Genomic DNA, 57,671 nt, shown 5'->3' with positions numbered 1-57,671 from the left:
AGCCATGTTTAATTAACATTTGTCTTGAAGCATCATTTTCTACATTGATGTTTGCCTTCATCGTATGCAGGTTCATTTCTTCAAATCCAAAATCTATTGCGCACTTTAGGGCTTCGGAAATAATCCCCTTACGCCAATAATCCGGATGGAGCATATAGCCGATCTCTGCACGGTGATTAGCAAAGTCTGTTCTCCAATAACCTATAGATCCGATCATTTCATCCGGCTTATCTTTTAACGCAATCACCCATGCCAGGTTGTCGCCGCTTTCAAAACCGTCATTAAATGCTGTAATAAATGTTTTTACTTCCATGATGTCTTTAGGTCTTTCCCGGTCGATATATTTCATGACCATTTCATTGGTGCGCATCTCAAATAACAACCGCGCATCAGAAATGGCATGTTCCCGAAGTATTAACCTGTCAGTTTCTAAAACAGGGAATTGGGTAAAATTCAGCTTTAACATAATTTAAATATTAGTTTTCATACCTATTTTCCAAACAAGGTTTTGTATATCGAGTATTTATAATTATCGGGAATTTCACTCACTTTAAAATAAGCATCACCAAACAGTTCAGACAGTTTTTCCCGTAGTTTTGTTAAAAAAAGCGGTTTGATTTCTTCCAGGAAATCGCCCTTTAATACTTGCCTGTTGGCTTTAAACCAAACACCGCCATAGATGGGATCATTCATCGTTTTAACAATATACAGATTAGGTTCAACGCAGGTTTTTCCCGACGATTGTTCATATGCGTAAGTGTAGAGTAGTGTTTGAATCAGCGCTTTGTTAATGTGTTTTCCGTTGGAATTGAACAGCTCATCTATATCTTTAAAAGCCAGTTTATCACTTCCGGTTTTATAATCTATAATTTTCGTAATTCCGTCCTTAACATCAACCCTGTCGATATAACCAAATATTTTTACGCTTTCTTCCCGGCCATTTAGCGGGAAGTTAATTTCAGCTTCCACCTTTTGCTCCAGACTAATGATGCTGAATGGCGTTTGGGAAATATCCTGATTCAGAATGATATTTACGTAGGCCTCAACAATTGCGAGGATAACCTTTTGCATGCCTTTATATTCCATCACCAGGTCGGGGTGATTAAACAGGACTGAATTGAAAGCCCTCTGAATCATTTGAGGCACTTTCTTACGTTGTTCGTTTATTTTCTCGGCAGTGATTTCCTCAAGCCTTAAATCCTCATAAAAATATTCCATCACCTTATGCAAGATGGAACCAATCTCGTTCGCTTCTACAACTGCGCTTATTTCTTTAGGCTCTTTAATGCCCGCGATGTAGTTAAAGAAGAAGTCAATTGGATTCGAAATATATTGGGTCAATGCTGATGGAGAAAGAACTTTCTTTTTATTGAGGTACTTCTGCAGGGTTTCCTGAATAAAGGCATTTCCGTGTTTCTCAATAGCCACGTCTTTGAACGCTTCCGTTTTAACATCTAAATTCAACTCATAATAGGCGAAACTGAAACCACTCTCATATTCAAGCTGCTTTAAAATCCTGCTGGGCTCACCTGAAGTGGTTTCATCGGTTAAGCTGTTATAAACAAAGTTGATATTTTTCGCCCTCTGCAATAAACGGTACACCATATAAGATGAAATGGCATCAAGATTTTCCAATACGGGTAATCCATATACCCTGCGGATGGAATCAGGAATAAAACTATTTCCAATGGATGATTTAGGAATAATACCTTCGTTAAAACCCAGAATGACCACTTTATCAAAGTTCAAATTTCGGGTCTCTAGCAAACCCATTACCTGAATACCATTTAAAGGATCTCCTGACAGGGGAACTGCAATAGCTTGCAGGGATTTCTGAACCAGGTAAATCACGAATGGAATTTCCTCTTTGCTGATGTGGTGACTAAAGGTATCGTGCAAGCGATTCAGCTCTTGTATAGTTTTAACAAATAGTTCCGCATCGATTTTTTTAAGCGTTTTTGCATTTGATAACCGGGTGAGCACGAAGTCCAATACATCCAATAAGTGTGTAACAACAAATTGTGGTTCTTCAATCTTTTTGTAAAACACCTCAAACAGACCATTTTGCCGCAACAAGCGTTTATGATCGATTTCAACCTGATTCTCATCCAATAAAGCGGTTAGGATTTTATCCCGCATTTTTTGTGTTAAGCCTGTAAGGGGATGAGTTAAAAAAGCTTCAACATTTTTATATGAAACTTTATTGTCGTGTATAATTTCCAACTGAGTGGTTAGCCAAAGATCCACCAGGCCATAAATGCTGGAGGTAGAAAGGGCAAAACCCATTGTGATATTCAGATCGATAGCAGCATCACCGAAGCTACTCGGAATGGTTTGCAGGGTTGGAATAAGTAGGCTTTCATCAGCAAGTACAACAACAGTTTTTCCTATGCTTTCTCCATTCGTATAATCTTCTTCTAAAATATTGTTTATAATTTTAGCTTGTGCAGACTGGCCCTGAACCTTGTAAACATTCACATGATGCTGAGCAGTTTTCATCAGGCTTTCCTGGTCAGTGAATACATTTCTGATTCCGAGCTGATTTAAGTTTTTCCTCAAAAACAAGCCTGCCTCCTGAGACGGGTCGTCCAAATAATAAGCATCTGTGTCGAAATAAAACAATGCCCTTTCAGTTTCCTGCAACTGGGTGAAAATCTTAGCCTCAGCGCTGCTTAACGCATTAAAACCAACAAATATGACCTTCCCCTTCTCAAAGTTGGAAATGAATTCCTGATGGCCTGTAATGTCATCAGCCAAATGGCGATAAACCGAACCGTTGGTCAGGTAGCCCATGTCTTTTAATCGCCTATGGAATTTATTGTACAGTTTGGGCATTCTTCGCCACATCTTAATGAACAGTTCCTGCTGTTTTTTATGCTTTCCTTCGGAATAAGACGTCCAGAATTGCGATAGGAACTGGTACTGTTCCGCGCTAAGATAATCGAAGTCCTGACTAATGACTGAAATATCCTCCAGGTCACGATATAGCTTTTGGGCATCAACCAGGTCGGCATCAATCTGGTTAAAGTCACTTAAAATGATTTTCGCCAACGGGAAGAATTTATGACTTGATATCGTCTCGAGTTTTTCTTCACTCAAAAGTTGGTTATAAATTCGGTGCAAGGTAAAGAACTGAAGATAAAAATCAGCGATCCGGTAATTCGTTGAAGCAGCGAAAAATTCCTGAATGGTAAAAAAAGAGGGACTAAAAAAAGGCTTGCCAATAATGTCTGCAAAATGCTTTTGTAAATAGGCTGCCGGCCTTTTGTTGTTAAATACTATGGCGCAGTTTTCCAGTTCATGACCAAATCTGGCAACTAAATCCTGAGCAACTTCGTGTAAAAATGTAGTCATCAAAAATATTTATTAGTCCTTTCGTAATCTAAAAGATTTTCCTCCAAATCTCGAGATATTATAATTCAATCCAAAGGTTACCACCCTGGTGACCTGATTACTACGGCTTTCTATTACAGAGTTTCCTAACACCTGCTGCGAAATGTTATTACCTTGATTCAACAAGTCGTTTACGTTAATACTGCAACTTAATACTTTGCTTTTGAAAAATGCTTTTTCTGCACCCAGATTGATGATGAAAGGGTTTGTATTGTTAAAACTATAACCTCTTGTAATCTGCTTATTTGCGCTAAAGTTAAGATAATAAGATGTGAATAATGTTGCCGTACCAGATGCGCCAAAGTTAAAGTTGTGAATTTGTGTATTTACCTGCAGGGATGTTGTACTGGTATTATTCTTGTTTTTGCTGGTATTATAACTGCCATTGACACTAATTCTGAGGATTTTTAGCTTCAACGAAGTTGAAAAATTAGCGTGGTAATTTTCTGTTTTGATGAAAGATTGACCCGTATTGAGCAAAAGGTTGTAACCGGCAAGACCTGCATTAAAAGCATTCATATTATTATCGTTGTTGGTGTCCATATTGTAGCCTATACCTACTGTAGTGGTCAGTTTTTTAGTGTTCATTCTTCCTGAAAGATTTTGAGAAATGTTGTAACCCTTATTGAAACTTCTCATACTGTTAACAATTGCGGTTTTACGGGAATTTCCGGCGTTTCCTCCAATGGATATAGTATATTTTCTTGATTTGAAAGGAATATTGATATTATAGTTTAAGCTCACATTATAGTTTCCATTCACATTTTCAAAACGTGTTTCCTGCTTGTAGGCGCCAAGTGTATCGGGAATTAAAATGATGTTATTAACAATTTCATTTTGCGTGGCACTAATGGCAACTCCACTCTGGATAGAGATTTCGCTTTTCTTACCGAAATAATTAAAGTTTGACGAAACAGAATGGTTGAAAGATGATTTAAGCTCGGGATTGCCGATAACAATGTTCTGTAAATTCTGCGTATTTCTCACTGGTTGCATTTGCGAAATACCGGGGTTGTTATTTTGACCATTATAATTTACCGAGAGGGATTTAGTGCTGGTAAAGGTCTTCGAGTAGCTAAACGTAGGTGAGACATTGATATAATTGTTACTATAAGTATTACCCTCCTGCGGATATTCGTTGCGGATCAGATTTGGTCGTGCATTTAGTCCTATACTTAACCGACCCTTTTTTCCCGTTTGGTAATAGCGCACGTCCAGAGATTGATTTAGCGTTGAGTTTTTAGTCAGTACACTCAGTGAATCAACCCTCGTTGTGCTGAAGGTGGATGGATTAAGTACGTAAGTCTGTAAATCGCTGTTGGTTAATCCAACAGATCCATGATAACTGAAATTTAAGCTCCTGCTCAGTAGTGTATCTTTTTTCAAACTGATACCATAGGTTAGCCCGAAACTAAATTGCTTGTTTCCACCTTTGTTATATACGGTCCTGTTTAACAAGGAATCTTTTTCTAAATTGCCGCTAGAACTATAATACAAGGTATTAGTTATAACATTTTGTTCGGATTGGTTAGATGAGCTTGAAAAGGAAAAGTTCCCTGAAAAAGTGTTTTTTGTAAGCTTTTTAGAAAAGTCAAGATTGGTCCGAAATGAAGGCGTGCGGTTATTGGCCCGGGTGTTGTTGATGAAATCCTGCCTGGTTAAACCAGTTTGTAAATTTGATGAACTATTTTGCGATTGGGAATTGTTGGTCTCAAAGCTGGCTGAGCTCAATAAAAAGACTTTTTTAGAAACCTGATTGAAATTGACGGACATATTGTGCCCGTTATTCCCTGAAGAGGAGCGGTTTTCGATCTGGCTGTTCAATTTACCTAACGGGCTGATGGTTTCAACCGTTTGCATACTTGTCGAGTTATTTGATCCACCCCGGTAACCGTAATTTATTCCAAAATTGCCTTTGTCTTTTAATTTATCACTATGGCTAAAACCAATATTCCGGCTTTCAGAAATGCCGGCGCCATTATCGGCAATGTTATAACCAATACTACCGTTGCTTTGCTTACTCCCTTTCCAAAGGTTTACATTCCCATTTCCACCTATCTGCTTATTGGTACCAGCGCTAAATCCAAAACCTCCGAACTGGCCGTTATCCATACCTGGCTTAGTAACAATATTGAGCATCTTTTGTGATTCGCCCACTTTGATTCCTGTAAAATTTGCCTGATCACCAAAATCATCAATTACCTGTATTTTGGAAACAATACCTGCCGGAAGTTTTGAAATGAAATCTTTGACATTATTCGTGAAAAAATCACGGCCATTGACACGAAGTTTAGTCATGCCTTTTCCCATTGCGGTTACGTTGTCATTTTCGTCTAGTTCAACTCCGGGCAACTGCTTGAGCAAATCGCTAACACGGTCATCTTCCTGAATATGAAAAGCATTTGCATCATATTCAACCGTATCCTGCTTGTATTTTATCGCCACTGGTTTAGCTTTGATGGTGACATCCTCCAGAATGATTTCGCCACCTTTTAATATAATTGTGCCTATATCAATTTCAGACATGTCGGGTTTGATAGTGTATTTTGCCATGTGGGTTTTATAACCTATACCGCCTATATTGATCACAAGACTTTTTGCATTTATTTTAGAAAAGGAAAAACTTCCCCTATCATCAGTAGTGGTGTAGGATGAGTCTTTACCAAAAGTAATTTTGACGGTTATACCGCTTATTGCTTTTTTTGTAGAGTCGGTAACACTTCCTTTTATATCACAGGACGTTTGTGCTAAGCTTGGGGTATAAGCAAATAGCAACAGGAGAGAGAGTAAGAGCAGAAAATTTTTCAACAAGGTATTTATGATTACAAATGCATTTAGATTTAGATGGCTCGGTTAGTAATTTTCCACAACTATAACGCATTATTTTGCTAAATTAGATAACAGGCTTTAATTCTTTGTTAATTGCATAAAATAAATAGCCCTTCACGTTGCTGTAGCCCATTTCAGAAAGCAAGGCTTTGTACTTTAAGACCTGTTCAATATGTCTGTCGCTTTTTTCGAGTGTAAATTTATAATCCAGAATGATAACCTCATTGGCATTGATTAGCACCCTATCCGGACGATGAAGTTTTCCTTGTGCATCGACAATATTTTTTTCGGTAATGCTGGAAGTTGCCTTATTTAAAATTTCCTGAAGTTCAGCATGATTTAAAACTTCGAGCGATGATGTGGTTAGTTTTGGAACCTCTTCCTCTTTGATAATACCCTGCAAAACCAGATTTGAAACATAATCTGCAACCTCTTTCTCGCTGCTGGCATTTGCCAGAATATCGTGTAGTAAGGAACCTTTTCTTCCTGATTTTTCAATATTGATCAGGTGTTTTAAATTCTTCTCAGCTGAGGGCAGATAGAGTTCCGACAAACGAGAAGTGGTGGGGTAATTTCTCAGCTCAACAAAATTGGATTCTTTAATTTTATTTTCAATCATTACATAGTCTGCAATTTCGTAAACGCCATGTTCATCAAACTGTCCTTCGAAAGTGAAGTTAATCACATCACCCATGTTTGAAAGGCTTAGCTCTTTATTTCCTTTGGGTTCAGCTTTTGCCATAGTGGCTATGTAAAGGAAGTCTTTGGAACGGGTAGTTGCAACATATAGCATATTTAATGCATCCATGTTATTATAAAGCAACTCTTCGTAGTAGGCCTTTGCAATTGATGAGTGGGCTAAATCTTTGTTGTATTTCAGAGGAATGCCCCTAAGTTCTTTATAAGCAGTTCCTTCTGACGAAACCCAAAATGTTGAGTTGGTTTTACCTTTTACTTCCCAGTTGCAGAAAGGAACAAATACAGCACGAAAAGCTAAACCTTTTGATTTGTGGATGGTGATGATTTGAATCGCATCGGCACCTTCAGGAGATGGAAGTGATTTTTTTATGCCATCTTCATCCCACCACGTAAGAAATGAGATAATGCCCTTTTCACCGAGTTTTCCTGCATTGGCGGTTAAATCGCGGAATGCTAGAAGATAAGGCAGGTGTTGGCTTAGCCGCTTCAAATCGTAGGCCTCGATTAGAATCTCTACGAGTTCGGGCAGGGGAAGTTGCAGCCACGATTGCCAGTGATTGCAAAGTGATTGAGGCAATACATCTGATAATGAAGATAGTGAAGTATGAGTGAGATTTAAATAGTGATTTGCATTTGCCTCTTTTTCATGTAAAGAGTGGTAAAGGGCGATACAGTTTGCTTTATAAAGTGCTGTTTGCGCATCCAGTCCGATCAGGACTTTAAGCGTGTTGATGATTAGTTTAACAGTAGAATTATTAGAAATCAACAAGGCATCGCCTGAAAGAACAGGCAACTTGAATTCCATTAGCTTTTGCACAGTTAATAGCGCCTCACTATTTGAACGCACTAAAATAGCGATGTCCTTCAACGAATAATGCTTCTGATCTTTTAAATAAAAAATTTCTGCTATTACATCATTCAGGGCAAGATCACGGAAAACCGTCTCACTGAACCGTATCTCTTCCGGAGCTTGTTCTTTGCCAAACTTTTTGATCTTAATTGTTCCACCCTTTAAAGTGTTGGGCGCAAAATTTTGCGTCGAGCCAGCATAAATATCCGTAATAATCGAATTATAGTGTTCCGCATTCCACCAGGCAGAAATACTTTCAGGTTTATCAGCTAAGTTTTGATTTAACTCATTTTGTAGCGTTAAAGGAATACTTTTATATAATACATTGTTAAACGTGATGATATTTTCGGTACTGCGGTAATTTTCTTCCAGACTTTCCTCCACCACATTATGCATACCAACATCGGTTTTAGCATGTTTATGCAGGATATTCCAGTCGCCATTTCGCCAGCGGTAAATGGATTGTTTAGTATCTCCCACAATCAGGTGATCTGTTAAATCCATGCTTGGGGTGGCAATGGCATTGGTTAAAAGCGATTTAAAGCTTCCCCACTGGCTGGTTGAGGTATCCTGAAACTCATCGAAAAGGAAATTACGATATCTGTTGCCCACTTTTTCCCATATAAAAGAGGGGTTCTCTCCGGCATCGTCAGTAATTCCGGATATCAGTTTTTGGGCATCGCTGATGAGCAGGTTATCGTTTTCAGCTCTATATTCTTTTAGCAATACAGCTATTTCCTGCATCAGCCTTAAATAATAAAGGTTTTTATTGAAGGCAATTGCCAATTGGTAATCCGGTAAGTAGGAAAGAAAATGATCTTTTATTTGATGTAATATGGGATTAATCGTTTCATAAACCTCTGCTATGGCGGCGTTTTTCTGAAACCATTCATCAGGCTCATCTATTAAGTTGAAAAGAGCCTCTATCTTAGAAAAATCTCCTCTGGCTATTAACACTAACTTTGTGAGGGGACTTCTGGATTTGCCTTTCAGGTGTTCATTTTCTACCCCCAGTACATTTATAGCCTCGTGCGCATCAGTTGCCAGCTGAACGATTTCATCCTCAAATCTTTTGATTTCTTCTTTGGTAACGCTGATATACTTTTTAAAGAGTTCATCAATATTCTCCGCGCCCAGCTCCTCTACTGCAGATTCAAAAATCTGGAACCGCTCTGAAAAAATTTCCCCGATTAAATTATAGAGTTCCGACTTGTAATTCCAGCTTTTGTTGTCGCTAATACGCTCAAGTGCCAGGTCGATGATCCATTGTAAAAGCTGCTTATTGTCGGTTAAGGCTTCATCCAGCTTGTTTACCAGGTCATCTTTAACCTTATCGTAATTCATTTCTAAATTATAATCAGCATTTAAACCCAGTTCAAAAGCAAAGCCGCGAATGACCTTTTGTACAAAGCCATCAATGGTGCTGACTGAGAAACGGCTATAATCGTGGAGGATTTTACGATAGATTTTATCTGCTTTAAGCTTTAAACCCTCTGCATTTATTTCAGGGTAGGCTACCAGAACCAGCTTTCTGTAATCATCAATTTTTTTCGAGGGGTTTCCCTGTGCCAGGCCCACCAGAACTTCTAAAATTCTTGATTTCATTTCTTCAGTAGCCTTATTAGTAAAGGTTACAGCTAAAATCTCGCGGTATTTGTTTTCGCTGCTAAAAAGCAGCGTGAGATAATGTGCTGTAAGACTGAATGTTTTACCAGAACCTGCGGAGGCCTGGAGAATTTTAAGAGGTTTTGGCATAAATTCCTGATCGTTTATTTTTTCTTAACTTTTTTCTTGATTCTGGCTGGCCGTTTTTCCATTGGATAAGGAATATTTAATAAGTCCCTTATGACCACGGACGCACAAGCGCCACCAAATGCTGCTGGCAGGTAAGAAATTGTGCCATAGGCGGAACGTTTAAAATTACTTCCGTCAGTTAAAATTAACGATTCCTTTTTGTATTCTTCAATAGAGAAAACAGCCTTTACCAAATTCAGGTTTGGGAGTTTGTTGAGTCGTTTGCGTACATAACTGGCGAAAACGCATTGATAGGTGTCTGGAAGAAAAGTGATCCTTAATTTGGTAGGATCAACTTTACCGCCTGCACCCATAGAACTCACAATCGGGATGTTTTTTTCCAGTGCAGTTGATAGTAGGGTCATTTTAGGCATTACGCTATCAATGCAGTCCATCACATAGTCGTATTTATTTTCCAGAATTTCCCTGCACTTATCAGGAGTAAGGAATGAATTAATCACATGTAATTTTAAATCCGGATTGATGGCAAGTAAGCGTTCTTGCATAATCGATGCTTTACCAACACCATGGTTTGTTGCCAATGCCGGCAATTGCCTGTTTCTGTTGCTTGGATCAACCACATCTCCATCTACAATGGTCATTTCGCCAACGCCCGAACGGCAAATAAATTCTGCTGCAAAGGAGCCAACCCCTCCTAAGCCGATTACTAAAACGTGTTTCGATTGAAGCAAGTCAATTCCTTCATTGCCAACGAGAAGGGCGGAGCGGGAGAGCCAGGATGTATCAGACATATCATTATAATTATTTATCAATGGACCACGAATGGTCACAGCATAACGGTTTTTTTCGTGAGCTAGTTTCTGGTTGTTCCTAAAGTAAGTTTAGTTCTTTCCAGTTTGTAAAAATAATGGCTTTTAATTCATCAACCGAACATTTTTTTAAATTCGCTGCGGCCTGATAGATCTGTTCGATTGATATTTCCGCAGAATCGGTTTCCAAAAAAAAACTGTTACTTTTCTTAATTAAACCGGCAGCATCAGAATCATGTTTTAAAATAGAACTTCCAAAAGATAGCAGAAAACCTTTATTTTGCATTTGCTTACCGAGTTCTTGGTTCTTATTAAAGCCGTGAATGAGAGTCGGGACTTTAATCCGCAGTTCATCTTTGAGCGCTATCAGTTCAGAGAAAGCTTTTACACAATGTAGGATAATCGGCTTCTCAAGTTGCTCTGCCAGTAAAATCTGTTCTTTTAGGATAAGGATCTGTTTATCTAGTGTTTCACCCCTTAATTTATCAAGTCCGCACTCACCAATGAGTTTAACATTTGCCTGTTTAGCTAGTACCTGCATGTACTTCATTTGCGTTGGCAGTTGCTCCAGTGTTGCATACCAGGGATGTAAGCCTATTGAAATCGGCTTTTCTTTGGGCATGGCCAAAAATATATCGCTTGTCACAGATAAACTTTGGATGCTCGTTACCCCGTTTTGCTTACCGCTGTGATGCGTATGTACATCTAGAAAATCCATTAATAGGCAAAGATAGGTTTTTTCAAAAAAAATGCCGGGGTACCGTAATGTATCTCTTCTGTAAAGAATTCAGTATTAATCTATAAAAGTACTAGTCTTTATTACATTTGCAGTAACCATATCCTTTCACATGAAAAAACTACTTATTATTTTAGCTGCTTTATTCATTTCTACTTCGGCATTTAGCCAGGATAAAAAAGAGCGTGTTCAGATTTATAATCCTAAAGCCAACGCTTTGGCTGACATAAAAGCCGCAACCGAAAAGGCAGCAAAGGAAAAGAAACACGTACTGGTACAGGTGGGAGGAAACTGGTGTTCCTGGTGTATCGCTTTTCACAATTTAGTTGATACTACCGCCTCTTTAAAGCAAACCATTAATGATAACTATGAATTTTTATTGGTGAATTGGGATAAGGATCATCACAATGATGAAGCGATGAAAGTTCTCGGCTTTCCTAACCGTTTCGGCTATCCTGTATTTGTGGTACTGGATGGAACAGGCAAAGTGCTACATATAGAGAATTCATCTTATCTGGAAACAGATGAAATTGGTTCAAACGGAAAAAAGAAAGTGGGTCACGATGTGAAAAAGATTAACTCATTTCTAAAAGGCTGGACCTTTGCCGCAGTAGACCCCGATTCTTACAAACCAAAGTCTAAATAAGTAAAAAGCCGCAGGGCTTAGATTTTAGGTCTATCCCCGCGGCTTTTTTTAATCCTCCAAATCTGCTGGCTCATCATCAAGATTGAGCTCGTAGGATGGTCTGGAAGCTTCATCAGCTTGTTCCAGCATGTCTTTATCATGTTCGATACTGGTATCATCTCCTTCTAATTCATTGATGTTTTCAGTATCATCCTCTCTGCGTAAAGCATCGTTAGGGTCGTTTGAATAGTTATCTTCTTCTGGGTCTATCATGGCATTGAGTTTTTATAAATAGATAATGTTTTTGACCCCCGAATTGTTTTAAAAATAATTGGTTGTTTTACTGGATTATAACCCGTCACCAAATTTAAAGTTTGGCAGAATGCTTACGGGTAATTTTCCAGCTGGAATTAAGCGGTTATTGATAACGGCTGCAGCCGAGATTTGCATATAATCTTCTTTTTGATAACCAACAACCAGGCCTTTACTGTTTTCTAATCCAGGTAGCGCAGCCAGGTTATAAGGGTTGGCAAATAATGCAAATACCGTGTTCTTGCCGGATAATTCTTTAATGAAATTTTTAACCCCTGTGTTTAGGGGGATGTTATTTGCAGGCCTTGCCCGGCTATCGTGAATGCCTACAATTACCTGATCGAAGGCTGCAACTTCACGGGCAATATTCGAAATTTGAGCTGCTGTAGCATCTTTGTCTAAAACATAATAAACCGAGTTATAAAATCCCTTAGACACCTCCTTTTGGAACCGAGTTACCCCGGAAACGCCTATACTAATAATAGCGGTTCTTCTGATCGGAATCATGTTTTTAATATAATCTTTTCCTTTTAACAAGGTAACAGACGCATTGGCCAATTCCTGCACCAGCGCATTGCCGGCGGTCCGGTTTACTTCAGCGACAATATTTTTTACCACTACGGTATCTCTTTGGGTTAAGCCCGCCCAGTATTTTGCGGTTAGGATTTTCCGTACACTAATATCTACATCATTCATGCTAATTCGCCCCTGCCTGATAGCACGTCGAATAAGCTTCACCGCCCGCTCGCTGTTCTCAGAAAGTTCAAGGATATCATTGCCTGCAACAATGCCCATCACATCAGCCTCACCATCTTTAAAAAACTTTACTACGCCCTTCATATCCATCGCGTCTGAAATCACCAGTCCTTTAAAGCCCAATCTTTCTTTCAGGATGCCTGTAACAATAGGTTTAGAAAGGGTAGAGGGTAAGTTAGGGGTGTTATCTAAGGATGGGATATTCATATGTGCAATCATTACTCCCGATGCACCTTGCTTGATCAGTTCTTTGAAAGGATACATTTCAAGGCTATCTAAACGTGCGGCTGTAAAGGTAAGTTGAGGCAAATCGTAATGCGAATCTACGTCTGTATCTCCATGTCCTGGAAAATGCTTCAATGTAGTTAGCAACCCACCATCCTGCATGCCTTTCATGTAGGTAGCGGTTTTGGTGGCAACGTTAAATTTGTTTTCACCGAATGAACGATAATTGATCACAGGGTTTTTGGGATTATTATTAATGTCTGCATCAGGGGCAAGGTTCATTTGCATTCCCATTCTTTTAAAGTCTTTGGCAACTTCAACCCCCATTTTGTAAATGAGATCTTTGTTTTGGATTGCACCCAGTGTCATTTGATAAGGATAAGATATCGTGCTGTCCAGGCGCATACCCAAACCCCATTCTCCGTCGTTAGCCACAATCAAAGGAATCCGGCTAACCTTTTGGTAGGCATTTGTAGCGCGGGCTTGCCTTACTGGTCCCCCCTGGAAAAAAATTACCCCACCCAGTTGCTCTTTTTTGATTACCATACCCACAGAGTCGATATATTTCTGACCTAAATTGGTATGTGCACGCACGAAGAACATCTGGGCAATGCGTTCCCTTCTGTTGAGTTTGTTAAATACAGAATCGACCCACTTAGGCTGGTTGGCCAGCATTTCCAGGTAAGACTTTTTCTGGGCATTTGCTGATAGCACAGCAAGGCCTAAGGAGATCATTAGGAATATATTTTTTTTCACTTTGTTTTGTTGTAATGCGATTCGGCAAAATTAATAAGTAATCATCGTAATAATCAAAAACCAATCCAAGTAATTAATTTAATACAATTAGTTGTTGCAATCGAAAGGAAAAGATGAAGATAAAGGCCCATCCTTTATCTTCATAAATTAGAAATATTGCTGTTATTTTGAAGTAAATGTTTAAATTGGTAAAACATACTAACCATTTTTTATGCCGAAAGATCATCAATATTCGACTACCATTACATGGACAGGCAATAAAGGCTCGGGTACCATGGATTACAGATCTTACGATCGGGACTATGTTATTTCTATAAAAGGTAAGGCTGATATTTCGGGTTCTTCCGACTCAGCTTTTTTAGGCGATAAGTCAAAGTATAACCCGGAAGATTTATTACTCTCGTCTATATCGAGTTGTCACATGCTCTGGTATCTCCATCTTTGTTCAAAAAACGAAATTGTCGTCATCGACTACAAGGATGAAGCTGTAGGCGTGATGGAGGAATTATCCGACGGAAGTGGGAAATTCAAAGAAGTGACCTTGCATCCACAAGTGTTAATTGCTGATCAGGCACATCTCGAATTGGCGCACTCGTTGCACCAGGAAGCAAATAAGATGTGCTTTATTGCTAATTCCCTTAACTTTCCGGTTAAACATAATCCGGAAATTAAAGCGGAGAATAGTTAATGGAGTTGGCAGTTCACAGGCTTTATTAAGCTGTAAACTGCCAACTGGATTATTTAAATTCGTATGCATTATCTTTTGGAGTAGCATCCATATAAATGCCACCATCCAGTGCAATGCTTCTCATCGCTTTTCCATTATTTTTAACCACTAATGAAATTACACTTTGATTGTTTTTCCATACCGAAGGTGTATAGTGAATTCTGTCGACGTTACCGTCCTTATAGGTAATCACCAGATCAAATGGAATGGCAAAACCTCCTATATTTCGAACCATAATTGGTGAGTTTACAGCCTTCTGTTTGGTATATTCCAGTTTCAGATCAATATAGTTGTTGGTGAAAAACCAGTTCCTAAAGAACCAATTCAGGTTCTGACCTGAACCGGTGTTCATTGAATTGAAATAGTCCCATGGAATGGGATGCTTGCCATTCCATGTGTTCATATAATGGTGAAGTGACTTTTTAAATAACTCATCGCCCAACATGTCTTTTAAAGCCAGATAAGATAATGAAGCTTTGCCATAGGAGTTGTTTCCATATCCAGCGCCAGATACCTGATCGGACATCGAAATAATAGGCTGATCTTCTTCTGTCGACTTATCATTAATATAGTTGTTTACTCTGAATTTTTTATAAAAGTCATCTGCCGCTTGTTTCCCATGTTCAGCGATGCCAATTAAGTATTCAAATGTAGTAGCCCACCCTTCATCCATATAAGCATAACGGGTTTCGTTGATGCCCATATAAAATGGAAAATAGGTATGTGCAACCTCATGGTCTTGCACCAACTGTGCAAAAACAGGGTCCCCAAATTGGGAGTCATTAACCATCATTGGGTATTCCATGTCTGCAAAGCCTTGAAAAGCAATTGTTTTTGCATATGGATAAGGAATGCCTGGCCAGTTGTTGGAGAACCATGACAAAGCATTAATATTATACTTCACTGAATTTAAAAAGTCCTTGCCTGTGGTTGGGTTGTAAGCTGCCTGCGCACTTGCCCGGCGTCCTGTTTTTGCATCAACGATTACGCTTCCGCCATCCCAGGCATAGTGATTGCTTAATGCGAAGGTGATATCGGTGATATGATCTACTTTAAATTTCCAAGTATTCCAGTCTTTTTGTGCGGTAACTTTACCATCCTTTAGTTCTTGTTCACTGGCAATGTGAATCACTTCATCAGTGTTATAGGACTTTTTTAAGCGGGCAGAAATTTCCGGCTGCAAAACATCATCAGGATTTAGGAAATCACCGGTGGCGTAAACCACATAGTTTTTCGGCGCTTTTATGGAAAATACATAATCATTAAAATCATTATAAAACTCAGCCCTGTCGGTATGCGGAATGCGGTCCCATCCATTATAGTCGTCGAAGACTGAAATACGTGGATAACTATAAGCTACAAAGAATGAGTTCGGATCAATCTGTCCTTCTCTACCACTTTCTTTGGATAATGGATAGTCCCATCCGATTTTCACTGTAATTTTCGACTTAGGGTTAAGTGGTTTTTTTAATTTGACGCTTCCCACTGTTCCCCAGTCTTTGCTATCTACTTTATAGCGCTCGCCATCTACAGAAAACGATGTGATGTTTAACCCCGAGCTTAAGAAATCTTGACTAACAGCCCCGCTCCTCGGAGCCGTTGGCTTATGTAGATTGTTTACAAAGCGTATGACCAGTGTTTTTAGGGTATCATTACTGTTATTACTATATAGAATTTCCTCATCTCCGCTCACCACCTTGGTTTCCGCATCGACTTTTATATCCATGTTGTAACGGCCATGGTTTTGCCAGTAGTTGGGCCCCGGGTTTCCGTTTGCAGAACGGGTACCTTTTAAATAAGCCGCTTTTATGTTCCTAGGCATGTAGAGTTCCTGAGCAGAAACCGTGTAACCTGCCAAACTGATTAGAAGGGCGAGTGAAAATAACTTTTTCATTTTTTTGAATAATTTCAGCTAAAATAAACTTATTGATCGAATTTTTAATCACTGTATAATTGAATGTTACTTCAGAGGCTAATATCAGTAAAAGGTATAAATCTTGATCTTTTATTTGGTTTTGTAATTTCCGCATTTTATCTTCGTTATAATTGAAGCAAGACTATGTAGAAACCAACTATGTAGTCTTGTTTGTTTTTTATAGCGTTTGAATAAAATTAATAGAGCAATGACAGAGGTAACGTACTATACACAAGAGGGGTTAGATAAACTAAAAGAAGAAGTTCACTATCTAACTACAACGGGCCGTCAGCTAATATCGAAAGCAATTGCTGAGGCGAGAGATAAAGGTGATTTATCAGAAAATGCAGAATATGATGCGGCCAAAGAAGCGCAAGGATTACACGAGGCGAAGATCTCAAAATTAAAAAATACTTTGGCTAATGCACGCCTCATAGATGAATCAAAATTGGATTTATCAAAGGTGTTAGCATTGTCTATTGTTAAAATAAAAAATGTTAAAAACGGAGCGACCATGACCTATCAGTTAGTCGCTGAAAGTGAAGCCGATTTAAAAACCGGAAAGATTTCTGTTAAATCACCAATTGCACAAGGTTTACTTGGAAAGTCGGTTGGCGAATTTGCTGAAATTGAAGTGCCTGCCGGTAAGATGCAGTTTGAAGTGCTAGAGATTTCGAGATAAACATTAACATTCACTTTTAAACCTACTATCCTTTTATGAGTATATTTTCAAAAATTGTCTCCGGCGAAATCAGCGCACATGTTGTTGCTGAAACTGTTGAATATTTAGCTTTTTTAGATATCCAGCCGCTTACTGCCGGTCATGTACTGGTGATCCCAAAAGTGGAAGTCGATTATATTTTTGATGCTGAAGAAGATTTATATGTCGGACTTTGGATGTTTGCTAAAATTGTAGCAAAAGGCGTTAAAAGTGCTTTTCCATGCAAAAAAGTCGGTGTAGCCGTGATTGGATTAGAAGTTCCACATGCCCACATTCATTTAATTCCTATGAACAATGTGAGTGATATGGATTTTAGTAAAGAGAAACTCAAGCCCACTCCCGAAGAACTTACTGAAGCCGCCGAAAAAATCAGGCAGGCTTTATTAGAAGAATAGTGATGATGCGGGTAATGCCCGCATTATTTTTTTAAATATGGATTTTGATTGGGCAACGGTACGAAATCTGTTTCACCTGGCACAGGTCTGAACTTTTGCTCCAGCCAGTCCTGTTTAGCCTTTTCGATTGTTTCTTTATCAGAGGCTACAAAATTCCAGTATATAAATCTCTCCTCAGGAAATGGATTGCCACCAAAAATATATATGGTGGTGTTCTCCAACATCGTAAATTCGCAGAGTTTAGCATCATTAGCCACTAGAATTAAGCGTGGTTTGAAAAGGTGTCCATCACTTTCTATGCCCCCCTCGAGTACATATAGCGCGCTTTCACCAAACAGATCATTTCCAATATTCAATTTTTGTCGGCCTGTACTTTTAATCTCAATAAAGTACAGCGGGCAATACACAGGAACAGGTGATTGGCGGCCAAATGCTTCGCCGGCAATTAATTTAATATTGACTCCATCCTGTTGCCAGCTGGGAATATCTTCTTGATCAACATGAAAAAACTCAGGATCCATTTGTTCAAGTGCTTTTGGCAGGGCTACCCAAATTTGTAAACCATGGAGCATTTTATCCGTCTGTCTTAAATAAGAAGGTGTACGCTCTGAGTGAACGATCCCCTTGCCAGAAGTCATCCAGTTCACTTGTCCGGGTTTAATAATAATGTCTGTTCCCAAGCTATCGCGGTGCTCAATTTCCCCTTCAAATAAAAAGGTTAATGTAGATAAGCCGATGTGCGGATGCGGCGGTACGTCGAGATTTTCATGGTCACTCATAGCGGCTGGGCCCATGTGATCGATGAAAGCAAATGGACCAACCATTCGTTTTTCCCTAAATGGCAGCAACCTGCCAACCATGAAGTTACCAATGTTTGCCGGCCTTTCTTCAATAATGAGTGAAATGTTTGACATAGGATATGGATTTGAAATGGTGAATTTAAGAAAATTTTATAATGGTGATTAATAAAAAAAGCACCCCATTTATGAGGTGCTTTTGAAATTATAATGGGAAATAGTATTAAACCAGTTCAGCCAATGCTTCCTTGCTGAATCCTTTCAATTCTGAAAAATTGTCATTTTTAATTTTTTCTACCCAGTTCGGATCAGATAATAATGGACGGCCAACAGCAACTAAATCAAAGTCACCACGATCCATTCTGCGTACCAACTCATCTAGCGAGCTTGGCTCAGAACTCTGACCTGCAAAGGCACCAAAGAAATCGCCATTCAAACCTACAGATCCTACCGAAATGGTTGCTTTTCCGGTTATTTTTTTTGCCCATCCTGCAAAATTCAGGTCTGAACCTTCGAATTCCGGCTCCCAGAATCTGCGTTGTGAACAATGGAAAATGTCGATTCCTGCATCGGCTAACGGCGTTAACCATTGTTCCATTTCAGTTTCATTTTTGGCCAGTTTGAAATCATATGCTGCAGGCTTAAACTGCGACAAGCGAATAATAACTGCGAAATCTTCACCAACACGTTTACGAACTTCTTTGATCACCTCAACTCCAAAGCGGGTGCGCTCGGCTAAGGTTTTACCACCATAGATATCTGTACGGTTATTAGTTGCATCCCAGAAAAACTGATCGATTAAATACTGGTGAGCACCATGGATTTCAACGGTGTCGAATCCAAGTGCTTTAGCATCAGCTGCAGCCTGGCCGAAAGCAGCAATGGTGTCTGCAATAGCGGCATCTGTCATTGGAACCCCGTTTTCGAAGCCAGGACTGTTTAAGCTTGAAGGACCTTCGAATGGAGAGCTGGGTAACCATCCTGAAGCATGGTTGGCAGATATTCCCTGGTGCCAGATTTGAGGGCCCATCGTGCCACCCGTGGCATGAACATCGTTGATTACCTTTTGCCATCCTGCCAGGGCTTGTTCTCCAAAAAAATGAGGAATGTTTGGATCGGCAGAAGAAGAAGGACGATTGATTACTGTACCTTCTGATAAGATCAGTCCTACTTCACCAGCCGCACGCTTCGCATAGTACTCCGCAACTGCATCAGTTGGGATCCCATTTGGAGAGAAAGACCTGGTCATGGGAGCCATGACAATTCTGTTTTTTGTGGTTAATGATTTTAAGCTGAAAGGCTTAAATAAACTATCTGTATTCATATTGATTGCTATTTATAATTCTGTATTAATAATTTCACTTAATTTTTCAAGACCTTCCATATTCCGTTTGTAATAAGTCCACTGTCCAACCCTGGTGGCGGAAATTAAATCAGCACGTTGTAGAATAGATAGATATTCGGAGATGGTACTTTGTGAGAGTCCTGCTTTCATCTGAATTTGACCCACGCAAACACCCACATTTTCGAAGTCGGCATTAGGTTGATCTGGAAAATTTTCTGCAGGAGCTTTGAGCCAGTTTAGAATCTGCAAACGGGTTTTATTTGATAATGCTTTGAACACTTCTACTTGATCCATATCGCAAATGTATATCGACTTTTCCCGATATGCCAATTATCAGCCTAAAGATTACACAAAAATGGTAGATTGCCCTAAACTGTCAGGTTTCAAAAAGGGAAGTAATTGGAAAGTGTGGAAGCAACGTACGAGCTTAAAAAAGAAACGGGGATAAATCATACCGACCTATCCCCGTCATCTAAATTAACGCTCTCATATATATAAACACCTAAAAGGATGATTTATTATATCATGGCTAAATTTTTTTATTTTTTTTCTGCAGCCTTCTTCGCTGTGCTTTTTGGCTTTTTTTCTATTGCGGGAGCTTCTTCAGCAGCATCAGCTTTTTTCTTCGCCGGAGCCTTAGTTTTTTTTACTTCAACACCTGTTTCCTCAATAACCTCCACTTTCTTTTTGGTTGTTGTTTTAGCTTTTTTGGGTTCTATAACCTGTTCTTCAACGTCAACTTTCTTTTTAGTTGTTGTTTTAGCTTTTTTAGGTTCAGCAACTGGAGTTTCGTCTACAAATTCAGCTTCTTCAATCTTAGGTGAATCTGCTTGTTGCAAATAATTTGCTAAAACCTGTTTTAAGTATATTTCAGGTTTAGGCATATTTATCACCGTACCAGGTTCTTTATCCTGAGACTGTTTTATATAAGCTGATTTAATTTTGCCCCAGTCTTTGGAATAAAGCCTGATAAACATTTCCACAAATTGTTCGTCAGTATATTTTTTAGGCAACCTACCCAGCACTGCCTGAATTTTTTCTTCTTTTTTATGTAATACCGCCATCGATTTTATTTTGCACAAAGATAGCCTAAAATAATCATTATCAGATTTTAGGTTTTCAGGCTATTACATCTTCCAGCGTTACGTCCGTTTTCCTGTTCGCAACAAGTCTTTCGCGATGTTGCATACCCCAGTTTCTCAGCTCATCAATCACCTTATCCAAAGAGCCGCTGTATTCAGTTAATTCATAAGTAACGGTAACCGGCGTAGTTGGAAACACGTTGCGGATGACAAATTCGTTCAGTTCCAGATCTTTCAGCTCTTTTGATAAAATCTTCGGAGTAATCTCTCCCAGCGATTTTTGAATTTCATTGAACCGTTTGGGGCCATCCTGTAAACTCAGAATTAAAGGTAATTTCCATTTCCCGTTTAAAACATACAGCGCATCCTTAACCGCGTTCAGGCTTGCGCTGCAACTTTCTTTTGTATGCTTTTCTTTTCCAAATGCCATGCGGCAAAGTTAATAGCTTTCTGAGCGAATATTGCTATCGTTCAGTAAACTAATACCAAATCGATAGCGCTTTGAGCGCGTCTGATTTAGATAATTTCCCAAGATCATTTCCAGCCTTTTTTCATTTTTTTATAAGCCTTTTTACTAATTTTCGATTTCTTTTTCGATCTCGATTTTCCTTTCTTCTTACGGGCATTGATGTTATTAACCAGTGAATTTTTGACCCCTAACTTATTCTTCTTAAGTCCTTTTTTCTTTTTTTTGTCTTTTTTCTTGCCGCCTTTTTTCTTTACAGCTTTCTTTTTCGTTTTTGCCATAACATTTAGTTTGTAGTTAACAACATTGTTCTTTTAAAAAGGTTCACTTTAAATGAGCTTTCAAGCAAAGTACTTTGAGCTTTTAAACAAAATTTTAGCTTCCAGATTGCTATACCTTTGATTCAATAAAAAAGACAATCATGAAAAAAGTTTGGTTTATAACAGGAGCCTCCCGCGGATTGGGAAGGAGTTTAACAGAAGAAGCATTGGCAATGGGCGATCAGGTAGTCGCTACAGCAAGAAACACCAACATGTTGGATGATTTGGTTGAAAAGTTCGGGGAGTTGATTTATCCACTAACCTTAAATGTGACCGATTATAATCAGGTAGCGATTACCGTAGAAGCTGCTATTGCCCACTTCGGTAAGATTGATGTTCTGGTGAATAATGCGGGCTTTGGAATTGTGGGGGCTGCCGAAGCATTTAGTGCCGATCAGGTACGGAGTCAGCTGGAAACCAATTTATACGCGCCAATAGAAATTACCAGAGCTGTGTTGCCTTACATGAGGAAACAGAAGTCAGGGCGCATTTTTCAAATTAGTTCGGTAGGAGGCAGAGTGGGTAATGCCGGGATTTCCATTTATCAGGCAGCAAAATTTGGATTAAGTGGTTTCACAGAATCACTGGCGAAAGAAGTCAAATCACTGGGGATTCTGGTTACCAGCGTGGAGCCAGGTGGATTTCGTACAGATTGGGCGGGGGATTCCATGACTTATGCCCCAAAAATTGATGGATATGATCTGGTAGATCAAAGAAGTGAATTTTTTCAGAGCGGCGATTTCATCCCCACTGGTGACCCCGTGAAAGCAGCAAAAGTGTTAGTGAATCTTGCTGTGCATCCTGAACCACCAATGCACCTCATTCTGGGAAGTGAAGCTATCGGTATGCTTAAGCATGCAGATGAAACCAGGACACAGGAAATGGAAAAGTGGATGGGGGTGAGTTTATCTACCGACCATGATTCTGCTACAGATTTTCTAGATACTAGTCTGGGTAAAAGTTTCACAAATAGATAATTATCATGAGGGCATCTTCAACCGGATGATCTCAGCATAACAATTTCAAATAACCCGCTTATTTCATAATTTTGATAGCATGCCAAGCGAACTTAAACGTCCTAATATTTTATACAGCTGCTACTCGCACAAAAGCAGTGAAGGTGAACAGTTTATTGCCGACCATGTTTTTGGATATTTGATTTCCGGTACATCAGAAAACCAAATTGGCGAGGAAAAGTATATTTTTAATTCTGGGGACTTTAGATTCTTCAGAAGAAATCAACTGACGAAGTATACTAAATTTCCACCAAAAGATGGTGTGTATAAATCTATTACAATTGTTCTGGATCAGGAAACCTTACGCAGCATTAGTGAAGAATATAATCTTGTTGCACAGCAACAGGTTAAGACTCCTACAGCAATATTGTTTGAACCTAATAGGCTGTTTCAGAACTATTTTGATTCGATATCACCTTACCTGGAAAACAATAATGAGTTTAACAGTATGCTCACGAACTTAAAAGTTAGGGAAGCGGCGATGATTTTATTGCAAATTAATCCTGGGTTGAGCAATATACTCTTTGATTTTTCTGAGCCGGGTAAAATTGATCTTGAAGCTTATATGAATAAACACTATAAGTTTAGCGTAGATATCGGTCGTTTTGCATATCTCACAGGGCGAAGTCTGGCAACTTTTAAAAGAGATTTCAACAGGATATTTAATGTCGCGCCAAACCGCTGGATACAGCAGAAGCGCCTGGAGGACGCGTACTACCTGATCAAAGAAAAAGGTTGGAAATCTACTGAAGTTTATCTCGAAGTTGGATTTAAAGATCTTTCACATTTCTCTTTTGCTTTTAAGAAGGCTTACGGAATTGCGCCATCAAAATTATAAAAAAAAAGCATCAATTATTTCTAATTGATGCTAAAAAGGTTCGCTCTCAAAAAACCTTATTTTGTAACTGAAGTTAATAATCCACTTGTTGTAAAACTCGCTGCAGCAGTCGTGCTGGCTTTAGTATAGGTATCTCCCTGGTATAAACCGTGGAAATAGGTTCCTCCTGTTACGGTTCCGCCAGTATAAATATTAAACGTTGTGTTTGAAGCTAATCCAGGCATGCTAAATAACATCACCATTTTTGAATAAGCTCTTGGTACAACGAATGTGAATATATTTGTACCAGTAGACGATTCGATGTGTATCAACTGGTTAACTGTTGCTGCACTGGTGAATAGTACTGAGTTCTGTGTGCTTACGCTTGTAGTCGGGCTACTGCTTGCTCCCCCTACGCCAATTAACGTACCCCCGGTAATTTTAAACTGATTATTGTCGCAGTCAAATCCTTCTTCAGGAGAGATATAACCTGAAGATACGATTGTACCACCCGTAATGTTAATGGTTCCATTCGAATCTATTCCATCATTAAGTGTGCTATAAGCATAAACATTTCCTCCGTTAATCACTACCTGATTGGTTGCATTAAACGCGTCATCATAGGTTACACACTCAACTGTTCCACTGTTAATGGTTAATATGGCCTTGCTTTCAATTCCTTCTGCACCTGTACCTGATGTTTTAACTGAAATTGTTCCTCCGTTTATTGTCAGGTTTCCATCACTCTTTATTCCTTTTGCAGATGTATCATCAGAACCATAAGTATAGGTTGCTCCTGATGTGGTGATGTTCACCGTACCATCATTAATGGTTAAAGTACCATCCGCATTTATACCTTTTCCTCCGGTACCAGTACCGGCAATAGTTATTGTTCCTTTCTGCATCAAGAAATTGCCGTCTACTTTAATGCCCGATGCTGACTCAATCTCTTTATCCGTGCTGTCGTAGAATGCACCACCTGATGTTGTTATGGTTAAAGCTGCGTTCGTTACAGTGAAATCTTTTCCACTCTTAAACCCTTTTGCCGCACTACCGGATACCGCAACTTTAACAGCATCACTGCTGTTAATGATTGTGGCACCTTCGCTTTTGATCCCTACAGCTTCCGAACCCGTATTGGTTATGGTAATGATTCCCCCACTGATGTAAACAGACGGATCTATAGTGCTCTCAGTTCCGCTGTAAGTTGTGGATAGTCCATCATCTACACTCGCTATGGTAATTGTCCCTCCAGTGGTTTGGATGTACCCTTCCTCTACTTCAATTCCGTCGCCGGAAGAGGTAATATCCAGTGAACCGCCTTCCATTGAAAAATAATCATTCGCATGGATACCGTCTGAAACTGCACCCGTGATGCTAATGATTCCGCTTTGTATATCCACGTAATCGTCGCTGGCAATGGCATGTTTGTAATTACCCCTTACAATTAAACGTCCACTGCCTTTAAATACCAATTGACCTTCACTAAATAACGTACCTTTCATGTCTTCAGTTCCGCTTGCTGTGTAAGTCGATCCGTCGATTAATCTGTTATTGGTTTCGCCCACTAAGGTGAAAGTAGCTTTTTTACTGGATTGAATATTTATGGCAGGGCCGTTTGCACTAATCATGTCGGCCCCGTTTAATACCACCCCAAACTTGTAGCTGCTGTAGATTTTTACTGAACCACTGTTGGTACTTCCCGAAATAACATAATTGATTTCAGTACTCGCCGTAGTTGAGTTTATGGTTACTATTCCGTTGGTATTGGTAATGGTTACACCGCTACTCTCATATGGGTTTGTAACAGTTGCAATATTATTTGCATAAGCAATGGTTACTGCATTTGTAACGGTTGTATCTTTTGAATTGGTTACAATTGTAGCATAAGTTGTTGTGCTTGTAGTGGTTGTCTCATCATCACTATCTTTTTTACAAGAAATCATACTTGCAGATATTAATAAGAAACAGATTATTGATGGTAGAAATTTAAATATCCTCATTTTTTCATCGTTAATAAAAACTTGATGAAGATATTTTGAGAAATATTTAAAAAATGTTAAGACTCTACGAATGGGTACTTTGAGTCGATGAATATGGATTTCCCTTTTTGCTACAGCGTTATCCTGAAAAAGGATAACGCTATTATTTGTTGATGTTTATCTTTCCATGAATTCCATACTGCCCATACCAATAGGGGCACCTGGAGGCATTGCCTGGGCAGGGGTTGGCTGAAACTTAGCTGGTGATTCTTCAAATTCTTTTATCTGTGATAAGCCATATAAAATATTTGCTTTTTGCTTTAATCCCGCGCCGCTCACTTTTTCGATCATCCAGCTCTTAAGTTCAGAGATTTCTAATAACGCTTCGCCTCTGACACTTTCTGATGCACGCGTATTGGCAGCAAGTTGTAGCAGGTATTTTAGTGTGAGGTTATTTACAAGTATTTGTAATTGTCCTTTATATCCCGGTAACAGACTGGTTTTCCAGGTTTTTTCGATCAGCTTATCTGTAACCGCGAGCAATCCAGGCTGTTTTTCATCCCTTGCATTATATTCCACCAAACGGGAAGCCCTTTCCGGATTCAATAGCGAAGAAATGGTTTCGTTTGCTGCGGCTTCAGCTGTTGCAATCGGATCGAATGTTGGACCAGTATAGCCACTAAACATTTCTGCTGATGCAGGATAACCCGACGGGCGTGGAGGTATTTTTTGAATCAGGCTTTCTGGTAAAGCAAGTGCATCCGGACTAATCGTTGAGATTAATGCATCAAAAGCACTCCATTGCTGAGCTGGGTCAACCATCTTAGTTGGAACCTGCCCATCATTTTTTATTGCGTGTGTGAAATATAACCCACCTATTGATTTTGCAACAGCCTCAATTTCATAGCGGTGAAGTAAATAAATAGGGACCAGGACTTCTTCCAAGGTGGCCATCGGAGCATCTTTTACAATTGCTTTTTCAGAGAAATTATCCAGCACCTGTCTTCGGATTTTCATTAGTCTATTAAGTTCTGCGATTGGATTTTCACCATCTTCCCATTGATTAGCCGATGGATGGGTATAGCCTCCAATATCGGGGATATATTGAAAGCCCTGCTTCAAGGTTTCTTCCATTATTTTATCAAGAGCTGCATCTTCGTTCGTGCCTTTGGTAAATTCACTGTACCCCCACATGATGGCTCGTTTATCCCAGCTTCCAATCCCTTTTGCATATGCGTCAGATAAATCGATACTGCCGTCTGCTTTTTGTTTAATCCTCGGGAAAGGATAATCCATCACAGATGCCCGGTCTTTGACACTTGCTGCAAAATTATGGTTTAAGCCCAGGGTGTGCCCGATCTCATGTGCGGATAACTGCCTAATCCTCGCTAATGCCATTTCTTCCATCACTTTACTTACAGGCTTTCCATCTGTATAGGGCTGTAGTAAGCCCTCGGCAATTAAATAATCCTGACGATGACGGTCGGAACCTAGCGTTACCACACCTTTGATGATTTCCCCTGTTCTGGGATCTATATAAGATGATCCATAGGAAAAGGCCCTTGGGCTACCCGCGCGGGTAATCCAGTTTACTACATTGTAGCGTATATCCATGGGGTCGGCGTCAGCAGGTAACTCTTTTACCTGAAACGCATTTTTATATCCGGCAGCTTCAAAAGCTTCATTCCAGAAAGATCCGCCTTCTATTAGTGCCTTTTTAATTGCTGCGGGTGCGCCGCGATCAATATAATATACAATGGGTTTCACCGCTTCGCTAATTTTAGCATTAGGGTCTTTCTTCTCCAAACGATGTCTTCGTGTATATCGTTTAACCAACGGTTCGGACATAAGGGCCGAAAAATCTGTATAGCTAAATAATTGATAGCTTGATCGTGGATCAAATTTTCGTTGCTTAAAATGTTTATCGGGCAGTTCTACGAACGACTGATGCATGCGTACAGTTACGGCATTAGCATCCGGAGCCAGGGTTCCTCTTCCACTAGGGGCGCCACCAGTGAAAGTTAGCATGGCCTCAAACTCATTATTTTTGGGGAAGTTTTTAGTGTTAGGTATGTAAACAGCTGATCGGCTTTCGTCAACACGGTAAGTTCCGCCACCTGCTGCTGCCCCTCTGCCAGCTGCTCCACCCGAAGACGCAGGAGCGCCCATGGTAGCTCCGATATTCTGGCTGTCGCGAATAATAAAAGGCGTAAGGTCTATAAGGGTTTTATTTCCCTCTATTGCTACAGGAGCAAATCCCCAGATCACAGACTTGGCAAAAGATCCTTCCACTGTTTTAATTTCATCGGCATTTCCGTTCCCGGCACGATAGGCCAGGTTGGGTTCCAGTAGAAACACTTTTGGCCCTACCTTGATAAAGCGTGCAACATCAGCAGCAGCGCCTCCGCGTTCTGCATTTCTTCCGGCGCCATCAGTTAACGAGCTGAAATACAGAAAATCTTTATCAAATTGATCAATTTCCAGGAAAATTTTCCCTGTTTTTTCATCATAGTAAAAATTGAAATAGCCCTCAGATTTTTTGAAGTCTTTGGTGAAGTTCGAAATACTGGTTGCGACAGTAGCTTTAACTGCTGCTGGATTTTGAGCATGTAGTTGCATGCTCAGGACACCACTGATCAGCAATATTACAGCGTAAAGTTTTCTCATCATAAAAGGATAGGGTTAGTTGGTTTGGTTGTTGTAGGTTGCCCACTTTAGTGTGCAGAGCAAATATAATTTAAAGCGTTTGTGATGTTGAGCGATCCAGGTAACTTTTTACATATATAATGAAAAAAATATTTAACTATATTTATTGCTAATGGAGCAGAAATTAGAAGTATGGCAGCGTGGGCCGTTGCCCGATGTTAGGCCCTTGTTACAACCTGTAGCCCATGCACTATTGCAGGCAAGAGAAGAAGTAAACGAATATTTGGAAGGCTTTCCGAAAGAACTACTCTGGATACGTCCAGCTGGGATGGCTTCTGCAGGATTTCACCTTCAGCATTTAAGTGGGGTGCTGGACCGGGTTTTCACTTATGCGCGTGCAGAAGGTTTATCCCCTTTTCAATTTGAACAACTTTACGAGGAAGGCAAAGATCGGGCAAAGGGGTATAAAGTTGAAGATCTGGTTTCCCGGTTTAACGTCCAGGTTGATCAGGCGATGATACAATTGAAAGACACAGATGAATCTGGTCTTACTGAGTACAGGGGCGTAGGTAGGGCAGGCTTACCATCAACTGTAATTGGTCTGCTTTTTCATGCAGCAGAACATACCATGCGACATGTTGGCCAATTAATGGTTACGGTTGCCGTAGTCAAATCTGAAGCTCAAAAACTATAAAACAAAAAAGCACCAATCTTTTGGATTGATGCTTTTGTAGCCCGCAGGGGAATCGAACCCCTATTTCCAGAATGAAAATCTGGCGTCCTAACCGGTAGACGAGCGGGCCTTTTAATCAGAGTGTCTTTCAACTCCTTTGGTAGCGGGGACACGACTCGAACGTGCGACCTTCGGGTTATGAGCCCGACGAGCTACCAACTGCTCCACCCCGCACTCTATATCTTCAAATTTTCTTCGTTTGAAGGAGTGCAAAAGTAGGAATAGTTTTCATATTCGCAAAGCCTGAAAGCTTTTTTTTTCAAAAAAAAATATCTCTCAAAAGTAGAGAAGTCAATTTATACTATTTTTATATTGTAAATGAGTAGATTACACTTTGTTGTAGCTTCAATCTTTTATTAGGGCTCAGCAATGATATTAAAACTTTGAGGCTAACTGGAAATGTGCTGAAATTGCTAATTGAATTAAACGCAGAGGATCAAAGGAAAGGCAGACTTTCCTAAAAGTGAGGGCCTTCATAAATGGATTTATGTGATAATTGTGAAAGTGATCTTATCTTTAAAAAATCTTTAAGATGATGGAAATATCATAATTATTGTCAGGAACGCCTTTGATTAATCGAAGTAAAATATACAAACTAAAGTTCAATGAAAGTTTTTTTAAAATCGTCACAGACGGCGACTTGAAAGCTGTAAAAGAAAAAATCAGTGAAACAAATATAAATGTTTTGAACGTTAATGATATGTCCCTTTTACAAGTAGCACTTCAAAATAAACGAGATGAAATCGCACATTACTTAATAGAAAAGGGCATTAATGTTAACAACCAGGATAATAAGGGAATGGTTGCACTACATTATATCGCTGTCTATAAAAATGACTTAAATTTAGCGAAAGCAATTCTTCAAAAAAATGCAGATATAGAGGTCAAAGATAAGTTTGGTAATTCTCCCTTATGGACGGCTATTTTTAGTGCTAAAGGAGAATACGGATTTATCAAACTGCTATTAGAAAATAATGCAGATTTAAGATCCATAAATGCCGCCAGAAAAACGCCGTACGATTTGGCCTATATTATGAAATTTCCTGAGTTAATAAGTTTAGTTACCGAATATTCTGCCTGATGCTCCTACTTTTCCGCAAGCAACGACTTATTTTAAAACAGCCGCAATACCTTTCAGTGATGTAATATCACCTATCGTTTTTTCAAGCCCTCATGACAATCATTGACTTATTTCTTTAGAACGATCCCAACAAGCCGGTTATCTTTTGTAACCCGGTAAATATCCTGCCACCATTTTGCACCTCCACGGCAAGAGGTAATAATCATTTTATTTTTTTGCCGAGTGTAACATCGCAAAGGCAACTGCATTTACTTCTTTTATCCTCAGACGGTAGAAGTGCATTATATCGCCTGGTCTTAGTGGTATAAAGCCAAATGTTGAACGCCCGATAAACACCCATTCCAGCGTCCGGAATTGAAAACGCGAAATCATCATAGCCATCAAAATTGTAATCCTCGATGTAACTTTTTCTTTCGGCTTCCAATGCATCTATTGCATCGATTTGCCATCAGGGCCGTGGTAAATATATAAGCTAAAGGGCTTTTCTTCATCAACCGAATTCAGGTAGTAAGACTGGGCCTACGCACTTAAACTACCGATAAAAAATAGCGTAGCTGTTCACAAAGTAATGATTGTTTTCACCAGGGGAAATGGAAATGTTGGTTTTATGTGTATGTAATAGGAGCATAAACTATGCTAATATTATCTTCTTAAGATACGGAAATTCGGGAGTGGTCTCAGAAATTTCTGTTAATGGTTTTTGAGTTGGACGTTGTGCATAGGTTTTGGCAATTTGTAAGGAGCTGGTTTTTGTAACTAAAAAACTGCGGCTGGTGGGCTGATCCTCGCTTCCATTGACTTTTTTAATCGAACTTAACAATTTCCTGATGGAAAATCTAGTGGCAAAAGGCATACATACTACGATAATTTAAAAAAAATTATATATTAACGATATGATGAAGTCCATACTTTACAGTCTCTTATTAATCTTTGCAGTATTAGTATCATGCAAACAAAACAAGTCATCTCGAAGGGCCATTGATACTGTGCCTAAAACCAATACAGCCATAGATAAGATATCGAATCAGAAAGATGTTTATATTGGTAAGGAATTCTTTTCAGGCGATGAGCTAAATAGCGTCGAAACTTTCAGAGAACAGAAAACTGGGATTGACAGTATTTCATACAGTATTTATAAAGAAAGAACAAATAACCGCTATATCTTTTCCCTGGAAAGATCTTTAAAAAGTGAAGACGTTGAAAAATACAGGATCATCGATACGATCAACCTAAGATTTGCAGATGTAAGTGTGAGTATTGATGATCTCGGCAGCAATGAAATTTTGTACTTAAAGTCAAATGAAAAACTCCTTAAGAAATGGACTTTTGATAAACATAAGTTTCCAGCAAGCGGTAACCAATTTACAGGAAGTTATACCGGTCATTTTTTAAGAATGAAAGAGGAATCGGGAGATGCACGAGGTTGGGGAACAATTAAAATAAATATCAATAACGCATCAGCTAATTTTCAACTTGATAGTTATGTGGAAAATGTAAAGAAAGATCTGATAAGAGTAAAAACACAACCGTCTAAAATAGTTTTTGCTGATAAAGAAGATCGTAGTTTGACTTTAATAATCACTAAAAACAGCAATAAATATATTTTGAAAAGCAATTTTATAGATCAGCTGGTCGGTACCAGAGAGACATACAAATTGAAAAAAGACCTGTAAGGTTTATTACATTAATGTTTATGGCCGCCTAATTAAGATAGGACTACACCCTAAATGTCTATTCTGTTTAGATTTAACGAATGATATATTTTTTTAGCAAAAAATATAAGGGCAAAAGGCATATCGTACAAGTAATCGCAGATTTTAGCAGAACTACTTTTAAAATTTCAGCATCTGAAAATGTAGACCAACATGCTTTTCTGGCGACAAATTCATGTCTATTTATAAACAGCCAAAATATCAGCAAAAATGCAGGGATCAAATAGGCTGTTATTTTTTTATTCATAAATCCTAAGCAAAAGACAATGACCAATTGAATTGGCATTAAAAATAAGATCCCATCAAATAGTGAACTGGTTCCATCTAAGCATGAAATGCCATCTGGTAAAAATAAAGCCATTTGTAATCCGCCTACCAGTGCAGAAACTAGGCTCATAATTAGTGATTTTTTTATTGTATTCAATTTATATCAGTTTATCATTTTCGTTTTGATTTTTTCAAGAGTAAAATACAACCCAACATCAATAACATCATTATTACCAATGAAATAAATATGGCAGAATAAAAATGATGATCATATTTAGAAGGATTTGGTAATCCATCACCATAAGTTTCATCATTCTTATAAAAAGAATAAATAAGGTAAGTTCTAATTAGAAATACGATCTCTAAAAAGAAAATCAAGCTTAGTATTATTTTGGCTTTTTTAGTCATTATGGACAAAGAATATCTTTTGGATCAAAAACCCTGAATGACTTTGTTGCCATTCTCTTTTTAGATTAATTTCATTAATAAATTTATTTTCAATTTTTATCGATAACACATCCCTATTCTCTATTTTAAGAATGGCAGACATAAACAATGTACACCAATCTAGTAACCTTTCCTTAGTTAACTACTGATTATAAAATGAATTCAAAAAATCGGTGAATGATTCGGAAACCAGGATGTAGTTTTTGTCTTTCAGAAATTCGGATTCTAAGATATAAATAGCACCATCTTCGGAGATCAGAAAAACATTCCCGCCATTATCGTATGCAAATGGAATTTTTTTTTCAAAAGTAATTCCGCTTTTTTTATGATCAGCTATGATTTGTTCTATCGGCAGCGTTCCATATTTTATTGAATCAAATCCGTTGATGGTAAAGATATTTTTTAAACCTTTAATATAATCATAACGTGGATAACCACCATTGTAGTTCAGGTAGTGCTGCCTAAAATCGTCTGGAAGGCTGACTTGAAAATTTTCCTCAAAGTTGTTGAGTTCTTCCTGTGTAACTTGTTTTTCTGATTGTTCAAATTGCATAAAACAATAATTATGGTCCTTATATTTTTATTTTTCCAAAATTTAACCAACTATTTTAATTTGCGGTAACATCTTCCAAATCGCTTTATCAGGAGAATAATATTCAGCATTTTTTCAAATTTAATATAAGCCAAGATGCCTTAACCACCAATGACGATATTTCAGCTTATTTTGCTGATTTGTTAACCACTCTAACTGTAGATTCGTTCACGATCTCTCCATCCATTACAAAACTGTTGAATTCGCATCCAAAATCTCTGTTCATCATGGTAAAGTGGGGTTTAACAGCATAGCTAAACCCATAAATTTTTCTAATTGGCTCCTTTGCTATTTTGACCATAAGCGTATCGGTCAGCAGGATATTCTTTTTAATGGTGTAGTATCTTTGGTGCCTTAAGGAATCAAAATACTTTTTGGGAAGCGCATCCTTATAATCTGCTATGATCTTACCGTCGCGTTGTATTTTTATCGACACTGAATCTGCGTCATCATAAGAGTACCCAAAAAGACTGACATCTAATTGATCCACGCTGTTTTTTTGCGAACATTCCCTTTCAGCCCTCGCAAACTTCTTTTCATCGCTTTCGCAGGCAACAAAAAACGGCAATAAAATGACCGATATGGCTTTTATTAATTTCATCCTTTAGTAATTCCAAATTTTAAACAACAATGATGCCGGGCTATTTGGCTTCACGGTAGTGTGGTGGTTCCGCTAAAAGTGGCCACTGGTTTTCATCCATCGTGGCCACCTTTTCCGGTCTATATTGTTCACTAGATTTCGCTTAAAAGTGGTCAATCGGCTCATTTTAAGCAGTTTTAAGCTTCTGAAAGCGGGGATAGATTCAATATTGTTTCGTCTAGAGAAATCGAAATGGAGATGTTCTAATAGCCTTAAAATCAAAAATTATATTGCTTATTCTGGTGTGTTTTTAAAAGTGAGCCGATTTGCCGCAAATCTTATTCTGGAAGGCCGTTTTTCTTGCAAAACCATCTTCTGTGTAGGATTGACAGAACAAATACAGGAAAGATAGATTAGAAAATGAAGGGAAGGAATCTGGGAAGATCGGATATGGCTGACCTTGGTATCAAGAACTTTTGCATAGTGCTGAGTAGTTTTTAAGGCAGTATGCCCAAGTATTTTTTTTGCTTTCTTAGATAATATAATAAAGCAGATGGAAATTACCTTTCATAATTACTTACTTAGAGTGAAACAAAAGTAAGACATCATCTTTCTGGTATCAAGATGTTTAATAGCTGAACGTGTTGGTGTTCAGTTGATTGAAGTAAAATCGGTGCGTTGTGTTTTTGTTTTGGATACGCACCGAATTACACACTTTTTTATTGTGATTTGATGCATATTTTAGGATTTTGATATCAATAAAAAACCCTGCAAATTAAATATTTGCAGGGTTTTACATCATTTGATATTGAATCTTGTAGCCCGTAGGGGAATCGAACCCCTGTTTCCAGAATGAAAATCTGGCGTCCTCACCCCTAGACGAACGGGCCAATAAATTAGTTCTAAGTTCTTACTTCAAAGGCTGAAACTCAAACCTCGATTTACAACTTTCTACTCAATTTGGTAGCGGGGACACGACTCGAACGTGCGACCTTCGGGTTATGAGCCCGACGAGCTACCAACTGCTCCACCCCGCACTATATACAGCTCGGCTTTTCACTTGAATTAAATCCTTAACTCTGTTTCCGAATTGGAATGCAAAGATATAATTCGTTTCTTTGTACTGCAAATTTTTTTTAAAAAATATTTCGATGGCGCATAAAGCAGGTTTTGTTAGTATTATAGGTAAACCAAATGTTGGTAAATCAACCTTAATGAATGTGCTTGTAGGTGAGCGACTTAGTATTATTACTCCAAAGGCGCAAACTACAAGACACCGTATTTTAGGTATTGTAAATGAAGAAGATTATCAGATTGTTTTCTCTGATACCCCGGGCATAATCAAACCAAAGTACTCTTTGCAGGAGAGTATGATGAGCTTTGTTAACGGGTCTTTGACTGATGCGGATGTACTTTTATTCGTTACAGATATTAATGAGACGCATGATGAAGACGATGTTCTTGATAAAATACTTGATCGCGACATTCCTACTATTGTATTAATTAATAAAATTGATACTGCACTACAGGAACAGGTGGATGAGAAAATTGCTTACTGGCAGGAAAAGCTGAAGCCCGTTTCAATATATGCCATTTCTGCATTACACAATCATAATCTAACGGGTATTTTAGATCACGTTCTTGAGCTAATGCCTGAACATCCGGCTTATTACGATAAGGAAGATCTTACTGATCGCTCAGAACGTTTTTTTGTTTCTGAAATCATCCGGGAAAAGATTTTCCTGAATTACCAGAAGGAAATTCCCTACAGTACCGAAGTTATTGTGAAAAGCTTTAAAGAAGAGCCGCTAAAAAATGGCAAAGGGCAAATGATCAGGATAAGTGCAGAAATTGTAGTGGAGCGTGATTCGCAAAAAAATATTTTAATAGGTACAGGCGGCAGTATGCTAAAAAAAGTAGGTACCGAAGCACGCATACAGGTAGAGAAATTTTTGGACAGCAAAGTCTTCCTCGAATTATTTGTCAAAGTAATCCCTGACTGGAGAAGTAAAAAGAATTACCTGAAAAGTTTTGGTTACGACAACTAACCATGATTCCAGGTTAATGAACTGACAGATAAAGCAATTAAAGATCTGCCGAATAAGTATAAAAAACAATTTAAAGTTAAAGGTTACAGAAATTAACAGTACCTTTGCAGCCCGAAATAATTGGGTTATAGTTGATAGTCAATGGCTGATAGCCAAATAGTTTAAGCAAGCTTGCTTAACACCACGATTGTTAACTATAAGCCATTAACTATCAATAATACGTAACATGAGTAATATTATCGCCATTGTAGGCAGACCCAACGTAGGTAAAAGTACCCTTTTTAACAGGCTGACTGAAAGCCGCAAGGCCATTGTTGATGACATGAGCGGTGTAACCCGCGACAGGCACTACGGTGTAGGTGAGTGGACAGACAGACAGTTTACCGTAATCGATACAGGTGGTTATGTAGCCAATTCTGAAGATGTTTATGAGGCTGCTATTCGTGAGCAGGTAATGATTGCTATCGAAGAAGCCAGTGTGCTGATTTTTATGGTAGATGTTACTACCGGAATTACAGACCTTGATGATGACATTGCCCAGGTACTTCGTAAGAGTAAAAAACCTGTTTTCGTTTGTGCCAATAAGGTAGACAATACGGCATTATATAATGAGATTCATACCTTTTATGGTTTTGGCTTGGGAGAGGTTTTCCCTTTGTCGTCCATGACAGGATCCGGGACCGGTGAATTATTGGATGAGGTAGTAAAAAACTTTGAAGACATTCCGGAGGAAGAAAATCAGTTGCCTAAAATAACGATCGCTGGCCGACCTAACGTCGGCAAATCATCTTTGGTTAATGCTTTAATTGGTACGGAAAGAAATATCGTTACCGCTAATGCTGGTACTACGCGCGATTCCATTAAAATTCACTATAACCAGTTTGGTCACGAATTTATGTTGATTGATACTGCTGGTTTGCGTAAAAAAACAAAAGTTAAAGAAAACCTGGAGTTTTATTCGGTAATGCGGACGATTAAAGCTTTAGAAGAAGCAGATGTGGTGGTTTTAATGATCGATGCTCAGGAAGGTATCGAGAGTCAGGATATCAATATTTTTCATTTGGCAGAGAAAAATAAAAAAGGAATTGTAATCCTGATCAATAAATGGGATTTAATTGAGAAAAATACTCAAACGATGAAAACCTTTGAAGAACACATCAAAGAACGGATTAAGCCTTTTACAGATGTGCCGATTATTTTTACTTCAGTGCTGAATAAACAACGTATTTTCAAGGCAATTGAAGCTGCATTAGATGTTTACAAGAACAGAAGTAAAAAGATACCAACTTCAAAACTAAATGATGTGATGTTACCTTTGATCGAAAAATTTCCACCTCCGGCATTAAAAGGCAAGCATATTAAAATCAAATACATTACGCAAATTAACGGAACCTCGCCAATGTTTGCTTTCTTCTGTAATTTGCCTCAATATATCAAAGATCCATATAAACGCTTCTTGGAAAACAAGCTTAGAGAAAATTTCGACTTTGCAGGTGCCCCTGTACAGATTTTCTTCAGACAGAAATAAATTTGTTAGTGGTAAGAAGTCAATAGCTTTATTCACATCATCGAAGGGTTACCATTTCTTAACTATGGTAACCCTTTTTTAATGCTTAAAGCAAGCCGGTTTAAGGTTGAAAATTAATTTTGCAGTATGAAACTTGAGGTCAAAAATAGTAGAACGCAGGACATTGATATTATCTTCAATTTTTACGACATGGCAATTGCCCATCAGAAAAAAGTGTTCAATAAACACTGGCAGGGCTTTGACCGTGAAATGGTAGCACAGGAAATTGCCGACAATAAACAATACAAAATTCTGATTGATGGGCAGGTTGCCTGTGTTTTTGCTGTTAGTTTTGCGGATAAGTTAATCTGGGGAGAACGAGATTACAGCGCTATCTACATCCATCGGATTGTAACCCACCCATCTTTCAGGGGTTATTCATTTGTTAAAGAAATAATTAAATGGGCAAAGGAATATGCCCGGCTTAAAGCCCTGAAATTTATTAGAATGGATACATGGGCAGATAATGAGAAGCTTCTGGAATATTATACTGGCTGTGGATTCGATTATGTTGGAATAGTTAACATGAAAGAAACAGAGGGCTTACCGAAGCATTATGAGGGAATAAGCCTAAGCCTTTTTGAAATTGTGGTATAAGCTAGAATTTGAGTTTCCAGCTCATCATGTCGTCTACATCTCCAATATGTGAAAAGCCATTTTTTTCAAGAATGGAATATGAAGCAATATTTTCCTTCTCTGTTGCTGCAAATATTGACTTCACTTTTGGCTGCGCTTTTGCCCAGCCGATGATTCGGCCAACCGCTTCAGTCATAAAACCTTTTCCCCGAAATTCTTCGTAAGTCCCGTAACCAATTTCAATTTCGCCATTTCTATCAGGTTCTCCCACAAAACAGATGTCTCCCACCATCCGGTTATCTGGCTTAGAGATGATTGTCCATAAGGTGTGATACAAATAGTCTTTGTCCTTATCAGAAACATTTGGTAATATACTCTCCTTTAAAGCAGCGCGCAGTGATGGTGAAATATTTTTTTTCGTTGGCAAAAGGTTAAATTCTTTTTCGAGCGAATGATCGTCTTTAATGTATTTAACCAATTGGCTGTGTGTAAGTGGCTTTAAGATGAGTTTTTCTGTTTCGATCATAGGATAATATAAACAAACGAATATAAATAATGATTTCTATTGTGGTTAATTAGGATTAAATTCTCATTGCTAAAATACTTTATCTTATAAATCATGACTATTTTTGTGCTAAAATTGTTAGCTTTAAATATCCCTCCAAAATAAAGCAAACTAAAATCATTTTGCCAATGCCAATGTTAGAAGAAACTTCTATGCCAGCAGAAATTGCTGCTAAATTTGTCAACTATACCTCCAGACACGTTTTTTTAACAGGAAAAGCCGGGACTGGAAAAACTACTTTCCTACGTAAATTAATTCAGCTCACGCATAAGAAAGCGATGATTTGTGCGCCAACAGGTATTGCGGCAATTAACGCAGCAGGAGTAACCATTCATTCTCTTTTTCAGTTGCCCTTTGGCGCTTTCCTACCAGAAGCCGCTACTGGAATTATTAATCAGAACATTACTTTCAATTTTAATACACCCCGAACCATAGTAAAACACCTAAACATGCAGGGAAATAAACGCCGCATGATTCAGGAGCTCGAATTACTGGTTATTGATGAGGTTAGTATGTTGCGCGCCGATATGCTGGATGCTATTGATTTTTCATTACGCTATATTCGTAGAAATAGAAATGTTCCTTTTGGTGGTGTACAGTTACTTTTTATCGGCGATCTGCATCAGCTGCCTCCGGTAATTAAAAATGACGAATGGAAAATAATGGCGGGTTTTTACAAAAGCATTTATTTTTTCGATGCCCTCGCCTTACAAACTAACCCACCTGTGTATATCGAGCTGGATAAAATTTATCGTCAGGACGATACTGTTTTTATTGACTTGCTGAATAACCTCAGAAAAAATCAGATTACAGCTGAAGACACTGCGTTGTTGAAACAGCATTTCAAAAAGGATTTTAAGCCGGGCGCAAATGAAAACTACATCACACTCACCACACATAACAATAAAGCAGATACCATCAATCGTGAACGATTAAGACAGTTAGTTGCAAAGTCGTATTTTTTTGAGGCGAAAGTTAATGGGGAGTTTAATGAATACGCATACCCGAATGATAGGAGCCTGGAATTAAAGGTTGGTGCACAAATCATGTTTATCAAAAATGATATGACTGCCGAAAAACGTTATTATAATGGCAAAATCGGTGTAGTTCATCACATCGAAAAAGATATCATTGAAATTGAGTTGCCTGATGATAAAACGGTAATTAAAATCTCACCTTACACGTGGGAGAATGTAAAATATAAACTGAATGAGGCCACCAATGAGATCGATGAGAATGTGGCTGGTTCATTTGTTCAATATCCAATTAAACTGGCCTGGGCAATTACAGTACATAAAAGTCAGGGTTTAACGTTCGATAGAGCAATTATCGATATTGGTGATGCATTTGCACCCGGACAAGCTTACGTTGCACTTTCGCGCCTCAGATCGCTAAAGGGCCTGGTGTTAACCTCTCATTTACGTGAAAATGGTTTACTGCAAGACCAGAACATTCACTATTTCTCAAAAACACGACAACCCGCGGAAATACTTACAGAGCAAATTGGTTTAGAAAGTTATGATTTTGCCAGAACATATTTGCTGTCTGCATTTGACCTGAACCTGGTGCGGTATTACTTAAAAGAACATGTAGAAACTTTCGACAAAAGTGAGGCAAAATCTACTAAACAGCGTTATGATGGCTGGACCATGGCGCTATACAAGGATTTCCAGCAGATTACATCTACTGCAGATACGTTCATCAACCAGCTTAAAGCTTTGTTTGCCCACCGTACAGAACATACGCTATTTAATGTCTCTAAAAGGGTGGAGGCTGCCGTAAAGTATTTTAGCCCCCTTATCAAGCAAGTATCAGATAAAATGCTTTCACAAATTGAATCCGTAAAAGAAGAAAAGCAGATTAAGACCTACCTGACTGAACTCCTTGAACTTGAAATTCTGATATATGAGCAATTGAAAAAAATGCATAAAGCGAAAGCCTTATTGGTAGCTATTATCGAAGGTAAAGAGTTTAATAAGTCAGATACTGATGCTTTGTTAAATATAAAGGAACGTAATGCACAACTGCAAAAGGCGATTCAATTAAAAGGTGTGACATTGAAAGTTAAATCTGCTGTTGAGAAGAAGAAAAAAGAACCGAAAGTTGACACCAAGTTTATAAGCTTCGAACTTCATGAGCATGGTAAAACGATCCAGGAGATAGCAAAGGAGCGGGGCTTGTCGGTTGGAACTGTTGAAGGGCATTTAGCCTACTTCATCTCTACCCAGCAAATCGATGTAGGGAAATTGGTCAAACCCAATAAAATTAAAAACATCGCCAATGCTGTCGAGAGCCGGAAAACAAAATCAATGGCGGCCATACGCGAGTTTTTGGGTAAAGATTATTCTTTCGGAGAAATTAAGATGGTATTGGCTTCATTGTTCCCATCAGAGGAATGATGAGCTGGTTAATATAAACGTTAGCCTAAAATCAATTCTAGCTGTGTTTCTCCTTTGTAAATCTTGGTAGACACCGTCTTTATGAAAATCAAAAATTACTATCTTAGCATTCGTGAATAATACAAACCTTTTAGCTCAATACATGCCTTCCGAAGCGGCACCGCTGATTGCAAAATGGATAGATTATTTTCAGTGTGAATTCAAAATTGCTAAAACCCGTGCCACCAAGCTTGGTGATTACCGTCATCCATACCGCGATAAAGGACACCGGATATCAGTGAATTTCAACCTCAATCACTATGCCTTCCTGGTGACGACCGTTCATGAATTTGCTCATCTGTTAACCTGGAACGATTTCAAAAATAAAGTAAAACCACATGGTTCAGAGTGGAAGAAAAACTTCCAGCGAATGATGATTCCTTTTTTCGAAATGAATGTTTTTCCAGCCGATATACATCAGGCAATTGATAATTATATGTCGAACCCTGCGGCATCAAGTTGCTCTGATTTACACCTGTCAAGGGCTTTAAAAAAGTATGATTCTGATAAAATCAATGTTTTACATGTGGAGCAGATACCCGTAAATACCAATTTCAGAATTAAAGACGGGCGCCGTTTTACCAAAGGCGATCGCATCAGAAAGCGTTATCGCTGCATCTGCCTGGATGATAAAAGAATATATTTGTTTAATCCTCTGGCAGAGGTTTTTTTGATCGACTAATTCCGGTTTAGCCAAGCTGCTAAACAAGTTCAAAATTATCACCATCAAATAAACCTTTGTCACTCAGTTTCAACCGTGGAATAACCAGTAGAGCCATGAAAGAAAGTGTCATGAATGGTGCTTCGAGCGTCGACCCCATTTCTTTAGCAAACTGATCAATCCGTGTATAACTTTCTGCTACCTGATAACCATTCTGGTTGCTCATTAAGCCTGCTACCGGTAATGCCAGAACCTGTCTTTTATCATTTCCAATAGCCACAACTCCGCCTTTTTCTTTAATTACCAGATTTACGGCCTCACAAATATTCGCATCATCCACTCCAATAGCGATTATGTTATGACTGTCGTGTGCAACGCTTGAAGCGATGGCGCCAGTTTTCAGCCCAAAGTTTTTAACAAATGAAACCGCCACAGGTGCATCGTGATAGCGGTTGACTACAACCATCTTTAAAACATCGTTTCCTGTATCACTTATGATATTCTGACCGAAGATTTTTGGCCTGGCAGAAAGTCTGTTTGTAATCAGCTGACCATCCAATGCTTCAATTACTGCAATTTCATCTTGTGAAGTGAAAGGATATACAAAATCTGCTTCCGTTTTAAAGCTACAGTCAAAGTGATTTACGGATTTCTGATCTTCTATATCCTTGACCCAATTTCCAACGGTTTTTCCCTGCTCTGCAAGTAAAATTCCGTTCACATAAGTTTGTTTTATTTTAAAATCTTTAAGGTCTTTGGCAATAATGAAATCGGCATCATCACCGATGCGAAGCTGACCAACTTCTAAGTTATAGTGCACTATAGGATTAATACAAGCTGCCTGTAATACATTAAAGATGTTTATTCCTCTGGCAACTGCCCTGGCACATAAGGCATTAATATGATCCTCAACCAAACTGTCAGGGTGCTTATCATCGCTACAGAACATAATCATTTCCGGCCAGTCATTTAACAGGTCTACTAACGCGTCAAAATTTTTGGCAGCGCTGCCCTCCCTTATGAGAATTTTCATGCCGCGTTGGAGTTTATCTAATGCTTCCTCTGCCGTGAAACATTCATGATCCGTCGATATTCCTGCGTCTATATATTGTTGAACAGCGTCGCCGCGCAAACCAGGTGCGTGGCCGTCTACCGGCTTGCCAACCGCATGTGCAGCAGCTATCTTTTTTAATACTTCCTCATCGTTGTATAGCACCCCGGGAAAATTCATCATCTCACTCAGGTATTTGATTTCCGGTCGCGCTAAAAGCGACTTCACATCATCATGGTTAAGTTCAGCTCCGGCAGTTTCAAATATCGTGGCGGGAACACAGCTCGGTGCTCCAAAGTTGAATTTAAAAGGTACAGTGTTAGCATTAGACAGCATAAATTCAACTCCCTCCATACCGCAAACATTTGCAATTTCATGAGGATCACTTATTGTTGCGACAGTTCCATGAATAACAGCAAGTCTGGCGAATTCGCTTGGAATAAGCATACTGCTTTCGATATGAACGTGGCTGTCTATAAATCCGGGAAGAATAAAGTGAGCGCTATCCACCATTTGAGAAAGCGCAGTAACAGATTTTATTTTTCCATCTTCAACCATTACTTCACCAAAGAAAATATTACGCTTTGCAATATCAACTATGTTTCCTTCAACTGTAAAATTGCCCATCCTGTTTATATAAGTTAACCACGGTAACACATGATTTTTGTGTTATCGTGGCAAAACTATCTAATATTTTAATAATTTATCAATCGTATCTGCTAGCCTCGCTTTAGCCAGAAAATTATCTTCCAGTATTTTATTCATTGGAATTGCGGTGTCCAGACTGCCGCAACGCATAACAGGTGCATCCAGGAACTGAAAGCAATGTTCACCAATCCAGGCTGAAATTTCAGATCCGAAGCTATTGGTTAAGGTATCTTCATGTAGAATCAATACCCTTCCTGTAGCTTCTGCAGCAGCTGCAACACTTTCTTTATCCCAGGGTTGCAAGGTTCTCAAATCAATTAATGTTGCGCTCACAGCTGGATTTCCTTTCAGATAATCCATTGCCCAATGCACCCCTAATCCGTAAGTGACGATGGTGAATTGATTTCCTTCTGTAAGCTTAGCCGCCTTGCCAATTTCTGTGGTAAAATAGCCATCCGGCACACTCCCTGTCAAACTCCTGTATAAGTATTTATGCTCAAAATATATTACTGGATTTGGATCTTCAATAGCTGCCAGGAGTAATCCTTTAGCATCTTCCGGAAAGGCAGGGTAAACAATTTTTAAGCCTGGTGTTTTTGTGAACCACGCCTCATTACTTTGCGAATGAAATGGTCCGGCACCAGTTCCTGCGCCTGTAGGCATACGCACTACAACATCTGCATTTTGTCCCCATCGATAATGTGTCTTGGCCAGGTTATTTACGATCTGATTAAAACCTACCGATACAAAGTCGGCAAACTGCATTTCTACAACAGATTTGTAACCATTTATAGATAACCCGAGGCCTGCACCAATTATTGCCGATTCGCAAATAGGCGTATTCCGAACCCTTGACTTTCCGTATTTAACTGCAAAGCCCTCCGTTATTTTAAAAGCCCCGCCATAATCTGCAATATCCTGGCCCATTAAAACCAGGTTTTGATATTTCTGCATGGCCAGATCCAAAGCATCTGATATTGCATCCAGGTAACGTTTTTCGCTTTCTAAGCCGATTGCTTTACTCACTGTTTGCTCGTGAGGGAAATACATATCATTTACCTCTGTCAAAGAATTTGCTTCCGGCTCTGGTTCATCGAAGGCTTCTTCCACTTCCAGCTCAATAGCCTTTTTGATTTCAATTTTGATATCCACCATTAGGTCAGTGGTTAAGATACCCTGATCCACTAAAAAATGCTCATAATTGCTTAAAGGGTCTTTAGTTTCCCATTCATCAAACAATTCCTGTGGTACATATTTAGTTCCTGAAGCCTCTTCATGCCCGCGCATTCTGAATGTTAAACACTCTAACAATACTGGTCTTGGTTTTTGCCTGATGTCTGCTGCAATCCTGTCAATCGTGTCGTAAACTTCCAGAATATTATTGCCATCAATCTGAATACCTTCCATACCATAACCGAGGGCTTTATCAACCAGATGATTGCATCTGAACTGCTCTGCTATTGGTGTGGATAATCCATAACCATTGTTTTCGATCAGGAAAATTACCGGTAAATTCCATACAGCAGCTACATTTAGTGCTTCATGGAAATCACCTTCACTCGTAGCCCCTTCCCCGGTAAAAACCAGCGTAGCCTTTTGTTTTTTCTCCAGTACATCTGCAAGTGCAATTCCGTCAGCTAAAGCCATTTGAGGTCCCAAGTGTGAAATCATTCCAATGATTTTGAATTCCTGGGTGCCAAAATGAAAAGACCGGTCGCGGCCTTTTGTAAAGCCGGTAAGTTTCCCCTGCCACTGTGCCATCAATTTTTTTAACGGAATATCCCTGGAGGTGAAAACACCAAGGTTGCGGTGCATAGGTAGAATATATTCATCACTTTGCATTGCTAAAGTTGAACCTACCGCAATTGCTTCCTGGCCAATACCTGAAAACCACTTACCGATGCGACCCTGACGCAGCAGCTTCAACATTTTTTCCTCAACCATACGGGGGTAAAGCAATCTTTTATATAAACTCAGTAAAAAATTATCGCTTTTGTTGCCCCTGTTGAAATGCATGATATGATGATTTAATTGTTAGCTTAAACTACTCCTGTTTAGTCTTTTTCATTTCTTCGAATTGCTTTGCAAAAGATTTATCTGCCAATGTTGGTAAATCCCGGTATTCTCCCCAGCTTTTTTTGAAGAAACGTTTAAGCATAAAGTTTTTAAACTTGCCACCAAAGAAATCCATCCATTTTCGTTTTTGCATCATGCGGTTAAACATGCTCCAACCCATTTCCTCTGTTTTACCATTTTCATGTGTTGCTGCCGCATCCCGGCGGTTAAGTAACAACATCTTATGGATGTCGATCTTTACAGGGCATACTTCCGAGCATTTCCCACATAAACTGGAGGCATAGCTTAAATGTTTAAACTCTTCCATACCTTTTAAGTGCGGGGTAATTACCGATCCAATCGGGCCGCTATACGTGGTGTTATAGGTATGTCCACCGATATTTTTGTATACAGGACAGGCATTCAAACATGCCCCACACCTGATACAATATAAACCCTGGCGTTGATCTTTTTGGGCAAGCAAGTTGGTACGTCCATTATCTAAAAGGATGACATACATTTCTTCAGGCCCATCGGTTTCATTAGGTTGACGGGGGCCACTCAAAATGGTATTGTAAACGGTCAGGTTCTGACCTGTTCCATGAGATGCCAGCAATGGCCAAAACAGATCCAGATCGTTAATCGACGGTATTACTTTTTCAATGCCTACAATTGCAATGTGAATTTTGGGGAAAGTTGTACTTAAACGAGCGTTCCCTTCATTTTCAGTAATGGCGATACTTCCTGTGTCAGCGATTAAGAAGTTTCCACCGCTTATTCCGATATCTGCATTCAAATACTTTTCCCGGAGTAATTCACGTGCTTTTTGCACCAATTGCGGTGGTGTAGCATCAATGGGTGTTCCGAATTTCTCATGGAATAATTTAGCAATATCTGTTGCGCTTAAATGCATTGCCGGGGTAACAATATGGTAGGGGGCCTGGCCGAGAAGCTGCACAATGTATTCACCCAAATCACTTTCTAAAGATTCAATTTGATTGCTCGCCAGAAAATCGTTCAGATGAATTTCTTCGGTAGTCATCGATTTGGATTTGATGACTGTTTTTCCATTATTTCTTTTAATGATACTAAGAATTTCCCGCTGGGCTTCTTCGGCATCATTTGCCCAGATTACTTTTCCTCCCCGTCTTTGGAAGTTCGATTCAAATTCAGGAAGGAATTTATCCAGGTTTTCCATCACACGCCATTTAATTACGTGTGCTTTCTTTTTCGATGCTTCGAGGTTTTCAAATTTAGATAATCCGCGTTCTACCGCAGTGTTGTATTTGCCAATATTGTAATTAATGGTTCTACGATGTGGTAAATCGAACGCCTTCTCATCAGATTTCTCTAAAAATTCCTCCGCAGTTTTCATCATAATTCAAAGATAGGATTTTATGTTTCCGTGGAAAGTATAATGCATAAAAAAGCCCCTCGGGTACCGAAGGGCTCAAAATATTTATTTCTTAGGATTTCCTTTACCATCCATGTCAACAGCTGGACGTTTTGCCTGATTGGCCAGCTCCCATGCGGTATAATAGGTAAGCTGAGCACGTTTAGCCAACAATGGAAAGTTAATCTTACTAACCTCATCACCCGGTTTGTGGTAATCTTGTTGTAACATACCGTCATAGAAGAAGATAATTGGAATGCCCAGTTTGGCGAAATTATAGTGATCTGATCTGTAGTAAATTTGTTCAGGATCTTTTGGATCGTCATATTTATAATCCAGCTTCATCTTGGTGTAAGTCGCATTAACACGCTCATTCAAGTCGTGTAACTCACTGCTTAACATCTTCGAGCCAACCGAATAGATATAATTAGCCGAATCCGGTTTGCCCAGATACTCCTCGCCAATACGGCCAATCATGTCGGTATTTAAATCTGCAATAGTATTGGCAACAGGGAATACCGGGTGCTCAGAATACCAGTCTGATCCCCATAAGCCTTTTTCCTCACCAACAACAGTCATGAATAAGATACTGCGTTTCGGACCTTTACCAGCTTTTTTAGCATCTACAAAGGCCTTCGCCATTAACAATACCCCGGTTGTTCCCGAGCCATCATCATCTGCACCATTATTTACTTTATCTGTAGCATTGGGATCATTTACCAGTCCTATGTGATCATAATGACCCGTTAATACCAGTACTTCTTTCTTTAACACAGGATCTGAACCTTCAAGATAACCCAGAACATTTTCACAACGAACAGCTGTTTCTGCTTTTGCAGCACTTGCAGAAAATGGAACAGTTAAAATCTGCGAAGCAGGGGCCTGGTTGTCGGTTATTTTCTTTTGTACATCTGCAACTGTAGTGTTTGCTGATTTAAATAAATCATTTGCCAAAGCGGTTGAGATGGCGATGCGGGGAGCCGCATTTTGTGCTTCAAGTGCACTATTGGATTTCACCAAAACTCTTCCTTTATTTTGAGCCTGTTTGGTGTTTTCTGTTATTCTATCGACAGCAGGGTCTATTATAATGATTGCCTTTACCTGGTTTGCTGCAAAATATTTTGCTCTTTCATCCAACATTGCTCTATAAGTAGCCCTGTCAATTCTTGCACCTGCTTTTAATGTCGGATCTCCGGAACCAAACATCATTACCACTTTACCCTTGATATCTGTTCCTGCAAAATCGTTGTAATTATCTTTCTTAATGGCATAACCAACAAAGACAATTTCATCTGTAGAAAAAGTAAAGCCTTTATCTGAAATTAAGCTTGGCGTTAAAACATAATCTTTCTGGTACTCTTTAGGCTGACCGTTTACAGTAACATGGCTCTCTTTCAGAGTAACATTTACCAGGTCAATTTTCTGGAAATAATCGCCGTTTACCGGTCCTTTTAAGCCGATAGACTTAAAATAATTACGGATATAATCAGCAGCCATCCATGCACCTTTCGTACCTGTCTCGCGGCCTTCATATTCATCGGATGCCAAAACAGAAAGATGTTTTAAACCATCCGCGGGATTAATGGCTTTACTAAACCTCATTGCGTCCTTATTTGGTATAAGAGGTTTTACTTGAGCAAAACAACTTGCAGAAAGCAGTGTAGCCAAGCTAAGAGTTAAAAATCGTCTATTCATTTGTAAGTTAGTTTAAAAATTGGTTTCGCAAGATATTTTTTCAACCCGGTTCTGATGACGGCCACCTTCAAACGCTGTGTTTAGAAAGGTTTTAGTAATTTCTTTTGCCTCGTCTTCTGACACAAATCTTGCCGGGATACAAAGCACATTAGCATTATTATGTTTGCGAACAAGTGAGGCTACTTCTTTCTCCCAACAAAGGCCGGCGCGGATACCCTGATGTTTATTAGCTGTGATGGCCACACCATTTGCAGAACCACACAATAAAATACCGTAAGTAAATTCATTATTTTCTACTGCATTGGCTAATGGATGTGCGAAATCGGGATAATCCACTGAATCATCAGCATATGGCCCGAAATCTTTAACCTCATATTCGATAAGAAATTTTTTAAGTATTTCTTTGTATTCAAAACCCGCATGGTCTCCGCCAATTGCAATTGTTATTTTATTCTCAGGCATTTTCAAATTTAGAGAGAAATATAAAATCTATACGTAATGTTTTCGTTAGTTAGCATAAAATGCTTTCTCAGCTTTTCTTTTTTTCCGCTCTATGTAAGCTGAAACAAAAATACTCAGCTCATATAAAAGGAATAAAGGAGTCGCTACAATCAACATCGTCATGATATCGGGAGTAGGGGTAACGATGGCAGCAATGATTAAGATAATCACAGCAGCATACCTTCTGCTCGATCTCATTAGCTTAGGTGTCATTAACCCGAGTTTTGAGAGAATAAAAATGATGATGGGAAGTTCGAAAATAATGCCCGTTCCCAATGTTAGCGTGGCCACTGATGAAAGATAGGAATCTACAGTAAATGTATTCTTGATTTCCTCACTTACGGTGTAACCTGTCAGGAAGTTTACGGATAGGGGACAAACCACATAGTAGCCAAATAAGATACCAATAACAAAAAGAACAGAGGCAAAAAATACAAAACCACTTGCTGATTTACGCTCATTATCATGAAGAGCAGGTTTCACAAAGCGCCATATTTCCCATAATAAATAAGGAAAGCCAGCGACAATGCCGCACATTACACACACGTTTAGCTGTAAATTAAACTGGCCGGCCATTTCAGTATTGATGATTTCACCATTTATTTTAGTGATACACATGTCTTTACCTAATGATGGAAAGTGTTCAACCAGTTTGCACATCATTCTGTAAGTCCAGAAGCTTGGTTTTTTGGGGCCGAATATAATTTTATCTAAAATTTCTTCATTAAAGTAAAATGCGATACCTGTAAATACAGCAATGGCGATTACTGCCCTGATCAGGTGTTTACGGAGAACGTCAAGGTGATCGAAGAACGACATTTCTGCCTCTAAGGTTGTACTCTTTTGTCCAATAGCTTTTGTAAGTAGTGTTTTTTTTAAGTCGCTCATGTTGAAAACAAAAATACCATTCTAAATGAATAGAATGGTATTTACGTGTTAAATATAGAAATAGTTTATGTTATTGTGAGAATTGTGTTAAAATTATGTTCTCCCTTATCGAAAACTATAACACCGCTTGATCTGGGTCTTTTTACATTAGATTTGAACCTTGATCACACTGAGTGGTTTTAGATTATCGGGGTCGTTGTAGTTGAACTGGTGTACACCATCTTCGCCAGTAACAATCAGTGATTTTGGACCAGCAATTACATCAAAGCTTTTTACAGTGTTGATGTGTTGCAACAAATTATTACCAATTTTAGTCTTGTCAGTAATATTAAAACTCTTTATTCCAAAAGTTCCTTCACATAAAAACAAGCTATTGCCACTGATGCTCAAACCATGTGGGTTCTGCATTGGAAAAACGGCAACCTGCTTAGGCTGTGTGGGATCTGCAATATCCACAACTTCCAACTGATTACTGGCTTGCCTGCAGGAATTTCCTGTACGTAGGGTTACGTATGCATATCTGCCTTGTACCACCACCGGATCGCAGGCAAAAACGTGACTATAGGTAGAAAGTTTCACCGGGTTCGCCGGATCTGCTGCACTGAAGATATGCATCCCGGTATTTGTGCCTATAAATAATTTATTTTCGTAAGGGAAAATAGTTTCAACACCCCAACCTAAATTGATTGCCTTAACAAAGGAAGGGTTAGCTGGGGTTTTTACATCGAATAGGCTTAAGTCAAAGCTGCCAACAGTGTACAAATGGTCGTTTAATAAGGTGAATCTGGACATTGAACCGCCCTGGCCTGTTGAACTGCTGCTTCCGCTGCTATATGATGCTGCATCATACATGATGTTTTTATTATAATTTTTCCTTACAAGTGTATCTTTATAAACAATCACATATTTTTGAAGATTGAAGTCAGAATAGAACTGTTTAAACACGTCGTTTACCCGTTTCACCTGTTTTATATTACCAATGTTTGAGATGTCAAATGCCAACAGGTCAACATAACTATCTGCGTATAATATATTATTCTGGATGGCCAGATCTACATTGCCGGGAACCTGAAGAAAGGCGACGTTTACAGGAGTAGCCGGATTACTGTTGTTATAGATATGAATGCCTTTTGCAGGCTCATTAATGAACAGGTAGTCGTTAAAAATATAAATTTTGCCGGTTTTTTTAGGTTTAGTTGCTTTCGTAATGCCTACTGGCAAGGCCCTCATTTGCTGAGCAGACATCAATTTCGAGATCTGTATCTGCTCAAACTCTTCTCCTTTTTTACACTGTGTAAGTACTGCTAGAGTAAGCATTAAGAGTAATCCGTTAATTAGAACTTTTTTCATGATTAGTGGTTTTTAAAGTCAAAACGATATGACTTTGCGAAACGCTACTAATTTTTGAAAATAATCTCTTAGTACTTAAGGGCTTGTCAAATAACAGAACGCTATTTACGAAAAAAGGCTATTCATTTTATTGAACAGCCTTTTAAATTTTAAAAGAAAATGTTACTCTGAGAATTCGAAGGTTTCCATAAATTTTGTAGTAAAGTTACCCGCTCTGAAGTTCGGGTCTTTCATCAGCTGTAAATGGAATGGAATAGTAGTTTTAATACCTTCAATTACAAATTCACCCAAAGCACGCTCCATAGTACAAATTGCTTCTTCACGTGTTTGTGCCACACAAATTAACTTGGCGATCATAGAATCGTAATTCGCTGGAATAGAATATCCTGCATACACGTGCGTATCTACACGAACACCATGTCCACCAGGAGAGTGGAAATTCGTAATCTTGCCTGGCGAAGGGCGGAAGTTGTTCGCAGGGTCTTCAGCATTGATGCGACATTCAATTGCATGCATATCAGGGAAATAATTTTTGCCTGATATTGGAATTCCTGCAGCAACTTTAATTTGCTCTTTAATTAAATCGAAGTTGATTACCTCTTCAGTAACCGGATGTTCTACCTGGATCCTTGTATTCATTTCCATGAAGTAGAAGTTGCGGTGTTTGTCAACTAAGAATTCAATTGTTCCTGCCCCTTCGTAGCTTACAGCAAGTGCACCTTTAATAGCTGCCTCACCCATGCGTACGCGGAGTTCCTCAGTCATAAATGGGGACGGAGATTCTTCTACAAGTTTCTGGTGACGACGCTGAATTGAGCAATCGCGCTCAGATAAGTGACAAGCTTTACCAAACTGATCACCAATAACCTGGATTTCAATGTGACGGGGATCTTCGATATACTTTTCCAGATATAATCCGTCATTTCCGAAAGCTGCACCAGATTCCTGACGAGCGCTATCCCAGGCATTTTCAAAATCTTCATCCTTCCAAACTACACGCATACCACGTCCACCACCACCGGCAGTAGCTTTCAGGATTACAGGATAACCCATCTCATTTGCGATTGCAATACCTTCCTTTACACTGTTAAGTAATCCTTCAGATCCCGGAATAGTTGGTACACCAGCTTTTTTCATAGTATCCTTGGCAGAAGCTTTATCACCCATTCCATTGATCTGCTCAGGAGTTGCGCCGATAAATTTTATGCCATATTCGCGGCAAATATTCGAAAATTTAGCATTTTCAGATAGGAAACCATATCCGGGATGTATTGCATCAGCATTTGTCAGTTCAGCAGCTGAAATAATATTAGGAATATTTAAGTACGAATCTTTACTTGGTGGAGGACCAATACAAACAGCCTCATCAGCAAAACGCACATGTAAACTCTCGCGATCTGCGGTAGAGTAAACTGCAACAGTTTTGATGCCCATTTCCTTACAGGTGCGAATAATACGCAAAGCGATTTCACCCCTGTTGGCAATTAGTATTTTTTTGAACATAATTTTTTTATTTGTGATAACACTGGTTTTAAGAATTGAACCGAATCGGGCTTTTCCGCATCAGGTTGACTATCTTAATTTGTGTGATCAGCTTAAATTAAATGCCATGGTTCGTGTTTCCACGAACCATATTATATTTTATTTGGTTTGCGCAGGCAAGCCAATGCGTAAAATAGACAGTTTATTAAATAGGCTCTACTAAAAATAATGGTTGATCATATTCAACTGGCGATGCATTATCAACCAGTATTTTAACAATGCGGCCTGAAACTTCACTTTCAATTTCATTGAAAAGTTTCATAGCTTCAATAATACACACCACTTTGCCAGTGCCAATTTCATCACCAACATTCACAAACATTGGCTTATCAGGGCTCGATGAACGGTAGAAAGTACCAATCATTGGAGACTTAATTGTAATGTATTTCGAAGTATCTTCTGCAGCTGGTACAGCAGGAGTTGCTGCAACTGGAGCAGTAGGAGCTGTAGCAACCGGAGCAGCAGCCTGTACAAGCGGAGCTTGCGGTACGGTAGCATTTACAACTGTTGGCGCTTGATTTGTTTTGATCGTAATCTTAAAGTTTTCTTGCTCAATAGCAACTTCGTTTACTCCAGAACGAGAAACAAATTTAATCAGTTCCTGAATTTGTTTGATATCCATTTTTTAATCCTTGTTATGTAAAAAATAGTGTATAAATGAATTAACTAAGTTATACTTTTTTTGTTTTATTTTTTCTTTGAAAATCGGAGCGTTTAAAACTCCTGGTTATGTTGAGACGACGTTAATTTAAACCGTATCGTATGCCCATTTAAGGTAAACAGAACCCCATGTAAAGCCTCCTCCAAAAGCAGCCAATACAATGTTGTCTCCTTTTTTCAACCTACTTTCCCATTCCCATAAACATAATGGGATCGTTCCGTTTGTTGTATTTCCGTAACGCTCAATATTAATCATAACCTTATCCGTGGAAACACCCATACGGTTGGCAGTAGCATCGATGATTCGTTTATTTGCCTGATGGGGAACAAGCCATGCAACGTCATCCGATGTTAAACTGTTGCGTTCCATAATTTCGGCAGCAACATCAGCCATATTTGTTACAGCAAATTTGAAAACTGTAGGTCCTTCCTGATGTGCGAAATGCTCCCTCGCATCTATTGTTTCGTGAGTAGCCGGTTTTACCGAGCCACCTGCTTTCATGCCCAGAAAGTCTCTGCCCGAGCCATCGGTTCTTAAAATTGAATCCTGAATACCCAAGCCCTCTTCATTAGGTTCCAACAAAGCGCATCCGCATCCGTCGCCAAAAATGATACATGTGGTACGGTCCTCGTAATTGATGATTGATGACATTTTATCACCGCCAACAACCAATACTTTTTTATGTCTTCCTGATTCGATAAATGATGCTCCGGTTGACAAACCGAACAGGAAACCTGAACAGGCTGCCTGTAAATCGTAACCCCAGGCATTTGTAGCGCCAACTTTATCAGCTAAAACATTTGCTGTTGCAGGGAAAGTGAAATCTGGAGTAGTGGTGCAAAAAATAATCAGTTCGATTTCTTTTGCATCAATACCCCTTTTTTTTAGTAAGCCATTTACAGCATGAACCGCCATATCTGAAGTACCCAGCCCTTCACCCTTTAATATTCTACGTTCTTTAATTCCCGTTCTGCTGGTAATCCACTCATCCGAAGTGTCAACAATGGTTTCTAACTCTGCATTTGTGAGTACATAGTCGGGGACGTAACCATTTACTGCCGTAATAGCAGCGTGAATTTTACTCATTTTAAAAAATTTAATAAATTATTTAAATGCCATTCTAATCTTTTCTACCAACCCTGTAGTAATCATTTCTCTGGATTGAAGAACCATATTTTTAACAGCCAGCGGACTAGAAATTCCATGTCCGATAACAACAGGAGCGTTAACGCCTAAAACCGGACTTCCGCCGTACTGTTCATAATTGAACCGGTCAAAGAACTCATCTTTCAAGCCCTTTTTAATGGTAATTACATAGAACGATTCCGCTAATTTCAACATTACATTTCCTGTAAACCCATCGCAAACGATTACATCCGATTTATCATTAAATAAATCTCTGCCCTCTACATTTCCAACAAAATTAAAAAGGTTAGTTTCCTTCATCAATGGAAAGGTAGCCATGCTAAGCATATTGCCTTTTTCGTCTTCCTCACCAATATTCATTAAAGCAACCCTGGGATTGTCTATTTTAAATAGATTTTCAGCGTATAGACTACCCAGTACACCAAATTGTAATAAAATATCAGGTTTACAGTCTGCATTAGCGCCAACATCAAGTAATAAACCGGTGCCGCCTTTTAATTTAGGTAGAATAGAGCATAGACATGGGCGGATGATGCCCGGAATAGTTTTAACGCTAAAGACAGCGCCAACTAACATCGCTCCGGAATTGCCTGCACTAGCAAAGGAATCGATTTTACCTTCTTTCAAAAGGTTAAAACCAACCGCAATGCTCGAATTGGGTTTCTGAACGATTGCTTTGGTGGGATGTTCGCCCATACCAATAACTTCATCAGTATGAACGTATTCAAAATGATCTGGATTGAAACCTTCTTCCGCGAGAATGGGTTTAATCTGTTCGGTATCGCCAATAAGAACCAAATGTTCTCCAGCGTTTAGCGATTGATGAGCTGCTATTGCTCCCAAAACAATTGCTTTGGGAGCATAGTCTCCGCCCATTATGTCGAGGCCTATTTTCATAGAAAAAATCTGTTTGTGTTAGGGTCAGGCTAAATCCTGATTTTTCAGTTGACTAAGGTATGACTAAAGCCGCTGAACACAAACAATTTTTTAAGAAAATTACCCGATTTGAGTATTTTCGATAACCAATTTACCGTTATAGTATAGGTTACCATCAACGTTGTATGCACGGTGAGGTACGTGGATAGCACCTGTTGCTGCGCAAGTTGCTAAAGAAGGAGTCACTGCTTTATAGTGTGTTCTTCTTTTATTTTTTCTCTGTTTCGAGATTTTCCGTTTTGGATGTGCCATTGGTGTATAATCTAATTATTTTTTTAACTTATTAAGGGCTTCCCAACGAGGGTCGCTTGTTTGTTCGTTTTCTTCTGCCTGCTTGTCGATAGAGAGTTGTTCCAGTCTTTCAATCATTTCCTGATCACACTCCTTATCTGCCTGCTCGCAGTTTTTGATATAGGGTACAGCTACGTTAATCATTTCGTATAAAGGTTCTGATATATCAATCTCAGAATCTTTCCGGCTTAGGGTGATGATTTCTTCATCATCGCTCTCCAGCTCGTCTTCAGCAAACTTTACAATTTGCCTTTCATACAGATTAACCGGATAGGCAAACTCTGATAAACATTTATCACAATCCAGATTTACCGTCCCCTTTACTTTGAATTTTAAAAGCAACATGGTCTCTTGTTTCTCAAGTTCCAGGTCTACTTTCAAGTTTCCACTTTTGATTAATGAATACTCAAATGCATTAAAAAAGCGGTCATCAAGCTCATAATCAAAATGATGAGCTCCCAATTTTAATCCGGTAAACGGTATCGAAAATTGTTTTAATGGCTTCAAAGTACTGTAAAATTTTAGCCTGCAAATGTAGGGATAAAATAATTAGATTAAAAATGTTTTTTGAAAATTGTTAGCTGCTAAAAACTTATGAGGTACTGAAAATTTCTTTGCGTTAACTTTTGAGAACCATTTCTTTATCATTCCTACTCCATTCACTCCATGATCCAACGTACAGTTTTGGAATAGGTAAACCTGCGTAATCCATTGCCAGCAATGTATGGCAGGCCGTAATTCCAGATCCACAGTGCACGATAATATTTGCAGGTTTAATGTGTTCCAGCGCTTTGGCGTATTGGGTATTTAGTAATTCAGGCGCTAAAAAGCGTCCGTTAACATCTAGATTTTCAGTAAATGGAATATTGATCGCACCCGGAATGTGCCCCGCGATGGTATCAATTGGCTCCACTAAGCCAGCGAATCTATTGGCATCGCGAACATCAATTACGAGGTAATCATCTTTTTTCGCAACATTCTCCACTTCGTCCATATCAGCTAAGGGAAGATTCCAGTCTTGGGTTTCATATTGTTCTACCGATTTTGGTGTTTCTGATTTATTCGTCGTCGGGAAACCCGCTTTAACTGCCGCCTGAAATCCACCGTCAATTACCTGTACTTTTTTATGGCCAATAGCTTTTAACATCCACCAAAGTCTGGCAGCAGCGTTTCCGCCATTTTTATCGTCGTAAATAATCACATGGCTGTGCTTTGTAATGCCGAGTTTTTGCAAAACTAAAGCGAATTGTTCCGGTTGCGGTAGGGGATGCCTTCCACCAATGGCGTAATCTGCGATGTTTGCCAAATCCTCATTTACATCGGCAAATAAAGCGCCGGCTAAATGCTGTTCATGATACCTGGCTTTAGCGCCAGCACTTGCATCAATGATTACAATTTCATCATCAAGGTTCAGCCAGTTTAAATCCTCGGGTTTTATAATTGGGGATAGTTTTGACATATTCAGTTAAGATTTTTTAATTAATGAAAATACACCTATCGCGGGGCCAAGGGCCAAAATCGTGTAAATATAATGCGAATTCATTTCTTTTGATAAAATATTGATGGTTTGGATGCTGATAATTGTGACAGCAAAGCCTATACAATTAACTAAAGTGAGTGAAGTTCCTTTTAATCTTTCCGGTGCATGTTTAGCAACCAGTGATGAAAACAGAGGCGAATCTGCTGTGCCTGATAGACCCCAACAAAAAAGGAAGATCAAAAACAGATAGGTGTTTTCAAAGAAGAGAAAAATGGGTGATAGAATACAGCACAATCCTGAAATAGATAAAGCGATGGTTGCTAATTTTTTAGCTTCGAATTTCTGAGAGAGTATGCCTCCAAGCATACATGATATGCTCCCTGAAGCAATAATTAAAAAAGAAAAAAGGGAAGTGTTTAAACCCGCATTTGCATGTGTTTGACTATAAAGTATGAGCATAGCAGGGAGGAATGCCCAGAAAGTGTACAGCTCCCACATGTGTCCGAAATAACCAAACGCCGCTGCACGGAACTCCGGGTTTTTAAAAGCCCCAAAGCAGGAGCCTAGGCTGAATTTTTGCCCTGCAACCCTAAATGGCCCATTTGGCACAAAAAATAGGATGCAGCATGCACCAATACCTGATAGCGCTGATGTGGCGTAAATTACGTATTGCCACGAAAATTTTCTGGTAAACATTTTAAGCAGGTGTGGAAACGCAGTTCCTAAAACCAATGCTCCAACAAGAAAACCCAACGATTTGCCTAAACCGTCTTTAAAGTAGTCGGCTGCGATT

General features: G+C 39.0%; 50 protein-coding genes and 4 tRNA genes (2 of these 54 cut by a window edge). 14 read left to right on the top strand and 40 right to left on the bottom strand.

Annotated elements, in window-relative coordinates; all coding sequences use genetic code 11:
• From AB669_RS09420 to AB669_RS09395, 6 genes are all read right to left on the bottom strand, one after another.
• Window positions 1-466: the 5' portion of a GNAT family N-acetyltransferase gene (locus AB669_RS09420; RefSeq protein ID WP_047798994.1), read on the bottom strand. Its footprint begins 92 nt before the window's first position; 466 of the gene's 558 nt are visible here — the first part of the coding sequence; the start codon lies at window positions 464-466; the stop codon falls past the left edge of the window.
• Between the two features lie 23 nt (window positions 467-489).
• Window positions 490-3,354: a PD-(D/E)XK nuclease family protein gene (locus AB669_RS09415; RefSeq protein ID WP_047798993.1), complete on the bottom strand. Its 2,865-nt coding sequence runs from the start codon at window positions 3,352-3,354 to the stop codon at window positions 490-492.
• 12 nt (window positions 3,355-3,366) lie between these two features.
• On the bottom strand, window positions 3,367-6,201 hold the full coding sequence (locus AB669_RS09410) for an outer membrane beta-barrel protein (RefSeq protein WP_047798992.1): 2,835 nt from the start codon (window positions 6,199-6,201) through the stop codon (window positions 3,367-3,369).
• An 85-nt stretch (window positions 6,202-6,286) separates the two neighbouring features.
• On the bottom strand, window positions 6,287-9,526 hold the full coding sequence (locus tag AB669_RS09405) for an exodeoxyribonuclease V subunit beta (RefSeq protein ID WP_047798991.1): 3,240 nt from the start codon (window positions 9,524-9,526) through the stop codon (window positions 6,287-6,289).
• Window positions 9,527-9,540: 14 nt separating this feature from the next.
• Entirely contained in the window at window positions 9,541-10,317 is a 777-nt protein-coding gene (locus AB669_RS09400) for a ThiF family adenylyltransferase (RefSeq protein WP_047798990.1), read from the bottom strand.
• A 79-nt stretch (window positions 10,318-10,396) separates the two neighbouring features.
• Window positions 10,397-11,053, bottom strand: coding sequence for a TatD family hydrolase (locus tag AB669_RS09395; protein WP_047798989.1), 657 nt, complete (start codon window positions 11,051-11,053; stop codon window positions 10,397-10,399).
• Window positions 11,054-11,183: 130 nt separating this feature from the next.
• Here AB669_RS09395 and AB669_RS09390 point away from each other — a divergent pair, with 130 nt between their 5' ends.
• The gene (locus AB669_RS09390; protein ID WP_047798988.1) at window positions 11,184-11,717 is read left to right on the top strand and encodes a thioredoxin family protein; all 534 of its coding nucleotides are present in this window, start codon (window positions 11,184-11,186) and stop codon (window positions 11,715-11,717) included.
• Window positions 11,718-11,765: 48 nt separating this feature from the next.
• On the opposite strand, the gene AB669_RS09385 is transcribed toward AB669_RS09390, so the two are convergent.
• Complete coding sequence (locus AB669_RS09385; RefSeq protein WP_047798987.1) at window positions 11,766-11,969, bottom strand: hypothetical protein; 204 nt, start codon at window positions 11,967-11,969, stop codon at window positions 11,766-11,768.
• A 75-nt stretch (window positions 11,970-12,044) separates the two neighbouring features.
• A complete protein-coding gene (locus AB669_RS09380) occupies window positions 12,045-13,724 on the bottom strand; it encodes a glycoside hydrolase family 3 protein (RefSeq protein WP_047798986.1) in 1,680 nt (559 codons plus the stop codon).
• A 232-nt stretch (window positions 13,725-13,956) separates the two neighbouring features.
• On the opposite strand from AB669_RS09380, the gene AB669_RS09375 reads away from it, so the two are divergent.
• A complete protein-coding gene (locus AB669_RS09375; protein WP_047798985.1) occupies window positions 13,957-14,433 on the top strand; it encodes an OsmC family protein in 477 nt (158 codons plus the stop codon).
• Between the two features lie 49 nt (window positions 14,434-14,482).
• On the opposite strand, the gene AB669_RS09370 is transcribed toward AB669_RS09375, so the two are convergent.
• Window positions 14,483-16,366: a M1 family metallopeptidase gene (locus AB669_RS09370; RefSeq protein WP_047798984.1), complete on the bottom strand. Its 1,884-nt coding sequence runs from the start codon at window positions 16,364-16,366 to the stop codon at window positions 14,483-14,485.
• 229 nt (window positions 16,367-16,595) lie between these two features.
• On the opposite strand from AB669_RS09370, the gene greA reads away from it, so the two are divergent.
• Complete coding sequence (gene greA / locus AB669_RS09365; RefSeq protein ID WP_047798983.1) at window positions 16,596-17,069, top strand: transcription elongation factor GreA; 474 nt, start codon at window positions 16,596-16,598, stop codon at window positions 17,067-17,069.
• Window positions 17,070-17,104: 35 nt separating this feature from the next.
• A complete protein-coding gene (locus AB669_RS09360) occupies window positions 17,105-17,503 on the top strand; it encodes an HIT family protein (protein WP_047798982.1) in 399 nt (132 codons plus the stop codon).
• Window positions 17,504-17,526: 23 nt separating this feature from the next.
• Here AB669_RS09360 and AB669_RS09355 read toward each other — a convergent pair whose 3' ends face one another.
• The 6 genes from AB669_RS09355 to AB669_RS09330 form a co-directional block, all read right to left on the bottom strand.
• Window positions 17,527-18,417, bottom strand: coding sequence for a pirin family protein (locus AB669_RS09355; RefSeq protein WP_047798981.1), 891 nt, complete (start codon window positions 18,415-18,417; stop codon window positions 17,527-17,529).
• 106 nt (window positions 18,418-18,523) lie between these two features.
• Window positions 18,524-19,624 carry an NADH:flavin oxidoreductase gene (locus AB669_RS09350; protein ID WP_047798980.1) on the bottom strand — a complete coding sequence of 367 codons (1,101 nt, stop codon included), beginning with the start codon at window positions 19,622-19,624 and terminating at the stop codon, window positions 18,524-18,526.
• Between the two features lie 12 nt (window positions 19,625-19,636).
• Window positions 19,637-19,939: a helix-turn-helix transcriptional regulator gene (locus AB669_RS09345; RefSeq protein ID WP_047798979.1), complete on the bottom strand. Its 303-nt coding sequence runs from the start codon at window positions 19,937-19,939 to the stop codon at window positions 19,637-19,639.
• A 245-nt stretch (window positions 19,940-20,184) separates the two neighbouring features.
• Window positions 20,185-20,709, bottom strand: coding sequence for a hypothetical protein (locus AB669_RS22410; protein WP_231582656.1), 525 nt, complete (start codon window positions 20,707-20,709; stop codon window positions 20,185-20,187).
• Window positions 20,710-20,764: 55 nt separating this feature from the next.
• Window positions 20,765-21,157: a helix-turn-helix domain-containing protein gene (locus tag AB669_RS09335; protein WP_047798978.1), complete on the bottom strand. Its 393-nt coding sequence runs from the start codon at window positions 21,155-21,157 to the stop codon at window positions 20,765-20,767.
• Between the two features lie 104 nt (window positions 21,158-21,261).
• The gene (locus AB669_RS09330) at window positions 21,262-21,474 is read right to left on the bottom strand and encodes a hypothetical protein (protein ID WP_047798977.1); all 213 of its coding nucleotides are present in this window, start codon (window positions 21,472-21,474) and stop codon (window positions 21,262-21,264) included.
• 140 nt (window positions 21,475-21,614) lie between these two features.
• Between AB669_RS09330 and AB669_RS09325 the strand changes: the two genes are divergently transcribed.
• Window positions 21,615-22,490, top strand: coding sequence for an SDR family NAD(P)-dependent oxidoreductase (locus AB669_RS09325; RefSeq protein WP_047798976.1), 876 nt, complete (start codon window positions 21,615-21,617; stop codon window positions 22,488-22,490).
• Between the two features lie 79 nt (window positions 22,491-22,569).
• The gene (locus AB669_RS09320) at window positions 22,570-23,367 is read left to right on the top strand and encodes an AraC family transcriptional regulator (protein WP_047798975.1); all 798 of its coding nucleotides are present in this window, start codon (window positions 22,570-22,572) and stop codon (window positions 23,365-23,367) included.
• A 56-nt stretch (window positions 23,368-23,423) separates the two neighbouring features.
• Here AB669_RS09320 and AB669_RS09315 read toward each other — a convergent pair whose 3' ends face one another.
• Together AB669_RS09315 and AB669_RS09310 are read right to left on the bottom strand one after the other, a co-directional pair.
• On the bottom strand, window positions 23,424-25,292 hold the full coding sequence (locus AB669_RS09315) for a carbohydrate-binding domain-containing protein (protein WP_197082382.1): 1,869 nt from the start codon (window positions 25,290-25,292) through the stop codon (window positions 23,424-23,426).
• Window positions 25,293-25,505: 213 nt separating this feature from the next.
• Window positions 25,506-27,998: a zinc-dependent metalloprotease gene (locus AB669_RS09310; RefSeq protein WP_053058345.1), complete on the bottom strand. Its 2,493-nt coding sequence runs from the start codon at window positions 27,996-27,998 to the stop codon at window positions 25,506-25,508.
• Window positions 27,999-28,146: 148 nt separating this feature from the next.
• Here AB669_RS09310 and AB669_RS09305 point away from each other — a divergent pair, with 148 nt between their 5' ends.
• Window positions 28,147-28,668 (top strand): DinB family protein, encoded by a 522-nt coding sequence (locus tag AB669_RS09305; RefSeq protein ID WP_047798972.1) that lies wholly within the window; start codon window positions 28,147-28,149, stop codon window positions 28,666-28,668.
• Between the two features lie 37 nt (window positions 28,669-28,705).
• Here AB669_RS09305 and AB669_RS09300 read toward each other — a convergent pair.
• Window positions 28,706-28,777: transfer RNA gene (locus AB669_RS09300), tRNA-Glu, on the bottom strand.
• Between the two features lie 28 nt (window positions 28,778-28,805).
• Window positions 28,806-28,881, bottom strand: a tRNA-Met gene (locus tag AB669_RS09295).
• Between the two features lie 379 nt (window positions 28,882-29,260).
• Between AB669_RS09295 and AB669_RS09290 the strand changes: the two genes are divergently transcribed.
• The gene (locus AB669_RS09290) at window positions 29,261-29,788 is read left to right on the top strand and encodes an ankyrin repeat domain-containing protein (RefSeq protein ID WP_156166712.1); all 528 of its coding nucleotides are present in this window, start codon (window positions 29,261-29,263) and stop codon (window positions 29,786-29,788) included.
• Window positions 29,789-30,681: 893 nt separating this feature from the next.
• A complete protein-coding gene (locus tag AB669_RS09275; RefSeq protein WP_047798969.1) occupies window positions 30,682-31,461 on the top strand; it encodes a hypothetical protein in 780 nt (259 codons plus the stop codon).
• A 73-nt stretch (window positions 31,462-31,534) separates the two neighbouring features.
• Here the strand turns inward: AB669_RS09275 and AB669_RS09270 are convergent, their stop codons facing one another.
• From AB669_RS09270 to AB669_RS09245, 5 genes are all read right to left on the bottom strand, one after another.
• Entirely contained in the window at window positions 31,535-31,897 is a 363-nt protein-coding gene (locus tag AB669_RS09270; RefSeq protein WP_047798968.1) for a hypothetical protein, read from the bottom strand.
• A gap of 459 nt (window positions 31,898-32,356) precedes the next feature.
• Entirely contained in the window at window positions 32,357-32,767 is a 411-nt protein-coding gene (locus AB669_RS09260) for an SMI1/KNR4 family protein (protein ID WP_047798966.1), read from the bottom strand.
• Window positions 32,768-32,933: 166 nt separating this feature from the next.
• Entirely contained in the window at window positions 32,934-33,407 is a 474-nt protein-coding gene (locus AB669_RS09255) for a hypothetical protein (protein ID WP_047798965.1), read from the bottom strand.
• Between the two features lie 797 nt (window positions 33,408-34,204).
• Window positions 34,205-34,276: transfer RNA gene (locus AB669_RS09250), tRNA-Glu, on the bottom strand.
• A 71-nt stretch (window positions 34,277-34,347) separates the two neighbouring features.
• Window positions 34,348-34,423 (bottom strand) — tRNA-Met (locus AB669_RS09245).
• Window positions 34,424-34,537: 114 nt separating this feature from the next.
• On the opposite strand from AB669_RS09245, the gene era reads away from it, so the two are divergent.
• From era to AB669_RS09230, 3 genes are all read left to right on the top strand, one after another.
• The gene (gene era / locus AB669_RS09240) at window positions 34,538-35,434 is read left to right on the top strand and encodes a GTPase Era (protein ID WP_047798964.1); all 897 of its coding nucleotides are present in this window, start codon (window positions 34,538-34,540) and stop codon (window positions 35,432-35,434) included.
• A gap of 226 nt (window positions 35,435-35,660) precedes the next feature.
• On the top strand, window positions 35,661-36,962 hold the full coding sequence (gene der, locus AB669_RS09235; protein ID WP_047798963.1) for a ribosome biogenesis GTPase Der: 1,302 nt from the start codon (window positions 35,661-35,663) through the stop codon (window positions 36,960-36,962).
• A 126-nt stretch (window positions 36,963-37,088) separates the two neighbouring features.
• A complete protein-coding gene (locus tag AB669_RS09230; protein ID WP_047798962.1) occupies window positions 37,089-37,598 on the top strand; it encodes an N-acetyltransferase in 510 nt (169 codons plus the stop codon).
• Between the two features lies 1 nt (window position 37,599).
• Here the strand turns inward: AB669_RS09230 and AB669_RS09225 are convergent, their stop codons facing one another.
• Window positions 37,600-38,103, bottom strand: a complete 504-nt coding sequence (locus AB669_RS09225) for a GNAT family N-acetyltransferase (RefSeq protein ID WP_047798961.1) — start codon at window positions 38,101-38,103, stop codon at window positions 37,600-37,602.
• Between the two features lie 167 nt (window positions 38,104-38,270).
• Between AB669_RS09225 and AB669_RS22510 the strand changes: the two genes are divergently transcribed.
• Both AB669_RS22510 and AB669_RS09215 read left to right on the top strand, forming a co-directional pair.
• Window positions 38,271-40,541, top strand: a complete 2,271-nt coding sequence (locus tag AB669_RS22510) for a helix-turn-helix domain-containing protein (RefSeq protein WP_304413471.1) — start codon at window positions 38,271-38,273, stop codon at window positions 40,539-40,541.
• Between the two features lie 142 nt (window positions 40,542-40,683).
• A complete protein-coding gene (locus AB669_RS09215) occupies window positions 40,684-41,262 on the top strand; it encodes a SprT-like domain-containing protein (protein WP_047798960.1) in 579 nt (192 codons plus the stop codon).
• A 19-nt stretch (window positions 41,263-41,281) separates the two neighbouring features.
• On the opposite strand, the gene ade is transcribed toward AB669_RS09215, so the two are convergent.
• The 15 genes from ade to AB669_RS09140 all read right to left on the bottom strand — a co-directional run.
• On the bottom strand, window positions 41,282-42,919 hold the full coding sequence (gene ade / locus AB669_RS09210) for an adenine deaminase (protein ID WP_047798959.1): 1,638 nt from the start codon (window positions 42,917-42,919) through the stop codon (window positions 41,282-41,284).
• Between the two features lie 60 nt (window positions 42,920-42,979).
• Window positions 42,980-44,956: a thiamine pyrophosphate-dependent enzyme gene (locus AB669_RS09205; protein ID WP_047798958.1), complete on the bottom strand. Its 1,977-nt coding sequence runs from the start codon at window positions 44,954-44,956 to the stop codon at window positions 42,980-42,982.
• A gap of 28 nt (window positions 44,957-44,984) precedes the next feature.
• Complete coding sequence (locus tag AB669_RS09200) at window positions 44,985-46,373, bottom strand: LutB/LldF family L-lactate oxidation iron-sulfur protein (protein ID WP_047798957.1); 1,389 nt, start codon at window positions 46,371-46,373, stop codon at window positions 44,985-44,987.
• 81 nt (window positions 46,374-46,454) lie between these two features.
• A complete protein-coding gene (locus AB669_RS09195) occupies window positions 46,455-47,990 on the bottom strand; it encodes a M28 family peptidase (protein WP_231582655.1) in 1,536 nt (511 codons plus the stop codon).
• A 105-nt stretch (window positions 47,991-48,095) separates the two neighbouring features.
• Entirely contained in the window at window positions 48,096-48,545 is a 450-nt protein-coding gene (gene rpiB / locus AB669_RS09190) for a ribose 5-phosphate isomerase B (protein ID WP_047798955.1), read from the bottom strand.
• 45 nt (window positions 48,546-48,590) lie between these two features.
• Window positions 48,591-49,472 carry a twin-arginine translocase subunit TatC gene (gene tatC / locus AB669_RS09185; protein ID WP_047798954.1) on the bottom strand — a complete coding sequence of 294 codons (882 nt, stop codon included), beginning with the start codon at window positions 49,470-49,472 and terminating at the stop codon, window positions 48,591-48,593.
• A 147-nt stretch (window positions 49,473-49,619) separates the two neighbouring features.
• Window positions 49,620-50,822: an LVIVD repeat-containing protein gene (locus tag AB669_RS09180; RefSeq protein ID WP_047798953.1), complete on the bottom strand. Its 1,203-nt coding sequence runs from the start codon at window positions 50,820-50,822 to the stop codon at window positions 49,620-49,622.
• A 162-nt stretch (window positions 50,823-50,984) separates the two neighbouring features.
• Complete coding sequence (accC, locus tag AB669_RS09175; RefSeq protein ID WP_047798952.1) at window positions 50,985-52,325, bottom strand: acetyl-CoA carboxylase biotin carboxylase subunit; 1,341 nt, start codon at window positions 52,323-52,325, stop codon at window positions 50,985-50,987.
• Window positions 52,326-52,509: 184 nt separating this feature from the next.
• Window positions 52,510-52,986 carry an acetyl-CoA carboxylase biotin carboxyl carrier protein gene (accB, locus tag AB669_RS09170; RefSeq protein WP_047798951.1) on the bottom strand — a complete coding sequence of 159 codons (477 nt, stop codon included), beginning with the start codon at window positions 52,984-52,986 and terminating at the stop codon, window positions 52,510-52,512.
• A gap of 126 nt (window positions 52,987-53,112) precedes the next feature.
• Window positions 53,113-54,111 (bottom strand): beta-ketoacyl-ACP synthase III, encoded by a 999-nt coding sequence (locus AB669_RS09165; protein ID WP_047798950.1) that lies wholly within the window; start codon window positions 54,109-54,111, stop codon window positions 53,113-53,115.
• 18 nt (window positions 54,112-54,129) lie between these two features.
• On the bottom strand, window positions 54,130-55,068 hold the full coding sequence (plsX, locus tag AB669_RS09160; protein WP_047798949.1) for a phosphate acyltransferase PlsX: 939 nt from the start codon (window positions 55,066-55,068) through the stop codon (window positions 54,130-54,132).
• Window positions 55,069-55,167: 99 nt separating this feature from the next.
• The gene (gene rpmF / locus AB669_RS09155; protein ID WP_010600130.1) at window positions 55,168-55,359 is read right to left on the bottom strand and encodes a 50S ribosomal protein L32; all 192 of its coding nucleotides are present in this window, start codon (window positions 55,357-55,359) and stop codon (window positions 55,168-55,170) included.
• Window positions 55,360-55,374: 15 nt separating this feature from the next.
• Complete coding sequence (locus AB669_RS09150; protein WP_369799748.1) at window positions 55,375-55,860, bottom strand: DUF177 domain-containing protein; 486 nt, start codon at window positions 55,858-55,860, stop codon at window positions 55,375-55,377.
• 157 nt (window positions 55,861-56,017) lie between these two features.
• Window positions 56,018-56,857, bottom strand: a complete 840-nt coding sequence (locus AB669_RS09145; RefSeq protein WP_047798947.1) for a sulfurtransferase — start codon at window positions 56,855-56,857, stop codon at window positions 56,018-56,020.
• A gap of 6 nt (window positions 56,858-56,863) precedes the next feature.
• Window positions 56,864-57,671 carry the 3' portion of a nitrate/nitrite transporter gene (locus AB669_RS09140; protein ID WP_197082381.1) on the bottom strand. It continues 326 nt past the right edge of the window, so only the last 808 of its 1,134 coding nucleotides appear in the window; its start codon lies off the right edge, out of view; the stop codon is at window positions 56,864-56,866.

This window comes from Pedobacter sp. BMA, from assembly GCF_001027745.1.
GTDB lineage: Bacteria > Bacteroidota > Bacteroidia > Sphingobacteriales > Sphingobacteriaceae > Pedobacter.
The sequence above is the reverse complement of the archived record's forward strand: the minus strand, read 5'-3'. Positions and strand labels throughout refer to the sequence as shown.

What these genes read in the sequence shown, in the direction of transcription:
- AB669_RS09415 (WP_047798993.1), bottom strand. Translation starts at nt 3,354, where the DNA reads ATGACTACATTTTTACACGAAGTTGCTCAGGATTTAGTTGCCAGATTT.
- AB669_RS09405 (WP_047798991.1), bottom strand. Translation starts at nt 9,526, where the DNA reads ATGCCAAAACCTCTTAAAATTCTCCAGGCCTCCGCAGGTTCTGGTAAA.
- AB669_RS09400 (WP_047798990.1), bottom strand. Translation starts at nt 10,317, where the DNA reads ATGTCTGATACATCCTGGCTCTCCCGCTCCGCCCTTCTCGTTGGCAAT.
- AB669_RS09395 (WP_047798989.1), bottom strand. Translation starts at nt 11,053, where the DNA reads ATGGATTTTCTAGATGTACATACGCATCACAGCGGTAAGCAAAACGGG.
- AB669_RS09390 (WP_047798988.1), top strand. Translation starts at nt 11,184, where the DNA reads ATGAAAAAACTACTTATTATTTTAGCTGCTTTATTCATTTCTACTTCG.
- AB669_RS09385 (WP_047798987.1), bottom strand. Translation starts at nt 11,969, where the DNA reads ATGATAGACCCAGAAGAAGATAACTATTCAAACGACCCTAACGATGCT.
- AB669_RS09380 (WP_047798986.1), bottom strand. Translation starts at nt 13,724, where the DNA reads ATGATCTCCTTAGGCCTTGCTGTGCTATCAGCAAATGCCCAGAAAAAG.
- AB669_RS09375 (WP_047798985.1), top strand. Translation starts at nt 13,957, where the DNA reads ATGCCGAAAGATCATCAATATTCGACTACCATTACATGGACAGGCAAT.
- AB669_RS09370 (WP_047798984.1), bottom strand. Translation starts at nt 16,366, where the DNA reads ATGAAAAAGTTATTTTCACTCGCCCTTCTAATCAGTTTGGCAGGTTAC.
- greA (WP_047798983.1), top strand. Translation starts at nt 16,596, where the DNA reads ATGACAGAGGTAACGTACTATACACAAGAGGGGTTAGATAAACTAAAA.
- AB669_RS09360 (WP_047798982.1), top strand. Translation starts at nt 17,105, where the DNA reads ATGAGTATATTTTCAAAAATTGTCTCCGGCGAAATCAGCGCACATGTT.
- AB669_RS09355 (WP_047798981.1), bottom strand. Translation starts at nt 18,417, where the DNA reads ATGTCAAACATTTCACTCATTATTGAAGAAAGGCCGGCAAACATTGGT.
- AB669_RS09350 (WP_047798980.1), bottom strand. Translation starts at nt 19,624, where the DNA reads ATGAATACAGATAGTTTATTTAAGCCTTTCAGCTTAAAATCATTAACC.
- AB669_RS09345 (WP_047798979.1), bottom strand. Translation starts at nt 19,939, where the DNA reads ATGGATCAAGTAGAAGTGTTCAAAGCATTATCAAATAAAACCCGTTTG.
- AB669_RS22410 (WP_231582656.1), bottom strand. Translation starts at nt 20,709, where the DNA reads ATGGCGGTATTACATAAAAAAGAAGAAAAAATTCAGGCAGTGCTGGGT.
- AB669_RS09335 (WP_047798978.1), bottom strand. Translation starts at nt 21,157, where the DNA reads ATGGCATTTGGAAAAGAAAAGCATACAAAAGAAAGTTGCAGCGCAAGC.
- AB669_RS09330 (WP_047798977.1), bottom strand. Translation starts at nt 21,474, where the DNA reads ATGGCAAAAACGAAAAAGAAAGCTGTAAAGAAAAAAGGCGGCAAGAAA.
- AB669_RS09325 (WP_047798976.1), top strand. Translation starts at nt 21,615, where the DNA reads ATGAAAAAAGTTTGGTTTATAACAGGAGCCTCCCGCGGATTGGGAAGG.
- AB669_RS09320 (WP_047798975.1), top strand. Translation starts at nt 22,570, where the DNA reads ATGCCAAGCGAACTTAAACGTCCTAATATTTTATACAGCTGCTACTCG.
- AB669_RS09315 (WP_197082382.1), bottom strand. Translation starts at nt 25,292, where the DNA reads ATGATTTCTTGTAAAAAAGATAGTGATGATGAGACAACCACTACAAGC.
- AB669_RS09310 (WP_053058345.1), bottom strand. Translation starts at nt 27,998, where the DNA reads ATGATGAGAAAACTTTACGCTGTAATATTGCTGATCAGTGGTGTCCTG.
- AB669_RS09305 (WP_047798972.1), top strand. Translation starts at nt 28,147, where the DNA reads ATGGAGCAGAAATTAGAAGTATGGCAGCGTGGGCCGTTGCCCGATGTT.
- AB669_RS09275 (WP_047798969.1), top strand. Translation starts at nt 30,682, where the DNA reads ATGATGAAGTCCATACTTTACAGTCTCTTATTAATCTTTGCAGTATTA.
- AB669_RS09270 (WP_047798968.1), bottom strand. Translation starts at nt 31,897, where the DNA reads ATGAGCCTAGTTTCTGCACTGGTAGGCGGATTACAAATGGCTTTATTT.
- AB669_RS09260 (WP_047798966.1), bottom strand. Translation starts at nt 32,767, where the DNA reads ATGCAATTTGAACAATCAGAAAAACAAGTTACACAGGAAGAACTCAAC.
- AB669_RS09255 (WP_047798965.1), bottom strand. Translation starts at nt 33,407, where the DNA reads ATGAAATTAATAAAAGCCATATCGGTCATTTTATTGCCGTTTTTTGTT.
- era (WP_047798964.1), top strand. Translation starts at nt 34,538, where the DNA reads ATGGCGCATAAAGCAGGTTTTGTTAGTATTATAGGTAAACCAAATGTT.
- der (WP_047798963.1), top strand. Translation starts at nt 35,661, where the DNA reads ATGAGTAATATTATCGCCATTGTAGGCAGACCCAACGTAGGTAAAAGT.
- AB669_RS09230 (WP_047798962.1), top strand. Translation starts at nt 37,089, where the DNA reads ATGAAACTTGAGGTCAAAAATAGTAGAACGCAGGACATTGATATTATC.
- AB669_RS09225 (WP_047798961.1), bottom strand. Translation starts at nt 38,103, where the DNA reads ATGATCGAAACAGAAAAACTCATCTTAAAGCCACTTACACACAGCCAA.
- AB669_RS22510 (WP_304413471.1), top strand. Translation starts at nt 38,271, where the DNA reads ATGCCAATGTTAGAAGAAACTTCTATGCCAGCAGAAATTGCTGCTAAA.
- AB669_RS09215 (WP_047798960.1), top strand. Translation starts at nt 40,684, where the DNA reads ATGCCTTCCGAAGCGGCACCGCTGATTGCAAAATGGATAGATTATTTT.
- ade (WP_047798959.1), bottom strand. Translation starts at nt 42,919, where the DNA reads ATGGGCAATTTTACAGTTGAAGGAAACATAGTTGATATTGCAAAGCGT.
- AB669_RS09205 (WP_047798958.1), bottom strand. Translation starts at nt 44,956, where the DNA reads ATGCATTTCAACAGGGGCAACAAAAGCGATAATTTTTTACTGAGTTTA.
- AB669_RS09200 (WP_047798957.1), bottom strand. Translation starts at nt 46,373, where the DNA reads ATGATGAAAACTGCGGAGGAATTTTTAGAGAAATCTGATGAGAAGGCG.
- AB669_RS09195 (WP_231582655.1), bottom strand. Translation starts at nt 47,990, where the DNA reads ATGAGGTTTAGTAAAGCCATTAATCCCGCGGATGGTTTAAAACATCTT.
- rpiB (WP_047798955.1), bottom strand. Translation starts at nt 48,545, where the DNA reads ATGCCTGAGAATAAAATAACAATTGCAATTGGCGGAGACCATGCGGGT.
- tatC (WP_047798954.1), bottom strand. Translation starts at nt 49,472, where the DNA reads ATGAGCGACTTAAAAAAAACACTACTTACAAAAGCTATTGGACAAAAG.
- AB669_RS09180 (WP_047798953.1), bottom strand. Translation starts at nt 50,822, where the DNA reads ATGAAAAAAGTTCTAATTAACGGATTACTCTTAATGCTTACTCTAGCA.
- accC (WP_047798952.1), bottom strand. Translation starts at nt 52,325, where the DNA reads ATGTTCAAAAAAATACTAATTGCCAACAGGGGTGAAATCGCTTTGCGT.
- accB (WP_047798951.1), bottom strand. Translation starts at nt 52,986, where the DNA reads ATGGATATCAAACAAATTCAGGAACTGATTAAATTTGTTTCTCGTTCT.
- AB669_RS09165 (WP_047798950.1), bottom strand. Translation starts at nt 54,111, where the DNA reads ATGAGTAAAATTCACGCTGCTATTACGGCAGTAAATGGTTACGTCCCC.
- plsX (WP_047798949.1), bottom strand. Translation starts at nt 55,068, where the DNA reads ATGAAAATAGGCCTCGACATAATGGGCGGAGACTATGCTCCCAAAGCA.
- rpmF (WP_010600130.1), bottom strand. Translation starts at nt 55,359, where the DNA reads ATGGCACATCCAAAACGGAAAATCTCGAAACAGAGAAAAAATAAAAGA.
- AB669_RS09145 (WP_047798947.1), bottom strand. Translation starts at nt 56,857, where the DNA reads ATGTCAAAACTATCCCCAATTATAAAACCCGAGGATTTAAACTGGCTG.